General features: G+C 64.7%; 51 protein-coding genes, 1 tRNA gene and 4 pseudogenes (1 of these 56 cut by a window edge). 27 read left to right on the forward strand and 29 right to left on the reverse strand.

The genetic code is table 11. The features are described from left to right. The 3 genes and pseudogenes from BU28_RS22365 to BU28_RS25320 form a co-directional block, all read right to left on the reverse strand. Positions 1–703: pseudogene (locus BU28_RS22365) on the reverse strand (IS1380-like element IS1247 family transposase); the annotation flags it as partial. A 76-nt stretch (positions 704–779) separates the two neighbouring features. Next, the gene (locus tag BU28_RS25315; protein WP_143809838.1) at positions 780–1,973 is read right to left on the reverse strand and encodes a hypothetical protein; all 1,194 of its coding nucleotides are present in this window, start codon (positions 1,971–1,973) and stop codon (positions 780–782) included. Next, complete coding sequence (locus BU28_RS25320; protein ID WP_155992523.1) at positions 1,973–2,752, reverse strand: response regulator; 780 nt, start codon at positions 2,750–2,752, stop codon at positions 1,973–1,975. Before BU28_RS25320 ends, BU28_RS25315 begins: the two co-directional genes overlap by 1 nt. A gap of 319 nt (positions 2,753–3,071) precedes the next feature. Between BU28_RS25320 and tnpA the strand changes: the two genes are divergently transcribed. From tnpA to tnpC, 3 genes are read left to right on the forward strand one after another with little or no spacing between them, the layout of a single operon-like run. Further along, on the forward strand, positions 3,072–3,482 hold the full coding sequence (tnpA, locus tag BU28_RS26605; RefSeq protein ID WP_269845854.1) for an IS66-like element accessory protein TnpA: 411 nt from the start codon (positions 3,072–3,074) through the stop codon (positions 3,480–3,482). Next, positions 3,476–3,829, forward strand: a complete 354-nt coding sequence (tnpB, locus tag BU28_RS0107480) for an IS66 family insertion sequence element accessory protein TnpB (protein WP_028718917.1) — start codon at positions 3,476–3,478, stop codon at positions 3,827–3,829. Before tnpA ends, tnpB begins: the two co-directional genes overlap by 7 nt. A 54-nt stretch (positions 3,830–3,883) precedes the next feature. Beyond that, positions 3,884–5,434, forward strand: a complete 1,551-nt coding sequence (gene tnpC, locus BU28_RS0107485; RefSeq protein WP_028718918.1) for an IS66 family transposase — start codon at positions 3,884–3,886, stop codon at positions 5,432–5,434. A gap of 24 nt (positions 5,435–5,458) precedes the next feature. On the opposite strand, the gene BU28_RS25325 is transcribed toward tnpC, so the two are convergent. From BU28_RS25325 to BU28_RS0107500, 3 genes are all read right to left on the reverse strand, one after another. Beyond that, positions 5,459–8,068, reverse strand: a complete 2,610-nt coding sequence (locus BU28_RS25325; protein ID WP_143809861.1) for a hypothetical protein — start codon at positions 8,066–8,068, stop codon at positions 5,459–5,461. Positions 8,069–8,689: 621 nt separating this feature from the next. Further along, positions 8,690–8,980: a hypothetical protein gene (locus BU28_RS0107495; RefSeq protein WP_028718919.1), complete on the reverse strand. Its 291-nt coding sequence runs from the start codon at positions 8,978–8,980 to the stop codon at positions 8,690–8,692. Beyond that, positions 8,980–9,672, reverse strand: coding sequence for an SOS response-associated peptidase (locus BU28_RS0107500; protein WP_269845846.1), 693 nt, complete (start codon positions 9,670–9,672; stop codon positions 8,980–8,982). The genes BU28_RS0107495 and BU28_RS0107500 overlap by 1 nt, the downstream gene beginning before the upstream one ends. 110 nt (positions 9,673–9,782) lie before the next feature. On the opposite strand from BU28_RS0107500, the gene BU28_RS0107505 reads away from it, so the two are divergent. From BU28_RS0107505 to bioB, 6 genes are all read left to right on the forward strand, one after another. Beyond that, positions 9,783–10,538: an ImuA family protein gene (locus BU28_RS0107505; RefSeq protein WP_028718921.1), complete on the forward strand. Its 756-nt coding sequence runs from the start codon at positions 9,783–9,785 to the stop codon at positions 10,536–10,538. After that, positions 10,459–11,940 carry a Y-family DNA polymerase gene (locus tag BU28_RS0107510; protein ID WP_028718922.1) on the forward strand — a complete coding sequence of 494 codons (1,482 nt, stop codon included), beginning with the start codon at positions 10,459–10,461 and terminating at the stop codon, positions 11,938–11,940. Before BU28_RS0107505 ends, BU28_RS0107510 begins: the two co-directional genes overlap by 80 nt. Further along, positions 11,937–15,137, forward strand: coding sequence for an error-prone DNA polymerase (locus tag BU28_RS0107515; protein WP_028718923.1), 3,201 nt, complete (start codon positions 11,937–11,939; stop codon positions 15,135–15,137). The genes BU28_RS0107510 and BU28_RS0107515 overlap by 4 nt, the downstream gene beginning before the upstream one ends. A 374-nt stretch (positions 15,138–15,511) precedes the next feature. Next, the gene (locus tag BU28_RS22370; protein ID WP_036762303.1) at positions 15,512–16,150 is read left to right on the forward strand and encodes a GntR family transcriptional regulator; all 639 of its coding nucleotides are present in this window, start codon (positions 15,512–15,514) and stop codon (positions 16,148–16,150) included. Positions 16,151–16,248: 98 nt separating this feature from the next. After that, on the forward strand, positions 16,249–16,800 hold the full coding sequence (locus tag BU28_RS0107525) for a biotin transporter BioY (protein ID WP_028718924.1): 552 nt from the start codon (positions 16,249–16,251) through the stop codon (positions 16,798–16,800). Next, positions 16,797–17,777, forward strand: a complete 981-nt coding sequence (gene bioB, locus BU28_RS0107530) for a biotin synthase BioB (protein WP_028718925.1) — start codon at positions 16,797–16,799, stop codon at positions 17,775–17,777. Before BU28_RS0107525 ends, bioB begins: the two co-directional genes overlap by 4 nt. Positions 17,778–18,126: 349 nt before the next feature. Here bioB and BU28_RS0107535 read toward each other — a convergent pair whose 3' ends face one another. The 3 genes from BU28_RS0107535 to BU28_RS0107545 form a co-directional block, all read right to left on the reverse strand. Next, positions 18,127–19,506, reverse strand: a complete 1,380-nt coding sequence (locus BU28_RS0107535) for a hypothetical protein (RefSeq protein WP_028718926.1) — start codon at positions 19,504–19,506, stop codon at positions 18,127–18,129. 78 nt (positions 19,507–19,584) lie between these two features. Continuing rightward, a complete protein-coding gene (locus BU28_RS0107540) occupies positions 19,585–20,061 on the reverse strand; it encodes a hypothetical protein (RefSeq protein WP_028718927.1) in 477 nt (158 codons plus the stop codon). A 43-nt stretch (positions 20,062–20,104) separates the two neighbouring features. Continuing rightward, positions 20,105–20,410, reverse strand: coding sequence for a hypothetical protein (locus tag BU28_RS0107545; RefSeq protein WP_028718928.1), 306 nt, complete (start codon positions 20,408–20,410; stop codon positions 20,105–20,107). A gap of 88 nt (positions 20,411–20,498) precedes the next feature. Between BU28_RS0107545 and BU28_RS0107550 the strand changes: the two genes are divergently transcribed. The 3 genes and pseudogenes from BU28_RS0107550 (at position 20,499) to BU28_RS25330 (ending at position 21,904) form a co-directional block, all read left to right on the forward strand. Beyond that, on the forward strand, positions 20,499–20,741 hold the full coding sequence (locus BU28_RS0107550; RefSeq protein WP_028718929.1) for a helix-turn-helix domain-containing protein: 243 nt from the start codon (positions 20,499–20,501) through the stop codon (positions 20,739–20,741). A gap of 340 nt (positions 20,742–21,081) precedes the next feature. Further along, positions 21,082–21,234, forward strand: a pseudogene (locus BU28_RS24535) (transposase); the annotation flags it as partial. Between the two features lie 469 nt (positions 21,235–21,703). After that, a complete protein-coding gene (locus BU28_RS25330; protein ID WP_088239244.1) occupies positions 21,704–21,904 on the forward strand; it encodes a hypothetical protein in 201 nt (66 codons plus the stop codon). A gap of 626 nt (positions 21,905–22,530) precedes the next feature. Here the strand turns inward: BU28_RS25330 and BU28_RS0107560 are convergent. Then, a complete protein-coding gene (locus tag BU28_RS0107560; protein WP_198945000.1) occupies positions 22,531–22,986 on the reverse strand; it encodes an MOSC domain-containing protein in 456 nt (151 codons plus the stop codon). Between the two features lie 1,111 nt (positions 22,987–24,097). Next, positions 24,098–24,268, reverse strand: a complete 171-nt coding sequence (locus tag BU28_RS25950) for a hypothetical protein (protein WP_169738987.1) — start codon at positions 24,266–24,268, stop codon at positions 24,098–24,100. 132 nt (positions 24,269–24,400) lie between these two features. Between BU28_RS25950 and BU28_RS0107570 the strand changes: the two genes are divergently transcribed. From BU28_RS0107570 to BU28_RS25340, 4 genes are all read left to right on the forward strand, one after another. Beyond that, the gene (locus BU28_RS0107570) at positions 24,401–25,036 is read left to right on the forward strand and encodes a hypothetical protein (RefSeq protein ID WP_162176555.1); all 636 of its coding nucleotides are present in this window, start codon (positions 24,401–24,403) and stop codon (positions 25,034–25,036) included. Positions 25,037–25,206: 170 nt separating this feature from the next. Next, positions 25,207–26,166, forward strand: coding sequence for a hypothetical protein (locus tag BU28_RS25835; RefSeq protein ID WP_051577994.1), 960 nt, complete (start codon positions 25,207–25,209; stop codon positions 26,164–26,166). A gap of 128 nt (positions 26,167–26,294) precedes the next feature. Next, positions 26,295–28,364 carry an AAA family ATPase gene (locus BU28_RS22380; protein ID WP_051577995.1) on the forward strand — a complete coding sequence of 690 codons (2,070 nt, stop codon included), beginning with the start codon at positions 26,295–26,297 and terminating at the stop codon, positions 28,362–28,364. 92 nt (positions 28,365–28,456) lie between these two features. Further along, a complete protein-coding gene (locus BU28_RS25340; protein WP_028718933.1) occupies positions 28,457–28,867 on the forward strand; it encodes a hypothetical protein in 411 nt (136 codons plus the stop codon). Between the two features lie 23 nt (positions 28,868–28,890). Here the strand turns inward: BU28_RS25340 and BU28_RS24545 are convergent. Next, a pseudogene (locus BU28_RS24545) lies at positions 28,891–29,127 on the reverse strand (transposase); the annotation flags it as partial. Here BU28_RS24545 and BU28_RS0107590 point away from each other — a divergent pair. Further along, on the forward strand, positions 29,101–29,322 hold the full coding sequence (locus BU28_RS0107590) for a hypothetical protein (RefSeq protein ID WP_028718934.1): 222 nt from the start codon (positions 29,101–29,103) through the stop codon (positions 29,320–29,322). The pseudogene BU28_RS24545 and the gene BU28_RS0107590 overlap by 27 nt on opposite strands. Positions 29,323–29,371: 49 nt before the next feature. On the opposite strand, the gene BU28_RS0107595 is transcribed toward BU28_RS0107590, so the two are convergent. From BU28_RS0107595 to BU28_RS24555, 5 genes and pseudogenes are all read right to left on the reverse strand, one after another. Then, positions 29,372–29,800, reverse strand: coding sequence for a PIN domain-containing protein (locus BU28_RS0107595; RefSeq protein ID WP_028718935.1), 429 nt, complete (start codon positions 29,798–29,800; stop codon positions 29,372–29,374). Between the two features lie 3 nt (positions 29,801–29,803). Continuing rightward, positions 29,804–30,055, reverse strand: coding sequence for a type II toxin-antitoxin system Phd/YefM family antitoxin (locus tag BU28_RS0107600; RefSeq protein WP_028718936.1), 252 nt, complete (start codon positions 30,053–30,055; stop codon positions 29,804–29,806). Between the two features lie 53 nt (positions 30,056–30,108). Continuing rightward, positions 30,109–30,267 (reverse strand): DUF3363 domain-containing protein, encoded by a 159-nt coding sequence (locus tag BU28_RS24550; protein ID WP_199722257.1) that lies wholly within the window; start codon positions 30,265–30,267, stop codon positions 30,109–30,111. Next, positions 30,264–30,506 carry a hypothetical protein gene (locus tag BU28_RS26775; protein WP_199722256.1) on the reverse strand — a complete coding sequence of 81 codons (243 nt, stop codon included), beginning with the start codon at positions 30,504–30,506 and terminating at the stop codon, positions 30,264–30,266. Before BU28_RS26775 ends, BU28_RS24550 begins: the two co-directional genes overlap by 4 nt. Before the next feature lie 195 nt (positions 30,507–30,701). Further along, positions 30,702–30,902: pseudogene (locus tag BU28_RS24555) on the reverse strand (hypothetical protein); the annotation flags it as partial. Between the two features lie 176 nt (positions 30,903–31,078). On the opposite strand from BU28_RS24555, the gene BU28_RS0107610 reads away from it, so the two are divergent. After that, positions 31,079–32,188, forward strand: coding sequence for a GSU2403 family nucleotidyltransferase fold protein (locus BU28_RS0107610; RefSeq protein WP_143809719.1), 1,110 nt, complete (start codon positions 31,079–31,081; stop codon positions 32,186–32,188). A gap of 98 nt (positions 32,189–32,286) precedes the next feature. Here BU28_RS0107610 and BU28_RS26035 read toward each other — a convergent pair whose 3' ends face one another. Both BU28_RS26035 and BU28_RS0107620 read right to left on the reverse strand, forming a co-directional pair. Beyond that, entirely contained in the window at positions 32,287–33,477 is a 1,191-nt protein-coding gene (locus tag BU28_RS26035; RefSeq protein WP_198944948.1) for an MFS transporter, read from the reverse strand. 132 nt (positions 33,478–33,609) lie between these two features. Then, positions 33,610–34,842 (reverse strand): aminopeptidase P family protein, encoded by a 1,233-nt coding sequence (locus tag BU28_RS0107620; RefSeq protein WP_028718939.1) that lies wholly within the window; start codon positions 34,840–34,842, stop codon positions 33,610–33,612. Positions 34,843–34,947: 105 nt separating this feature from the next. Here BU28_RS0107620 and BU28_RS0107625 point away from each other — a divergent pair, with 105 nt between their 5' ends. After that, positions 34,948–35,847: a LysR family transcriptional regulator gene (locus tag BU28_RS0107625; RefSeq protein ID WP_028718940.1), complete on the forward strand. Its 900-nt coding sequence runs from the start codon at positions 34,948–34,950 to the stop codon at positions 35,845–35,847. On the opposite strand, the gene BU28_RS22395 is transcribed toward BU28_RS0107625, so the two are convergent. The 5 genes from BU28_RS22395 to BU28_RS0107650 form a co-directional block, all read right to left on the reverse strand. Continuing rightward, positions 35,815–36,810 (reverse strand): bile acid:sodium symporter family protein, encoded by a 996-nt coding sequence (locus tag BU28_RS22395; RefSeq protein WP_051578002.1) that lies wholly within the window; start codon positions 36,808–36,810, stop codon positions 35,815–35,817. The two genes, BU28_RS0107625 and BU28_RS22395, sit on opposite strands and share 33 nt — an antisense overlap. A 771-nt stretch (positions 36,811–37,581) precedes the next feature. After that, positions 37,582–39,081, reverse strand: a complete 1,500-nt coding sequence (locus BU28_RS0107635; RefSeq protein WP_028718941.1) for an NCS1 family transporter — start codon at positions 39,079–39,081, stop codon at positions 37,582–37,584. 90 nt (positions 39,082–39,171) lie between these two features. Further along, positions 39,172–40,953 carry a hydantoinase B/oxoprolinase family protein gene (locus BU28_RS0107640; RefSeq protein ID WP_028718942.1) on the reverse strand — a complete coding sequence of 594 codons (1,782 nt, stop codon included), beginning with the start codon at positions 40,951–40,953 and terminating at the stop codon, positions 39,172–39,174. A gap of 1 nt (position 40,954) precedes the next feature. Next, the gene (locus BU28_RS0107645; protein ID WP_028718943.1) at positions 40,955–43,030 is read right to left on the reverse strand and encodes a hydantoinase/oxoprolinase family protein; all 2,076 of its coding nucleotides are present in this window, start codon (positions 43,028–43,030) and stop codon (positions 40,955–40,957) included. An 86-nt stretch (positions 43,031–43,116) separates the two neighbouring features. Further along, the gene (locus BU28_RS0107650; protein ID WP_028718944.1) at positions 43,117–43,839 is read right to left on the reverse strand and encodes an isochorismatase family protein; all 723 of its coding nucleotides are present in this window, start codon (positions 43,837–43,839) and stop codon (positions 43,117–43,119) included. Between the two features lie 173 nt (positions 43,840–44,012). Between BU28_RS0107650 and BU28_RS0107655 the strand changes: the two genes are divergently transcribed. Next, entirely contained in the window at positions 44,013–44,909 is an 897-nt protein-coding gene (locus tag BU28_RS0107655; protein WP_028718945.1) for a LysR family transcriptional regulator, read from the forward strand. A 3-nt stretch (positions 44,910–44,912) separates the two neighbouring features. Here BU28_RS0107655 and BU28_RS0107660 read toward each other — a convergent pair whose 3' ends face one another. Next, a complete protein-coding gene (locus BU28_RS0107660; RefSeq protein WP_036762307.1) occupies positions 44,913–45,821 on the reverse strand; it encodes a LysR family transcriptional regulator in 909 nt (302 codons plus the stop codon). A 146-nt stretch (positions 45,822–45,967) separates the two neighbouring features. Here BU28_RS0107660 and BU28_RS0107665 point away from each other — a divergent pair, with 146 nt between their 5' ends. From BU28_RS0107665 to BU28_RS0107685, 5 genes are read left to right on the forward strand one after another with little or no spacing between them, the layout of a single operon-like run. Further along, positions 45,968–47,032 carry an ABC transporter substrate-binding protein gene (locus BU28_RS0107665; protein ID WP_028718947.1) on the forward strand — a complete coding sequence of 355 codons (1,065 nt, stop codon included), beginning with the start codon at positions 45,968–45,970 and terminating at the stop codon, positions 47,030–47,032. A 43-nt stretch (positions 47,033–47,075) separates the two neighbouring features. Beyond that, on the forward strand, positions 47,076–47,984 hold the full coding sequence (locus BU28_RS0107670; protein ID WP_081791309.1) for an ABC transporter permease: 909 nt from the start codon (positions 47,076–47,078) through the stop codon (positions 47,982–47,984). Further along, on the forward strand, positions 47,984–48,796 hold the full coding sequence (locus tag BU28_RS0107675) for an ABC transporter permease (protein ID WP_233144986.1): 813 nt from the start codon (positions 47,984–47,986) through the stop codon (positions 48,794–48,796). Before BU28_RS0107670 ends, BU28_RS0107675 begins: the two co-directional genes overlap by 1 nt. Positions 48,797–48,807: 11 nt before the next feature. Further along, on the forward strand, positions 48,808–49,878 hold the full coding sequence (locus BU28_RS0107680; protein ID WP_028718950.1) for an ABC transporter ATP-binding protein: 1,071 nt from the start codon (positions 48,808–48,810) through the stop codon (positions 49,876–49,878). A gap of 18 nt (positions 49,879–49,896) precedes the next feature. Beyond that, positions 49,897–50,898 (forward strand): dipeptidase, encoded by a 1,002-nt coding sequence (locus tag BU28_RS0107685; RefSeq protein WP_051578008.1) that lies wholly within the window; start codon positions 49,897–49,899, stop codon positions 50,896–50,898. A 363-nt stretch (positions 50,899–51,261) separates the two neighbouring features. Here the strand turns inward: BU28_RS0107685 and BU28_RS0107690 are convergent, their stop codons facing one another. Beyond that, positions 51,262–52,290: an IS110 family RNA-guided transposase gene (locus tag BU28_RS0107690; protein ID WP_028718952.1), complete on the reverse strand. Its 1,029-nt coding sequence runs from the start codon at positions 52,288–52,290 to the stop codon at positions 51,262–51,264. 41 nt (positions 52,291–52,331) lie between these two features. Between BU28_RS0107690 and BU28_RS0107695 the strand changes: the two genes are divergently transcribed. Then, positions 52,332–52,979, forward strand: a complete 648-nt coding sequence (locus BU28_RS0107695) for a hypothetical protein (protein WP_143809842.1) — start codon at positions 52,332–52,334, stop codon at positions 52,977–52,979. After that, positions 52,976–53,311 carry a hypothetical protein gene (locus BU28_RS0107700; protein WP_028718954.1) on the forward strand — a complete coding sequence of 112 codons (336 nt, stop codon included), beginning with the start codon at positions 52,976–52,978 and terminating at the stop codon, positions 53,309–53,311. Before BU28_RS0107695 ends, BU28_RS0107700 begins: the two co-directional genes overlap by 4 nt. Before the next feature lie 285 nt (positions 53,312–53,596). Here BU28_RS0107700 and BU28_RS0107705 read toward each other — a convergent pair. From BU28_RS0107705 to BU28_RS0107715, 3 genes are all read right to left on the reverse strand, one after another. Further along, a tRNA-Thr gene (locus tag BU28_RS0107705) sits at positions 53,597–53,672 on the reverse strand. A gap of 54 nt (positions 53,673–53,726) precedes the next feature. Next, positions 53,727–55,538, reverse strand: a complete 1,812-nt coding sequence (locus tag BU28_RS0107710; protein ID WP_036762309.1) for a heme biosynthesis protein HemY — start codon at positions 55,536–55,538, stop codon at positions 53,727–53,729. Positions 55,539–55,548: 10 nt separating this feature from the next. Beyond that, on the reverse strand, positions 55,549–56,497 hold the 3' portion of the coding sequence (locus BU28_RS0107715) for a COG4223 family protein (protein ID WP_028718956.1). It continues 476 nt past the right edge of the window; the window shows 949 of its 1,425 coding nt (coding positions 477–1,425); the start codon falls outside the window, past its right edge — the gene reads right to left on this strand; its stop codon occupies positions 55,549–55,551.

Raw genomic sequence — 56,497 nt, forward strand, 5'->3', positions numbered from 1 at the left:
CCCGGAAGAACCTGCCACCAAGGTCGCGCTCCGCGTAGCGCGCAATGACGGGGTCGAGAACATCACGCCAGCCATCGGCGCTGTGGACGTTGCCATGGCGCAGGGCGCAGCGTTCCAGCATCCCGAACTGGTTGAACAGAAAGTTGGGGTGATAGCAGCTACAGTCGAAATGGCCATTCCAGGCAGACCCTTCCTGGTCGCCATGGGTCGGGCTGACCGAGCTGTCCATGTCCAGAACGATGTACTTCAGCCCGTTACGGTCATGGAACCGGTCGATCCATTGCCCGTTCAGGTCGGCCAGCGCGGCACGGTTCCCGGCCAGAGCCAGCGTCTCGGTCTCGAACCGTCCCATCTGCGATGCCGAGGCCGCTTGTGCATCGACCGCTCTGCCGCCGACAACTTGGCGCATGACCGGATCGCAGGCGAGACGGTTGGCGTCGTTGACATCCTCGTATCCGGCCAGCCGCCCAAAGACTGATTGCCGGAACAGGCCGTCGAGCCGATGGACCGTGTTCTTGCCAGAGCGAGTATCGCGCAGCGCCGCTGACGCCAAATCGGACAACCCGAGCGCGTCATCAAGCTCGCGCATCACCAGAAGGCCGCCGTCGGAACTGAGCTGCGTGCCGCGAAATTCCAGCCGCACGCGAGGGTCGAAATCCACCCGATCTGCCCGTTGCAAGCCCGCACCCTCTGGGTGATCCATGAAACGCGCCCCTCGCAGCCTTCAACACCATGTTTTATATAGGAAATATAATGGTCAGGACAGCGAAATCAGCGCCTTACTTGGGAAATGTGGGATGGTAATCATCACCCTTCTCACCATTGCAAAAATCTGAGACGGCCTTTAAACAGATAAACTTTGGCTTGGCAACAAAGGTTTTCAGGCAAGCATCATAAAAACCATAAGATTCCATGTCGACAGCTCTAATGGAATCATTGAGCCCACGAATTTGCGCAATAATAGTATCGTTCGCGACGACAGCTGAGCCAGACGCCGCATGCGTCAGGAGAAACTTAGGCTGGCTATCAATCTGCTTTGGCAGCAGATCCCTAATTGACAATTGTTCCTGTGGCGTGAGACATCCGCCGTTGATGCAAATATCGCGAACCGCACGCTTAATTTCATCCTCCCGTATCGAAAGAGCATTTGGTCTGGATTTGAATTCTTCAGAAATCAGATTACCTTGCGGATCCCGTGTCTCGTCCCACTTGCCGTAGTCCCAAGGCGCAGAGGACTCAAAGAAACAAATATCACCCAGATCAACTTTACCCTTAACACCTCCGCAATATCCCGACATAATGGCCAGCTTTGGTCGAAACCAGCTAATCAACGACTGCGTCCTGGACGCCGCAGACGCCTGACCGGAAACTCCAATAGGGAATGCTACGCCGACCCTCGGAATCCCGTTTTTGTCAGTAAATGTAAAGCGATATACTTCCGAGTATACATCATCCTTCCTTAAGTCAAAAAGGGAGTGGTAGGGGAAAAATTCTTCATCCATCGCAGTTACAATCAGCGCATCTACACCAAAATGCCGTGAAAGGGATGTTTGCTTTGACTCCATTGATCGAAACGCATACTTAACGCGGTCCGGCAGCTGATCCATCCACAGTCCATCTTCGCGCTCAGATAATGAAACCATGAAGTGTGAACCAAGGCCAGAGCGCATCAGATCGATCGCCTCTGCTTCTCTGCTAATTCCAATCAGATCTGCAGGAGCCAATAAGTCGCCGTAAACGTATATCTCATTTAAAAGGGCTTCAGTATTGCCAAAGCTTGGCTGATCACGCCCAAGATTTTGTGGAATTGTGAGATCCAAAACCATCAAGTCATAGGCGCGGCCTGCTATTAGCTTTCGCGCACCCCTCGAATCATTAGCAAAATCCACTCTTGCAGAGGGATCGATGGAAGAAACAATCTTCGCGATTTCAGCAGCGACCAACTCACGATCGTGGACGATAATAACATCCATCAGACAGCCCCCCTCAGGATCAATTTAAATTCCTCACTCCACTTGCCTTTGCCGTAGCGAACAGTTCCCCTGTAGTAGGATCCCAAGCTCTCTATAGCCGATGCCTTAACGTAGTGTAGATCATTGACTATACTTTCAGCCTTTCCAAGTGGCTTATCCGAAAATGAATCGAAGGCTGTAACTAAGACAACGGGAGCTTCCAGCCCCTCAATGCATATTAGCTTAGCAAAGCTCAATCCACCAAGTGTAGCCTGTGGAAGGCTCGACCCCGATCTCGACCCCGCCGTTATATCCATAGAGATGTCTAAAATAAATAGATTCCATGGCTTTAAAAATAGCATGCGTTCCGCCTCAACCATTGTCGACGCTCTACTTATCTGGGCTTCGGCTCCAATCTCGTCCTGAACGACTGATTGCACATCATTGAATTTGATGTCATTATCCTCGAGGATCAGAATATTAAATTTCAACCAGTCCCTCCATTTTTCATCAATGGGCAGTAAGACGTGGAAGAACCCTTTTCTCGAAGCAGCTGCTATCTGGAGCTGTTTCCCAAGTGCAGTCGCATATGCACCCGCGATGCGTTTCAAACCCGATCCCGTTGATGCAAGAAGATGTTCTATCTGGCTGTTGTGGCGTTCGCCTAGAACAGTCCGCACCTCATTTTTTTCACCACCCAAACAAGAACTGCTGAAATCAATAGATCTTTTACCTTCAACAACTTGTATAGTTACTCGCATAGATGTTGACGATCCTCCTGCGTGCTTTAGGTGGTTCATCATGACTTCTGACGCGATATCTAGAATTAGACGAGCAGACGTTCGAGGGTAGGTCACCCCCTCCAGGTCATTAGACAATCTAACTCTAATATTCCTTACTTCTATTTCTGTGGTGAAGCGCGCGAAGGTAGCCCTGCAAATCTCCCAGAGGGACACAGTTTGAGAGCTATTTTCCTCCGGCCATTCAAACCAATGGCCTACTTGCGAAATTTTTCTATCAATTTCAGATTGCCTGTAAGCGGCGTCTGAACCCCACATTGCTTGGCTGAGGCGCTGCTGCGAAGTCCTATCCATCGGCTGGTGGGGAGTGCGTTTCGCAATGTGTGCCAAGAATTCGTTTCTCACTTCTCTGGGCGTGGAGATCCATGCCTCTGGTCATCGGCGGTGGCCGAATGAGGTGAAGGCTCGGGTTGTCGCCGATACACTTGAGCCGGGGGCCACAGTGAACGCGGTGGCGGATCGCTATGGAGTGCAGCCGAACCAATTGTCGGCGTGGCGACGGCTAGCCAAGCAGGGCAAGCTGGTCCTTCCAGCCCTGTTGACCGAAGAGCCAGTCTTTGCGCCGTTAGTGGTTTGCAGTCCGCCACCTGCTGCACCGTCATGCGACAGCTCCCCTGCAGACGAGCGGATCCGGATTGTGCTGGGCGAGGTCAGGCTCGAGCTGGCCGCGGATACACCGGCCGTTCGGTTGGCCGAGATCGTTCGTGCCCTTGGAGCCGCCGGATGCTGATGCCGTCGCAGGGCATGCGGATCCTGGTCGCGACAAAGCCGGTAGACTTCAGGAAGGGGCACGACGGATTGGCAGCCTTGGCGCAGTCGATGCTGGCAGAGGATCCCTTCACCGGCACGGTCTTTGTGTTCCGCTCCAAACGCGCCGACAGATTGAAGTTGCTGTTTTGGGACGGCAGCGGGCTGGTGATGGCTTACAAGCGCCTCGAGGCCGACAGCTTCACCTGGCCGGCGGTTCGGGATGGCGCCATGACATTGACCCGCACACAGTTCGAGGCGCTTTTTGCCGGCCTTGACTGGCGCCGCGTCCGGCCTCTGGAAACGCCGAAACCGGCCGTTGCAGAATGACCTAAACGACAGAAAAGACGAGCAATATCAGGATGACCAGGCTATGATTGTCCTATGTCCGCAGCCCCGTCCATCGATCTTTCCGCGATCCCTGAAAGCCAACGTGCTGCTGTGCTGGCAGTGCTGCACGAACGGGATGCGCTGCGGGAAACCAACCGGAGGCTGGAGCATCTCATTGCCGAGTTGAACCAGGTTCTACATGGCAAGCGCTCCGAGAAACTGAACGACGACGAGCGCCAACTGGCCTTCGAGGATCTCGAAGCTGCCGTGGCCGAGGCGGAGACCCGGCAGGATGCGGAGGCTGCGCCCCGCACGCCCTCGCGCCCGACCGCCCGCCGCAACCTTGGGCATCTTCCACAAGGCCTGCCGCGCTTCGAGCGGCTGATCGAGCCGGACAGCCTGCTTTGTCCATGTGGCTGCGGCGAGATGCACCGCATCGGCGAGGACCGCACCGAGCGGCTGGATATCGTGCCGGCCCGGCTGCGGGTCATCGTGACCGTGCGCCCCAAGTATGCCTGCCGCCGGTGTGCTGATAGCGTGACCCAGGCACCGGCCCCCGCGCACCTGGTCGAGGGCGGCCTGCCCACCGAGGGCGCCCTCGCGCATGTGCTGGTCAGCAAGTATGCCGACCACCTTCCCTTATACCGCCAGAGCCAGATCCTGGCCCGGGCCGGGATCGAACTTCACCGGAGCACGCTGGCCGATTGGGTCGGCACCGCCGCCTTCCACCTCGGCCCCGTGGTCGATCGGCTGGCCGAACATCTGAGGACGTCGACCAAGCTCTACATGGACGAAACAACTGCCCCTGTCCTCGACCCCGGCCGGGGACGGACGAAGACGGGCTATCTCTGGGCCCTGGCGCGCGATGACCGGTCATGGGGCGGGGCAGACCCGCCCGGTGTGGTCTTCACCTATGCGCCCGACCGCGCAGGCGAGAATGCAGAGCGCATCCTGCAGGGCTTTGATGGCATCCTGCAGCTGGATGGCTATCCCGGCTACAACCGCCTGACGCGCCCGTCCCGGACAGGTGGCGCGCCGATCATCGTCGCCCATTGCTGGGCACATGCGCGGCGCAAGCTGAAGGAGATCTTCGATCGCGACGGCTCCGAGATCGCGGCTGAGGGTTTGCGCCGGATCGCCGAGCTTTACCGGATCGAGGCCGATATCCGTGGCATGGGTCCCGGCCAGCGGCTGTCGGCCCGCCAAGTGCGCAGTGCGCCACTCGTAGCAGCCTTTGGCGAATGGCTGCAGCTGCAGTGTCGGCGCATCTCTGCCAAGTCTCGCCTCGGCGAGAAGCTGACCTACATCCACCGCCACTGGGACGGGCTGCAGACCTTCCTGCACGATGGTCGGGTCGAGATCGACTCCAACAGCGTCGAGAACCTGATCCGGCCGATCGCGCTGACCCGCAAGAATGCGCTCTTCGCCGGCCATGACGAGGGCGGGCGATCCTGGGCCCGCATTGCATCCCTGATCGCCACCGCAAAGGTCAATGGCATCGAACCCTTCGCCTACCTCAAGGCAACCTTGGAAGCCGTCGCCGCCAGTCACCCGCAGGCCCGGATCGATGACCTGCTGCCCTGGAACTTCAAGCCGTCAAGCTGAATGCAAGTGGGGCGCAGCCGCCGCTTACGATTGAATTGCGCGAGCAACGCTATCAATGTCCTGCACCCTCTCTACACCTTGGGCCTCTATGTTCTCCCTAGCATGTTGAACACTCTCCTCCAGCTTTATCTTAAGATCAACCTGGACGAGATGCCTAGCAGCCTCTAGATCCTCGCCCAAGCGCTTTTGTAGCCACAGAACAACCGAACGAACCGCCTCGCGATGACTATCAGCATTCTCGATGGTTTCGACAATTGCGTTTAGTTCGTTATGATCAGGTGTTATGCGAAACATGCCGCGCGGCTTGCCAGGCCGAAGGCTGTGCATATAGCTATCCACCCAAGTCTGTATGTCTGTTTTTATTTCATCCACGAAAGCATCAGTTATTCTTATTGAAACATCCCTAAATACCCCGGGAAGTGAATGCTGCGCTAGAGATTGCAATGCGCCAACAAACTCACGCTCAATCACATTGTGGCGAATTCGCGTCCCCAATATCGCTTCAAGACCGTATCCCGGATCGCGCATAAACGACTTTATGATCTCTAAAGCAACATCCGCAGATGCCCACTTGAAGTTCGGAAGGGTAACCTTACTTGAAACCCCATTTGGAAACGTTATTGTGTTCTCTGTCTCCGACGCCCGAGCAGGAAACGCGCCACCTTCATTTCTTTGTGTCAGCTCAATTGAGGCCTCATATATATCCTTGGTCCTGATCATCATCTCGTTGGAGAATGATTGCCACGGAACTTCAAACTGAGATGATGTTATGCTGTTATACAGAATTGCGGACTCCAGCGCGCGAATTTCATCAAGGTAGACATCCTCAGTCACTGTTTCACAGAACCCATAGCGCCTAATGCATTCCTCCAGCGCTGAGATCCTTCCAGCCATGGCATCAATTTCGTTGAATGACATTTCCATGAGAAGTAAGTTTTGGGGTGACAAGAAGAAATAAGAGAAAGCTGCCGCACGCTCCCCGTAAGCGGAAATGATTAGATTTATGAGGTCGGAAATACTAATAGATGCATATATTGGTCGCAGTATGCTCCTGATGACACTAAAGTCGGGGTCTCCTTGCTCTACTCCTTTAAGTAGAAATACATACGCCGCCCGCCAGTCGCCCCTGAATGGCTGGACTTTTCGACTTCTCAGCACCTCCTCTATCCAAGCCCAGTCTGCACCCGACAGATAGTTACGCTTTATTGGGCAATTTCGCTCTATTTTCGAGATCCAGTCTGAGACGCGGCCGGCATTTTGATCTTGGGAGACCTCTCTATGAAGCAAGTTTATCCATGTTCGATCTCCGACACTTCCAATTGCCTCCACCCTCACTTCCGTCTCGGCCGCCAGATCCGCCCAGGGTTTACCGAATATTTTGTTCCTATTGCTTGCCGTCGCCACGCCCGGCGCCATTAGAAGAAGGACACTAGCGCCTCCGTAGAAGTCAACGAGCCTTAGGAACTGTTTGTACTCAGTTGGCCATTCCGATCGGGGAAACATAAATAGCAAGTAAGCGATGCCACTCAAGAGCCGACCAGCCTCAGTAAACCGCCAGCGCCTCGACGAAAACACAACGTGGTCATAGGTTAGCTGAGATGGATACTTTTCTTTTCGCAGCTTTGCCAAACTATTCAGGAATTCAGAGTCTTTGGGTGGAGCGGTTAGCGGGTGTGGCTGTATAAGGCTTTGATAGAAAGACTTTGCTTCTTTGGAGATTGGGAGCTGTATTCCTTCGATATCAGGTTCATCATCAAATTTAATAAGCTCGCCACGGTGCCGGCGGATCATACTATTCAGACGTCGAAAATTCACCTCATTACTAATTCTTTCGGCGCAATCAATTAAGGCATCGGGCGCTGTGTTCCCACATGATGTGTGCTCTTCAAGTACATCACAAAGTAAGTTCAGCGCATCGAAGGGGTGCGCCAGCAAAGAGAGCCAAAGGAACCCTGCCTCATTTCCGATCAGGGAACTCTGATGCCCCACTGCGTATTCGATAAGGCGACGCTCCCACTCTTTCTCGCCGCCATTCAATACGTATTTCAGAGATGTCTGAATATGACCTTCGGGTGGCTGATTCACAGAGAAGAACACAAACGGATAGAGGAATTTTCTTGTTGCCCAAGTGGAGCGCATTTCGTCTGAAATTCGTCTCGCGAGAAGCTTTCCATTTTGTGAATTTGCTGCAGCCACGACACGCCAGAAGAATAAAGATTGTCGATCAACGGGAAGTAGCTTCTCAAATAGACCTGTCGGGTCTGCCTCTGGAGTTTCGAGAAGGGCACAGGATAGTAAGTCAGAAAAGCCTATCAGTCTATTTACGGTTTCCTTGTTCACCACTATGTGCTGCTCGACAAGATCAACAACGTTTTCCAGCATCACAGAGCGCCGGCTTGCTGATATTTTTCTTGCGTCCTCCCAGTCGCCGTCACTAAATGGAAAATTCTGCCATTGGCCGGGATCGATGCGATAGGTCGATTCTAGCAGGAACCGGTTCAGCTCAGCTGAGAAGCGGAATTTTGCACGAAGCAGAGTGTCCGCTATACGATGTCGTGCTGGTCGATGACTTCCCTGACCTCGCATCAGGTTTCTTAATACAATAACCTCCGCCGCCGTCTTGGTAGCCGCCATCCAGTACTTCCTTTAGCTTTTTTGTTTGGCTCACAGCTTTGCGGATGATGCTAGGCGTGGACTGAGTAGAGGTAAAGATGTACATGACAGGGAGCATGCCTCCTCTTGCTCGCGGCGCGGCCTTTGTCATTCCCCTTCGGCGTTGATGATTTAACCGCCCCCTGACGGCTTCGAAGTGCCAAGATGGGCGGCTACATCTTCAGCGCCCGCCCACGTTAACCGAACTAGTAGAGCTGTTTCATCGAGCGCAACGGCAACTTTGTCCGGCATCGCTACCATACTGGCCGGGTGTTTGTTGTAGCGCACGACGAACGGCAGCTTCCCGGAATGCGGCAACGCAGCACTGCCGAGGCGCGACCGTCCGCAATGGGCCGTAGCTTGCCTTCCGACCTTGAATTATGTTCGACCAGCGTGGGCGTCTTCGACCTGCAAGATATGCCCCCTTGGCGCGCGGGAAGCATGATCGCCTGGAGCTTCGCGTCGCCCTCCCACCCTGCCGGCCTCCCGCTATGGCCACCTTCTCCTGCCCACTGCTGCCAGGCGCATGGGCCAAGGTCTGTTGGCGGCCCCGCCCGGCCAAGGACGAGCCATGCGTCGAGCGCGGCTTGGCGGCATGGAAGATCACCCGCCGACGGATGCAAACCAATCGGCGTAGGCTGTGTTCCTGGCCATCTTGCGGTTCAGGTCCGGCGCGCCGTCTGTCCACCAGACCGGGCCGCGCTCGCCCAGGGCCTGTTTGGCGTCCTCGGCGTCCCGGTCGGCCGCCGCCCGGGCCGCCTTCACTGCGCGGCGGGCATCCATCAGCGCTTCCGTCAGCCGCTGCCGCTCAGGCTCGGGAAGGCTCGGGTTCGTCGCCCGCCAGAGCCGCCCGCGCACGACGATATAGCGCCCATCCGGGGTGACGAGCGGCATCAGTCCAGCTCGATCAGCTGATCGTCGTCGAGCGGTCGCTGCAGATGACGGGCCTCAGGCCAGTCCGCGCTCAGCCAGGTGTCGATGTCGGTCGCGGAGGTCAGAATCACCGGCATGGCCTTGGGATGGATCCGTCCGACCACGGCGTTGGGCTCGCAGGTCAGAAAGGCGAAGAGCTGGTGGTCCCCGGTCCGGGGCGTCCTCGCCGAGCCCCGCGTGCCCTGCCACGGTGTCCAGATCCCGGCAAGGAAGAACAGCGGTCGCGTCGGGTCCAGCGCAAACCAGTGCAGCGGCTTGCGCTTTGTCACCGGATCGGGCCTGGCCCCATATTCCGAGAAGGCCGTGGCGGGCACCACGCAGCGATGGGCGGTTCCAAGCCAGCGCCGCCAATGCGGGCTGGCGGTGTTGCGGATGTTCGTCACGCCGGTGTCCGGCGCATCCGGCGCCTTCAGGAACTGCGGCGGCGTGGGCATCCCCCAGGTCAGGCGCGCCAGATCGCGACCGCTGCCGGTATTGCGCACCACCGGCGCCGAACGATCGGGATAGACATCCAGCGACGGCTCGAGGTTGCCGAGGCTGTCGGACATGGCCCCGACAACATCGCGGATCGCCTGCTGGTTCGTGGTCAGGTTATACAGGTTGCAGATGGGGCGACCTCCTCCTTCACAGGAATTTTCGCACCATGCTGGCACAGCCAGGCAAGGATCACAAAGGCCATGCGACGGATTGACATGCGGGGTTTATGGAACGAATGGTGAACATATAACCCAGAGTCCCATTCAGACAGGAGCCCGACACTGCCATGTCAGCGCCCCGATCCGATCCGGCTCTCGTGGCGCTGCGGCAGCGGATCGCAGCGATCGAGGGCGACCACGGCCCGCCGCAGGCGGCGCTGCCGTTCGGCCTGGCCGAACTTGACCGACGCTTGCCCAAGGGCGGGCTGGCGCTTGGCTGTCTGCACGAAGTTGCGGGCGGCGGAAACGGCGCCGTCGATGGCGCGGCGGCGGCCTGTTTTGCCGCCGGGATCGCGGCGCGCCTGCCCGGGCAGGTGCTCTGGTGCGTGACGCAGGCCGACCTCTTCGCACCGGGGCTGGAACAGGCCGGCCTGCCGCCCGGTCGCGTGATCCATGTCGAGGCGGGCGACGACACCGCCGTTCTCGCCTGCATGGAGGAAGGGCTGCGCCATGGCAGCCTGGCCGCCGTGGTGGCGGATGTGGCGCGGCTGTCGATGACCGCCTCGCGCCGCCTGCATCTGGCCGCCAAGACCTCGGGCACCACCGGCATCGCCCTGCGCCGCTGGCGCAGGCAGCTTGATGCCAGCGACTTCGGCCAGCCGACGGCGGCGATGACGCGCTGGCGGGTGTCTGTGCTGCCATCCTCGCCGCTGCCGGCGCCGGGGGTGGGCCGGGCGCGCTGGCTGGTGGAACTCTTGCGCGCGCGGGCGGGGGATTCCTTCGATCTGGAACTGGAGGCATGCGATGGCACGGGTCATCTCGGTCTTCCTGCCGCTGTGGCCGGTGGATCGGCTGCGGCGGCAGGACGGCACGCCTTCGGATAGGCCGCCGGACAGGCCACTGGTCCTCGCGGGGCGCGTCGGCAATCGCCGCGTGCTCACGGCCGTGGATGCCGCAGCGGCGGGCCTGGGCCTCAAACCGGGCATGCCGGTCAGCAAGGCGCAGGCCCTGGTGCCCGATCTCAGGATCGAACCCGCGGACGTGGCGGCGGATCTGGCGAGCCTCGAGCGCCTGGCGTTCTGGATCCTGCAACGCATCGCGCCCATCGTCGCGGTCGATCCGCCGGACGGGATCGTCATCGACGCGACCGGCGCCGCGCATCTGCATGGCGGCGAGGAGGCGCTGCTCGCGGCGCTGACCGGTCGGCTCGCGCTGTCGGGGGTGACGGCGCGGGCGGCGGTGGCCGACACATGGGGCGCCGCGCATGCCTTGGCGCGGTTCGGCGGCGCGCTGGCGGACATGCCGCCCGAGGCGCTGCGCCTGCCCGCGGCCACCGTGGCCGGGCTGCGCGACATGGGCTTTGGCCGCATCGGCGATCTCATGGCCCAGCCCCGCGCGCCGCTGACCCGCCGCTTTGGCCCTGGACTGTGCCGCCGCATCGACCAGATGTTCGGCGATGCCCCCGAGCCCATCGACGCCCTGCGCCCCGAGGGCCTGATCGAGGCCCGCCGCGCCTTTGCCGAACCCATCGCCGCGCCCGAGACCATCGCCCGCTACATCGCCAAGCTGGTCGCCGCGCTCTGCGACGCGCTGGAGGCGCGGGGCATGGGCGCCCGGCGCCTGGACCTGATCTGCCACCGCGTCGACCGCGAGTTGCAAACCGTGCGCGTGGGCCTGGCCGTGCCGCAGCGCGATCCCGCCCGCCTGACCCGGCTTCTGTGCGACAAGATCCCCGGCATCGCCCCCGGCTTCGGGATCGAGATCATGACCCTGGCCGCGACCGTCACCGAGCCCCTGGGCGCACGCCAGATCAGCACGCTGGCGCCCGAGGCGCCGGACCTCGCCGGCCTGATCGACATCCTGGCGAACCGCGTCGGGTTCCACGCCATCTACCGCATCGCCCCGGTCGAAAGCGACGTGCCCGAACGATCCGCCCGCCGCATCCCCGCGCTGGCCGAGGACAGCGGCGCGGGCTGGCCCGACCACTGGCCGCGCCCGTCGCGTCTGCTGCCGCGCCCCGATCCCATCGAGGCGATGGCGCTGCTGCCCGACCAGCCGCCGGTCTGGATCGCCTGGCGCGGGGTGCGCCGCCGCATCGCCCGTGCCGACGGCCCCGAGCGCATCTTTGGCGAATGGTGGACGCGCGAGGCCGAGCGCATCGCCGTGCGCGACTATTTCCGCGTCGAGGACGAGGCCGGCGAACGCCTGTGGATCTTTCGCGCCGGCGACGGCGAGGACGCCGCCACCGGCTCGCATCGCTGGTTCCTGCACGGGGTCTTCGGATGAGATATGCCGAGCTTCAGGTCACCTCGGACTTCTCCTTCCTGCGGGGTGCCTCCTCGGCCGAGCACCTCTTCGCCACGGCGGCGGCCCTGGGCATCGAGGCGCTTGGCGTGGCGGACCGCAATTCGGTCGCGGGCCTCGTGCGCGCCTGGGAGGCGGCCAAGGCCACCGGCGTCCGGCTGGTCGCGGGCTGCCGTCTGGATCTGACCTGCGGCATGTCGGTGCTGGTCTATCCGACCGACAAGCCGGCCTGGTCGCGGCTCTGCCGCTTGCTGACGCTCGGCAAGTCTCGTGCCGGCAAGGCGGCGTGTCATCTGCACTGGTCGGATCTGGCCGAGCATGCCGAGGGGCTGATCGCCATCCTCGTCCCCGACCGGGCCGACGACGCCTGCGCCCTGCGCCTGCGTCGCCTGCGCGAGCTGTTCGGCGACCGCGCCTACCTCGCCCTGACGCTGCGCCGCCGTCCGAACGACCAGCTGCGCCTGCACGAGCTTGCAAACCTTGCCGCCCGGGCCGGCGTGCCGACCGTCGTCACCAATGACGTCCTCTTCCACGAGCCCTCGCGCCGCATCCTTCAGGACGTGGTGACGGCGATCCGCCACAATTGCACCGTCGAGGCGCTTGGCCATCGCCGCGAGCGTCACGCCGACCGCTATCTGAAGCCGCCGCAGGAAATGGCGCGCCTCTTCGCCCGCTATCCCGAGGCCCTGGCCCGCAGCATCGAGATCATGGACCGCTGCCGCTTCGACCTCGCGGACCTGCGCTATCAATATCCCGAGGAACGCGAGGATCCCGCCCTGACCGCGCAGGAGACGCTGGCCCGCCTGACCTGGGCGGGCGCCGCGGCGCGCTATCCCGAAGGCATCCCGCCCGAGGTGACACAGGCGCTGAACCATGAGCTGACCCTGATCGGCCGGCTGGACTATGCGCCCTATTTCCTGACCGTGCACAGCATCGTCCGTTACGCCCGGTCGCAGAACATCCTGTGCCAGGGGCGCGGATCGGCGGCGAACTCGGCGGTCTGCTATGTCCTTGGCATCACCGCCATCGACCCCAGCCGCAACGACCTGCTGTTCGAGCGCTTCGTCAGCGAGGAGCGCCGCGAACCGCCCGACATCGACGTGGATTTCGAACACGAGCGCCGCGAGGAGGTGATTCAGTGGATCTACCGCACCTATGGCCGCGACCGGGCCGCGCTGACCGCGACCGTCATCCGCTACCGCGCCAAGGGCGCGCTGCGCGATGTCGGCAAGGCCATGGCCCTGCCCGAGGACCTGATCACGGCGCTCTCGTCGCTGATCTGGGCCTGGTCCGACGAGGGCGTCACCGACGCGCAACTGGCCGAGCTGAACCTGAACCCCGCCGACCGCCGCCTGCGCCTGACTGTCGATCTCGCCCGGCAGCTGATGGGCGCGCCGCGCCACCTGTCCCAGCATCCCGGCGGCTTCGTGCTGACCCATGACCGGCTGGATGATCTGGTGCCGATCGAACCCGCCGCGATGGAGGATCGCCAGATCATCGAATGGGACAAGGACGACATCGACGCGCTTAAGTTCATGAAGGTCGACATCCTGGCCCTCGGCATGCTGACCTGCATGGCCAAGGGCCTGGCGCTGGTGGCACGGCACAAGGGCGCGCAGCATGACCTCGCCACCATCCCCGCCGAGGATCCGCGCACCTATGCGATGATCCGCAGGGCCGATACGCTCGGCGCCTTCCAGATCGAGAGCCGGGCGCAGATGGCGATGCTGCCGCGCCTCAAGCCCCGCACCTATTACGATCTGGTCATTCAGGTCGCGATCGTGCGCCCGGGTCCGATCCAGGGCGACATGGTGCATCCCTACCTGCGCCGCCGCGCCGGCCTCGAGCCGGTCGAATACCCCAGGCCCGAGCTGGAAAGGGTGCTGGGCAAGACGCTGGGCGTGCCGCTGTTCCAGGAGCAGGCAATGCGCGTCGCCATCGAATGCGCGGGCTTCACCCCGGGCGAGGCCGACATGCTCAGGAAGTCGATGGCCACGTTCAAGTTCACCGGCGGCGTCAGCGCCTTTCGCGACAAGCTGATCGCGGGCATGGAGGCGCGCGGCTACCCACGCGACTTCGCCGAGCGGACCTTCAGGCAGCTTGAGGGCTTCGGCTCATACGGCTTTCCCGAAAGCCACGCGGCCAGCTTTGCGCTGGTCGCCTATGCCTCCGCCTGGCTCAAGTGCTGGCACCCCGATGCCTTCTGCGCGGCGCTGCTGAACAGCCAGCCGATGGGCTTTTATGCCCCCGCCCAGATCGTGCGCGATGCCCAGGACCACGGGGTCGAGGTGCGGCCGGTCTGCGTCAATGCCTCGGATTGGGACTGCACGCTGGAACCGATGGACAGCCGCTTCGCGATCCGGCTGGGCCTGCGCATGGTCAAGGGACTGGCCGAGGCCCATGCCCGACAGATCGCCCGTGCCGCCCCCTTCGCTTCGGTCGAGGACCTCTGGCGCCGCGCCCGTGTGCCCTTGGCTGCCCTGACCCGCATCGCCGAGGCCGACGGGTTCCACGCCTTCGGCCTGTCGCGGCGCCAGGCCGTCTGGGCCATCAAGGGCCTGCCCGACACCGACCTGCCGCTCTTCGCCGCGCTCGAGGGCAACGAGCCCGCCGCCGCCCTGCGCCCGATGACCGCCGGCCGCGAGGTGGTCGAGGATTACAGCCGCACCGGCCTGTCCCTGCGTCGGCATCCGGTGGCCTTCCTGCGGGGGGATCTGGCGCGGCGCCGCATCCTGACCTGCACTGACGCCATGGCCTTGCCCAATCGCCACTGGGCCGCAGTCGCGGGCCTGGTGCTGGTGCGCCAGCGCCCCGGCTCGGCCAAGGGCACCATGTTCATCACGCTCGAAGACGAAACCGGCATCGCCAATCTCGTAGTCTGGCCCAAGGTCTTCGAGGCCAACCGCCGCATCATCCTCGCCGCCAGCATGATCGCCGCGCACGGGATGATCCAGCGCGAGGGCGAGGTGGTGCATTTTGTCGTCCACCGCCTCACAGATCTCTCGGACGCCCTCGCCAGCGTCGGAAGCCGGGGCGCCTTCCCCCTGCCGCACGGCCGTGGCGACGAATTCCACAACGCCTGCCCTACCCCCGACCCCCGGCACCCGAAGCCCCGCGACATGTTCATCCGCGACCTGCACCTCGACACGATCCGCGTCAGGACGCGGGATTTCCGGTGAGGCGGATGGGGCCCGGTGACGTCGACGAGGATGCCCCAGGCCCCAGGTCTGAGCCGCAAGGCCGTCGGACATCTCCATGCTGGCCGCCAGTCAAACCCCTGGCCAAGCTGCAGGTTGACGGGGCGGCTGCGATGCGGGACAGAACGGCCGTTCAGGCTTTGGAGCGCGCGCCTTTTGCGCTTCACAGGGCGCGGAAGAGCGCGGATATAGATTAGTTCGGCCGCCCGCTTAACGAAGGTCTACGTCACGATCACGGCTGGATGCAAAGGCATGCTCCCGGAACGGCCGGGCGCCAAAGGCAAGGACCTTACACGGCTTTATAAGCCTCTTAACCCGCTCTGGACGACACTGATCTGCTGGATTATCTATAATCCATGAAGAATCCCCTCAGAGAGACATTGGCGACAAAGATCGCCCAAAGCCTGGCTGACCGCATCATCACGGGAGTTATTCGCCCCAACACCCCTCTGCGTCAGGACCACATCGCCGCCGAATTCGGGGCAAGCCATGTGCCCGTGCGCGAAGCCTTCCGGCAGCTGGAGGCGCAAGGGCTGGCGATCAGCGAGCCGCAACGGGGCATGCGCGTCACCCCGTTCGATGTGGAAGATCTGCACGAGGTAGCGGCCATGCGTGCCTCGCTCGAGGTTCTGGCCCTGCGGCATGCGGTGCCCAACATGACTTCAGCCGTTCTGGAGGCAGCCGAACAGGCGACACATGCCGGAGATGTCTCCCGAGAGGTGCGGGAGTGGGAGGACGCCAATCGCCGGTTTCACCGCCTGATCCTCGGGCCGTGCGGCATGCCGCGACTGCTGTCCGCGATCGACACGCTCCACACCGCCAGCGCCCGCTTCCTGTTCGCCGCCTGGCGCAGTGATTGGGAGGCGCCGACGAACCACGAGCATCGCGCCATCCTTGCGGCCCTTCGGCGTGGGGAAACGGACAGGGCGTGTTTGATCCTGTCGAAGCACGTCGGACGGACAAGGCGACGGGATCTTCAAAAGAACGGCCTGTAATCAGTTACTTGTCAGAAATAATCAGCAATATCTATAATCTTTGTTGCCGTTTAAGCCCGTGAGCGTCTAGTCATAGATATTCCGCAAAGGACCCCGTTATGACGTCTTATACGCTCCTGTCCCGCCCCGATCATCGGGCTCTGCTCCACGCCATGCCGAAGGTTGTGGCTCTTGCCGCGCTCATTACGCTTGGCGCGAAGATCCAGGTGCCGTTCTGGCCCGTGCCGATGACGATGCACACGCTTGCGGTGCTTTCGATCGCCATCCTCGCCGGACCCCGTCTCGCCGCTGGCGCGGTCGCCACCTATCTAGCAGCCGGCGCGGCGGGCTTGCCCGTGTTCTCCGGCTCTCCGGCCCGTGGCATCGGGCTGGCCTATATGGTCGGGCCCACGGGCGGCTATCTGCTTGGCTATCTTCTGGCAGCGGCCCTGACCGGCTGGCTTGCCATCGGCGGCGGCACGATGCGCCGCATCCTTGCCATGCTGGCCGGCATGGGGGTGATCTACGCCATTGGCGCGGCATGGCTGTGCCGTTTCGTGCCCGCCGCCGATGTCTGGGCGGTTGGCATCTTTCCGTTCCTCATGGGTGATCTGCTGAAGATCGGGCTTGCCGCAGGGCTGGCCACCCTCTGGACACGGGGGCGCGCATGATCCGCCACGACTGGACGCTGGAGGAGGCGCAGGCGGTCCACGCGCTGCCCTTCCCCGACCTGATGCATCGGGCGCAGTCCGTCCATCGGCAGACGTTCGATCCGCATGTCGTGGAGCAGGCCAGCCTTCTCAGCATCAAGACAGGGGGCTGCCCGGAAGATTGCGGCTACTGCTCGCAAAGCGCGTTCCACGACACGGGCGTGAAGGCCACGAAGCTGATGCAGGTGGACGCGGTTCTGGCGGTCGCGCGCCGTGCCAAGGCGGCGGGGGCGCAGCGGTTCTGCATGGGGGCCGCGTGGCGCAGCCCGAAGGATCGCGATCTCGATGCCATCTGCACCATGGTCAAAGGCGTGCGCGATCTGGGGCTGGAAACCTGCATGACGCTGGGCATGCTGACGCCCCCGCAGGTCGCCCGGTTGAAGGAGGCGGGTCTCGACTTCTACAACCACAATATCGACACCTCACCCGCCTATTACCCGAAGATCGCCACGACCCGCACGATGGAGGACCGGCTGGACACGCTGGACCATGTGCGGCAGGGCGGCATCAAGGTCTGCTGCGGCGGCATCCTTGGCATGGGCGAGGCGGAGGAGGACCGCATCGCGATGCTGGTCGTTCTTGCGAACCTTTCCCATCATCCCGAAAGTGTGCCGATCAACCTGTGGCAGCCCATCGGCAACACGCCGGTGGAGGCGATGGCCCGTCCGGTCGACCCCTTCGCCCTGGTGCGGGCCGTCGCGCTGGCGCGCATCCTGATGCCGCAAAGCGTCGTGCGGCTGTCGGCGGGGCGGACGGGTATGAGCGACGAGCTTCAGGCGCTGTGCTTCCTCGCTGGCGCCAACTCGATCTTCGCAGGCGATGTGCTTCTGACGACGGAGAACCCCGCGTCGTGGCAGGATGCGGATCTGTTCGCCCGGCTCGGGATGCGCAACGCGGTCGTCGAGAAGAAGCCGGTTTGTCTGGCACAGGCGTCATGAGGGTGTGCGCCCTCAGGCCGTGCGGACATCGCCATTCCGGAGCCGATGGTGACGATCAAGCTGCGCGCCCCTCGCCGAGGCGGTCCGTGTCCATGGTTCGGATCACCCTCAGAGAGAAGCCGCCGAATGACCGCCATGGGCTCTTCACGTCGATGGCAGGGTCCAACCAGATCGCCGCCGGACCGGGGCGGTGGGTCCATCATGGCGGGAATGCTGCGGTCATTGCGGACGGATGCTGCGAGCATAAACAGCCCTCAAGTCAGAAATCCCTGACGGCAGCGTCCGGCTGCAGGTTCCCGCCTGACGCCCCTCTTATGACCCGTAGCAGCGCCGACCGGCCTTCCCTCCCCTACCGCCCCAGGACAAACACCATGGGCGTGCGGTCTCCCGCGCCGCCGATGGCGTAGAGCGCCAGCTCGCGCGCGATCGGATTGACGTCGGTGGTGTTCTTCAGCGGATCGTAGATCGGCTTTCCGGTGATTTCGGCCCCGGCGCCGGCGGCATAGGTCGGGACGCCGCGGCTGCCGGGATGGGGCACGCGGTCGCCCGCGCGGACGGCCTCGCTGTCGTAATCGGCCATGGTCTCGAGGCCCGTGAAGGCCTCTGCGGCCGCGCCGGCATAGGCCCTGAACGCGGCCTCGGGCGCGGCGGCGGCGGGCTGTTCCAGCACACCGTAGGCGCCGGTCAGGACATGGCTGCCCCCGGAGGGCGCGAAGACCAGCACGGCGCAGCGGTCCGGGATGCCGGGGGTGTAGCAGGCCAGCCCCGGTCCCAGCGCCCTGGTGTCGACGACGCCCGCGCCGCTGCCGTAAAGCACGTCGGTCACGTCGATCGAGACCCCGTCCTGGGGCATCCAGGCGCCCGGCACCTGCTGCAGGAAGACCTTGAAGGACTTCTCCGGATCATGCGCCTGATCGCTCAGCACCGCGCCGTCCTGCCACAGGAACGCCAGTTGCCGGGCGGTGCCATAGGGCACGAAGTCGTCGCTGGCGATCACCGGCCAGTCGGCGGTCAGCGCGGGCGCCGCGTCCTCCCAGCGGGTGCCGAGGGCCGGGATGCGCGCGTCGCTGAGGATCTTGCCGCGAAGGGCATCGAGGTTTCCCTCGGCCGCGGCGGCATCGACCGGCGCCGCCTCGGGCGGGCTGACGCGCCGCAGCAGGCTGCCATCCTGCGTGTAATAGCTGATGCCGGTCACCCGCCCCTCATAACCAAGGCGGCGGGTGGCGGATTTGCGGATCTCCGTCACCGTCACCTGGGCCAGGATCTCGCGCATGCCGATCCTCTGGCGCAGGGCGCGGCCCTCCTCCCTGCTGGCGGGATAAAGCGCGACGTCCTTCCAGTTGCGGAAGAACAACTCGCGCCCGCTGTCCAGCGGCAGGCGGCTGTTCGGCGTGAAGATGCTGACCGGGAAGGCGCCCTGCCCCGCGTCAAAGTCCCCGAGCGTGGCGCCGATCGACAGCACCACCTCGGCCGTGGCCGGGTCGATGCGCGGCTGCTGCGCCTGCAGCCGGGCCATGACCCTGGCCAGCACCGCGTCGCGGGTGAACTCGTCGGCGGCCAGGTAGTCCGGGTCCTGGCGCGCCAGCGCCTCGAGGTCCGGCGCGCGGCCGTCCAGCGTATCGAGGAAGCTGGTCCACCAGGCCCGGTCGGGATCGGTGTAGGTCTCGGCGGCCAGCGGCGCGGCCAGCGCGAGGCCAAGGCAGCTGGTCAGGGCGAGGGTCTTCAGCATGGTCGGTCCTCCGGATCGGACAGGCAGGGGCGGCCGCCGGCGGCGCGGCGGCGGGGCATCGTCGTTGGAATCAGCGGGTCAGCGGGTCAGCGCCTCGAAGCTCGGGTAGGTGCGATCGGGCGTCGGACGATAGCCGAGGCTCTGCAGCGCGGCCTCGATAGTGCCGCCCGGTTCCGAGGGGTGGCAGGCGCGCAGATACATGGTCGAGACCATCTCGGTCGCCCCGAACACCTGGCCCAGGTCCAGGCCCTGGAAGCCGCCATCCTCCAGCCGATAGGCCGGCCGCGCGGTGCTGCAGAAGAAGCGCACCTCGGAAGGCGCCCCCCATTGCAGCTGGGCGGTGCGGGTCTCGGGGCTGGCCGACACCGCCTGGCGCAGCCAGACCCGCACCAGTTCGCCCGGCACCTTGGCCGAGCCCTGCGCCTCGACCCGGCGGCCGCTCTGTTCGTAATGGATGCATTCGCCCATCTTGCAGCGGGCCAGATAGACCTCGGCCGTGGCCGGACCGGAAAGCGCCAGCAACGCCGCCGCAAGGACAAGGGGGTTCGGGGTCATGGAAGGCTCCTTGGAAACGGGGAACTCGGAAAGGCGACCGGTGTCAGCGGAACCAGTATTCCCGGCCGTTGCTGAAGAGGACCGAGCCGGACTGGACCAGCGCCGCGAGGGCGACAAAGCCGCAGGCGATGGCGAGGAACCAGACCCCGGTCAGGCCCGAGATCACGGCGACCGCTGCGAAGAACGCCACGAAGCGCCGGGTCCTGCCGATCTCCTCGGGGCCGACGACGCGGCCGCTGGCCAGCCGGCCCACGCCCTTCTGCGCGTGGCAGCCGGGGCAGACCCGCGCCGTCCGCTTCACCGGGGTGCCGCAATGACCGCAGTCGATCGTCCGGCTCTGGCTCTCCATCCGTCTTGCCCCGCAAATTCACAGCATGGTTCATAATATGAAGTTTGCTTCATAGATATCAAGAGGCAATCCGCGGCTCATCGCCGGCATGGACCGCATTGCCGACCCCATCGTCGAGGCCTACGCCACCGTGCTGCGCATGCGCCGGCGCGAGGCCGGCCTGTCGCAGGAGCAGCTGGCGCATCGCGCCGGGCTGTCGATGCGCTTCATCTCGCTCCTCGAGGGCAGCCGCCACCGCCCGACGCTCGTGACCATGCACAAGATCGCCGAGGCGCTGGACCTGCCCCTGTCCGAGATGATCCGCCAGGCCGAGGCCCTGCCGCGCCGCTGACCGGCGGGCGGCGCAGCTTGCTCATCCATCTCAAAGGACAGAACCCGCGTCACCGGGGGACCGGGATTCGCATGGTCACATGACCATTGCTTCAGGCATGGTCGCGAGCGAGACGCCGCCCTGCCCTTCACCGGGGATCGCCCGTGCCGCATCATGCTGCTGCCGTCAGCGGGCCACGCCAATCTTCATTTGAAGGGATGATCATTTGAAGGGACGTTCATTTGAAGGGACGTTCATTTCTTCATCTGTCCTCGGACGGGTCGCCGGTCAGACCCAGCGCGACGGCCCGGTGGTGCATCTGGTAGCGGACAAGGTCGAGGATCCGTCGCCTCTACAGAGCAGGCGCCGCGGTTCGCTGGCGATCTGGTTTGACCCCACGATGGCCTGGAAAGCCGAGCCCACCGGCAGGCGTAGTCGTAAGCCCGGCTACAGTGATGCCGCGATCCAGACCTGCCTGACGATGAAAGTGCTGTTTGGGATAGCGCTCAGGCAGATCGAGCCATGTTGCGCCACTGGTTCGAGCAACCATGGCGAGGCGGCTTCGTCGAGAGCCTGTTGCGGCTGAGGCTGCCTCGGGAAAGGGCTACTCGGACCTTCAGCCGATTTGTGCATCAGAGTCCCTCGACACCATAAAAGAGACGCGGTGATGATCGGCATCCACAATCCAGCGGCCACGGTGTCAGCGGAAGCTGTTCTGACCCCGCTATGGGAACGTCAAAGGCTTCTTTCATGCGAGGATGGCCTCCTTCGATCATGCCGTTGTTCGCTGCTGGCAGGGCACGGTCCGGGCGCCAGGCAGCTGCCCTTTTGCGGCACCAACGCGGCAAATCCTGCACCGCTTCAGCCGGTCATTTGAACCGTCAAAATCCACGGGAATCACTTTTGCCTCACACTGATATCAAGACTCCGCAAACCCATAGAAATCCTATGTGCGGCGCGTGCGGGAACGGAGAATAAATCCGATGGCCCGCCTGGGAAAGCTGACCGAAGACCGAACCAAAGCGCGCCAGATCTCAGCCTACGACGAGGACTGGGCGGCCATCAAAAGGGCTGCAAAGCAGGCGGGACGTCACCTCTCACAGCTCCTGATCAGCAGCGCGAAGAACGCGCGGCAGCCTGCAAATCCTGTCCATCTGATCCGGATAAAGGGCTGGCCAAGATAGCGCCCGCGCACCCCGTCGTTCAGGGCAAGCTTTGTCCGAGATGATCCGCCAGGCCGAGGCTCTGCCGCGCCCCTGAGCGGCGCGCGGCGCGGCTTGCTCATCCATCTCGAAGGACAGGGCCCGCGTCACCGGGCGGGACCGGGATTCGCATGGTCCCATGACCATTGCTTCATGGCATCAGCGCGGGTGAGACGGCGCCCCTGCCCTTCACCGGGGATCGCCCATGCCGCATCATGCTGCTGCCCCCCGGCCACGCCTATCATCATATGAACGGATGATCATTTGAAGGGACGTTCAAATCTTCAATGACGAACCGCAATGCGTCGGGCTGACCCAAGCCCCGGCGATGCCACGCGCACAGTGCCGACTGCTCTTCATTCGAAGACATATTCATACGTCAGGGACGAACGGCCGTTGGGCGGGCCGATGCAGACTGCCCGCATCGACGAGGATCCAGCGTCGACAGCAGCAGGCGATCTTCAAATGAAGGGACGTTCAAATGAAGGGACGTTCAAATCTTCATCCTGCCGTGGACGGGTCGGCAGGGACTGGCCCAGGCTTCAGACCGTCCGGCGGGGTCGTGCTTGTCGCCGGGCATCATGGCCCCGGGTCGCGCATCCCGATCGTCAGACGTTTCCAAGCGGCCGGTGCGGAGGCGAGGGCATCTCGATCGTCACCTCGTCATGGGGACGGATGAAGCCTGTGGCCAGCACCCGGGACATGACGCCGCCGCGCAGAAACGGCTTGGCGCCCTGGCCCTTTTGCCCGACAGCAGCTCGCAGTCCGGGTCTCAACCTGTCCAGAAGCACGCATGGCTCACGCAGCCCGGTCAGCTGCAGCCGCGCCTCGGCGCCAATCCGAAGGATCGTGCCTTCCGGCAAGGCGGTCAGGCTCATGCCCGCCGTGACGATATTCTCGCCCAGATCGCCAGGCTGAAGATCGAAGCCCCTTGATCCGAGGTCATCGAGCAGCGCGCTTTCAACCAGATGAACCTGCCGGAGATTTGGCCGATCCGGCGCCTTCCTTTTGTCGTAGCGATGCTGGGTGGTCGTCCCGTAATGCGCGTCGCCCTCGATGCCCAAACCGGCAACGGCCCTGATCTCCAGAGCCGGTGTCTTGGACAGGCGGTGCTTCGGGCTCAGGCAGACGGCGACGACGCGTTTGCAGTCTTGCATCCTTGCCCCTCCATGAAGCACGCCTCGTGATGTCGCCCCCCCCCGCAGGTTACAAGGCGCGGCAGGTCCCGGACCAGCCCCTTCGTCTGAGATTGCGACAGCACGGTCATGGCGCAGGCAGCCATTCGGCCCTGCCTGCCGGGCGCGGGTATGCCTTTTCCGCTGGCCGGCGGGCGGCACGGCTTGCTCATCCACCTCGAGGCACCCGGATCACCGGATCCGGCCATGCTGCTTCGCATGCTCCCATGACCATTGCTTCATGGCATCAGCGCGGGTGAGGCGCCGCTCCCGGAAAGCCGATCTTCACCGGGGATCGCCCGTGCCGCATCGTGCTACTGCCGTCAGCGGGCCACGCCAATCTTCATTTGAACGGATCTTCATGCGAAGGGAAGTTCATTTGAAGGGACGTTCAAATCTTCATCCTGCCGTGGACGGGTCACTGGCCGGATACAGCGACGGCCGGGTGGTGCATCCGGTGGCGGACGAGGTCGAGGATCCGTCGCCTCTACAGAGCATCCTCGGCCGCCGCTGATCATCGAGACGAACGACGGCCGCGCCGACAAGAGCCCCCTCCCCGCCGGGGCCGGCATCATGGGCGCCGTGATCCCTCCCCGCGAGCAAGAGAAGAGGCTGCTTCCGAGCCGGATTTCCGTTGAGGGCCACGAGCAGCAGGGGTGCGCCGGGTCCGGAAACAAGGTTTCCACCGGCGCCAGGAACCAGGAACGGCCGTTCCCTCCCGTTACCGCTCGGTTACCGCCGCGTTCCCGCTATTCGTCTCTGATATCAATATAATAATAAATAAATACTGTTATAGTAACGTAGTATGTAGACATTCTACGCGCACACGCGCATGTATACGCGCACGCACGCACATACAGGCGCACGCGCACGCATGCGCGCATAGATTCCCCGAGAATCCGCCGTTCCCCGTTACCTTTGATGCAAGACTTTGATCTTGAACGGAAACCTTGGGAACAGGCCGGTAACGCACGGCAACGCCGTTCCCACCAGGTGATTGTTACCTGTCTTCGGATGCAGCAGCAGCCTGCAGCCCAAGCTCGATCAGTTGCCGGATGGCTTCGTTCTCGGAGGGTATTCTGTTGTCGTAACGGAAGTCGTTGATCCGCTGCGCCTGATCATCTGTCAGGTTGACAAGCTTTTTGACGGGAAAAACGGTCTGTTTTGCCATCAGCCTCAACTAAGCCATATGCTGCATATTGACAATAAGAATCTTTGAGCATATGTTGTATATGCGGGCCGAAGAAGCGCTACCAACACTTCTTTCGGCCCTAATCACGGTCAACCTGTATGGAGATCGACCATGACTGCACATCAATCTATCCCTTTGGCGGGCTTTGCGGAAGCTCTCACGCCAGGCTTCACCCCCACCCCGATGGTGCAGCGCTTTGCGTTCATGCAGACCGCGCTGGCGCTCTATCTCGACGCCGAGCGGGATCTCGCGCAGTCCGGCGCCTGGGATCCGGCCTGCGACCACTGGCTGCGGGACGCCGAGGCGGCGCGGACGGCGCTGGCGGCCGCGCTCGACGCGGTCTGCGCGACCGAGCCCGCGCGGGCCCAGGACCGGCCGCTGCGCCAGCTGGCGCGGATCGCGCGGGTCATGCTGCTCGCGACCGACGAGGCCGAGTTCGCCCAGGCCCATGGGCTGATCGCCGCCTTCGGCGCCGTGCTGCGCTGCCCCGGCAGCGGCGCGGTCGATCGGGGTGTCGACGAGATGCTGGCCGAGGCCCGCGCGCAGCTCGCGGCGGTCGCGGCGCTGCCGGACTACGCGCCGGAGGGGGATGACAGGGGCGGCGACGCGCTGGTGCCCGCCGCCGTGATCGGCCCGCAGGACAGCGCGCTGCGCCAGACCTGCACCCAGCCCCTGCCCCATCCCGCCGACATGGCGCGCAAGCCCTCCCCGGCGCCCCGCGACCTGCCCGGCGCCGCGGCCGCCTGACCGGCGCTTTCCGCCGCCCTTTCTCCCCCGAAGGGCCGCGCCGTTCCCCGCGCGTGATCGCAACACCTCACGCCCTGACCCATCACCCTTCCCGGATCCTGTCGCCGCCCCGGGCCACGCCGCCCGCAGGCCTGAGCCCACGCACCCTCTGACCAGGGAAGGATCTTCTCATGTGTTTTTCCACCACCCCCGGCGCTGATCCGGCGCTCTCCACCGCCCTGCCCCGCTTTCCCGCCCCGATCCGGCCGCACTGGCAGGCGACCGCCGCCGCCAAGGGCTTTCGCATCCTCGCCCGGATCCGGGACCGTTATCACCTGCTGCTGCGCTGCCGGACCTGCCGGCGCGACTTCCCCACGAAGCTCTTCGTGCTGATGCGCGGCCAGCCGCTCTGCCCGCATTGCCTCGCCGCGCGGCGCGGCGCGCTGGCGGCGGAGGCAGGCGTCGCCTTCCTCGGCCCCGATCCGGACCATGCCGCCTACGGCCAGTTCCGCGCCCCCTGCGGCCACATCCTGCGCCGGCAGTTCGACCTGATCGCGCGGGTCGCGCGCGGCGAGACCGGGCTGCGCTGCGAGACCTGCCATGCCGCGCGCGAGGCGGCCGAGGCCCGGCGCTTCGGCTGGCAGCGCCTCGGGCCCTGCCCGTCGGGGCGGCCGAATTACAGGCTTTATCGGCACCGCTGCGGCCATGTGCAGCGCGTGGCCCAGGCCAACATGCTCTGGGGCCAATGCGACTGCGCCGGCTGCGGCCAGAGCTGGAGCGCCAGGCCGAGCTTTCTCTATCTCTTCGAGATCCACCTGCCCGCCCGCGGCCCCCGCCCGGCGCGGCAATACCTCAAGCTCGGCTACAGCGCCCATCCGGTCAAGCGCCACCGCCACCAGCTGGGCCTGCCGCCGGACGCAGGCGTCGCCGTGCTGCGGGTCGTGGCCATGGCTTCGGGCCACGCGGCCTGCGCCTGCGAGATCGCGCTGCACCGCCAGCTGCGGCGCGCCCACCCCGATGCGGTGGTGCCGAGGGCGGAGTTCGCCGACGGCATCAACGTCACCCGCGAGATCTATCGCCCGGCGCTGCGCCCGGTGATCGAGGCGGCGCTCGACCGCATCGCGGCCGACGCCGGCGCCGGGCTGTCCTGACCGCATCGCCGCGCCGCCGCCCCGGCGGTGTTCCCACGCGAACAAGCCGCTCCTTCCATCCACGACGACACGCCCCTGCGTGCCGCGCGGCGCCGCCCGCGCCGCGCCCCGGCCTCTGGAGATCCCGCATGACCGCACAAAAATCCGCCCGCCCCAGCCCCGCACCCGCCTGGCTGCCCTTCGCCCGCAAGCTGCTGCACCGCCTGCGCGAACCCACCGGCGAGGCGCTGCCCGATCCCGAACTCGCCGCCGACCTCGGCCTGGCCAGCGAGCCCGCGGCGCTGACGCCCCGCACCCTGCTGACGGCGCTGCGCCTGGCCGCGAGCCTCGGCGGCCAGGCCGCCGTCACCGCTGCCCTGCGACCCGGCGCGCTGACCCTGCTGCGCGGGATCCCGGCCGAGGACATCCCTCTGCTGCGCCATGTGCTGCCCTGCCTCCTGCCCGGCGCCTGGCGGATCCGCGAGCTGAAGCCGGACGACGGCGCCCCGCGGGAGCACCCCGGCGCCACCACGCTGCACCTGATCACGGCCCCCGCGCCCGGGCGCGGTGACGCGCTGCAGCACCCGCTGCTCGCAGGCCTCGACAGCGCCGCGCCGCTGCTGATCCTGCTTGCCGCGGGCGCCGCGCTGCCCGACGCGCGGCCGACCCGGCATGCGGTCATCCACGAGTTCGCGCCGATCGGCGCCGATCTGGTCTGGGCGCTCCTCGAGGCCCTGCGGCGCCTGCCCCGCCAAGGCGCGGTGGCCGATCGGGCCCTGCTGCGCCAGGCCTTCGACAGCGGGCTCTCCCTCGACAGCACCGATGTGCTGCTGGCCCTGCGGGCACCGACAATGGCCGAACTCGCCGCGCGGCTGGCCGGCAGCCCCGTCGCGCCGGGCGACGCCGCCGCGCCGCCCACCCTCGACAGCCTCACCGGCGACGGCCCGGCGCTGCAGGCCGCGCGGCACCTGGTCGAGGACCTGCGGCTCTGGCGCGCCGGGCGCCTCGACTGGTCCGAGATCACCCGCAGCGCGCTCTTTTACGGCCCGCCCGGCACCGGCAAGTCCTGGCTCGCCCAGGCCATGGCGGCCTCGGCCGGCATCAGCGCGATCACCGGAAGCTTCGGCGAATGGCAGGCGGCGGGGCATCTGGGCGAGATGCTCAAGGCCATGCGCCGCACCTTCGCCGAGGCCCGCGCCCGCGCGCCGGCGCTGCTGATCCTCGACGAGCTCGACGCCGTGGGCAACCGCGAAGACAACGCGGGCTCGAACCAGAACTACCGCGTGCAGGGCATCAACGCCTTCCTCGCGCTGATGGACGAGATCGCCCGCGCGCCCGGCGTCCTCGTCGTCGCCACCTGCAACCACATCGACCTGATCGACCCGGCGGTGCTGCGCCCGGGCCGCTTCGACCTGCGGGTCGAGGTGCCACTGCCCGATGCCGCCACGCTCGCGGGCGTGCTGCGCCGCCACCTGGCGCTGCCCGAGGCGGACCTCGCCACGCTCGCCCGGCATTGCGTCGGCCTGAGCCTTGCCGAATGCGATGCCGAACTGCGGGCGGCGCGGGGCGCGGCGCGCCGGGCCGGGATCGAGATGGACGCGGCCGGCCTCATGGCCCGGCTCGGCGCCGGGCGCGATCCGGCGATCGACCGGCGCGTCGCCCTGCACGAATGCGGCCATGCCCTCGTCACCACCGCGCTCGGGCGCGGCGTGGTGCAGCGTCTGGCGCTTGCGGGCAGCGGCGGCACGACCCGGATCGCGCGCCGCCCGCAGGCCGGGCTCATCGCCGACTACACCGATTTGCTGGCCGAGCTGATGGCCGGCCGCGCCGCCGAGCGGCTGGTGCTGGGCGCTGTCTCCGCCGGCGCCGGCGGCCCGCCGGACTCCGACCTGGCGCTGGCGACGCGCGTGGCGCTCGATCTCGAGACCCGCTACGGCCTCGGCGCCGAGGGGCCGCTCTGGCTCGGCACCGACAGCGCGGCCCCCATGCGCGACCCCGATCTGCGCGCACGGATCCGGCGCCACCTCGAGGCCGCCGAGGCCCGCGCCGCCGCCCTGCTGGCCCCGCACCGCGCGCTGCTCGAGGACATGGCGGCCGCCCTGGTGAGCCGGCGCGAGCTTTCCGACGACGGCCTTACCCCCTGGCTCGAGCGCCTTGATCTGGAGGTCGCCGCGCAAGTGATGCTGGACATCGAACAGCCAACGCCGCCGCCCGACTGATCCGCCGCGCCTCCGAACCCCTGCGCCCTGCCGCCATCCCCGCCGCCGAACCGCAGCCATCGCAGTCCACCAAAAGCGCCGGAGCCCCCGTCATGCCGCAAGCCACCACCCGGCGCGACCTCATCGCCACGCTGCCCGGCCTCGCCCTGCTGCTCGCCGTCGAGCCGGTCGCCGGGAGGGCAACCCCCACCGCGGCCCCCCCGCGCGCGGCCTTCCGGACGGCACGGCGCGCCTGGCACCGCGCCTGGCAACGCTATCGCGCCCAAGACCAGCGCGCCGCCGCCTGCGGCTTCGAGACCACCGAACCCGGCCGCGCCGCACTGGCCAGGATGGACGCGCTTCTGGTCCGCATCGATGAGATCGAGGCCACCCTCGCGCAGACGCCCGCCCGCACCCGCGCCGAACTGCGCATCAAGATCGAGGTGCTCTCCCTCGATGGCGCGCTCAGGCCAGAGTTCCAGGACGCCGTAATGGCCGATGTCGAGCGCATGCTCCCAACATAATTTGGCTCAATCTTTGCCCCTTGGGCGCGTATCATGGTGCTATCGACCATCTGAAGCTTGTCAGGCGCGATTTCCGCATGGTTCAGAGCGTCCAGGATATCCTCCCACAGCCCGACCAGCGTCCAGCGGCGGAACTGGCGGCAGACTGACGACCACTTGTCAAACTCTTCAGGAAGGTCACGCCACGGCGCTCCCGTCCGCGCTATCCAGATAATACCATCCACAAAAAGACAATGATTGGATGGCTTGCGCCTATTCGGCTGTTATCCCGCCTCGCCGACTTTCTGCCCTGGGCGGCACTGGTCGCGCCTGGCGCGGTGCTGAACAAGGACGGTTCGTTCCAGCGCACGGCGAAGTTTCGCGGACCGGATCTGGACTCTGCCGTCGCGGCCGAATGGCTGCGCACGGCGAAGCACCCCCGTTTCCGAAAAGTGGCGGCGCTGATCCCGAAATAGGCCGGTCGAGCAATGCAGGTCTGGCGGCCATCCTTGGCCGAATGCCCTGCTATGCGGGCAGTTCCTTCAACGGATTTGCATAGGGCACGCCGAGCGGCGCGAAATGCCGCTCGTTGGCGGTCAGCACCGTCAGGCCATGCGCGGCAGCCGTCGCCGCGATGGCGATGTCCTCGAAGCCCGGATCATGGGCACGCGCCTGGTCGAGGATCGCCCCGGCCTGACGAGCCTCCTCGATGCCGAAAGCGAGGATCCGGCTGGCGTAGAAATGCTCGACCGCAGCGAGCCAGCGGCGCAGCGCCGGGGCCTTGCTGCTGGCGCCGATCCTGACCGCCCGGGCGATGCCGGCCTCGATCTCGGCGATGGTGATGGCCGAGAGATAGAGCCGGTCGCTGTGGGCGCGCATCCATGCAGCGAGAACATCGGCGTCTCGCCTCGTCGGCGCGGAGGCCGAAACGATGTTGGTATCGAGCAGGTACAAGATTCAGAGGCTCGTATCCCGCAGCGCGCGTGCAGGCTTGCGGGTGCGTTCGGGGATATCCTCCGGCTGGCCGGGAAAGGCCAGCAGCAGGTCGGCGAAATCCGGAACTCGCGAGATGCGCTGCCATTCCTCGAAGGAGAGCAGCACCGCCTCCTTGCGGCCGTGCCGGGTGATGACCGTCGGCTCGCCCGCCACGGCCTGATCGATCACGGCGGAAAGCGTCGCCTTCGCATCCCTGAGTTGGAGTTCCTTCATGGCCGTTCCTCGCAATGACTATCTGTAGTCATATGGGATGGCAACACCGGCCGTCAAGGTGATCGGCCCCACAACCCCAGCCCACACTTCCGGCCGAAGCACCAGTCCACCCCGCCATCGCCACGCGCGACGCCGGAGACATGCTGACCCAGATGCCGTTCGAGCGAGGGCGTCCACGGCACCAGTTTGAAGCCGAGCCCGTCGTCGATCATGGCAAGCGGCCGGAGGCCAGGGCGAATCGCCGGCGATAGGTGACCCCGATGCGGGTGGCGAGTTCCGCCTGGCTCAAGTCCTTGGCGCGGTGCCGCGCGGCCAGCGCGGTCGCCGCCTGTGCACGATCCGGCGCCCAGCCCCAGCGCACGCCCAGCACCGCCATCACCGTGACAACGGCGTGAAAACCCCCTTCATCCCGCTCGAGCGCCCGGAGCGCCGGCAGGCTGATCTGCGCCATGGAGGCGACATCGGCCTGTGTCAGCCCGGGCACGGCGCGTCGCACAGAGAAGATCCATGTCAGGAATTGTTGCTATTTCCAGTGACAAAAAGGACAGGATTCTTGACACCATCTGCATCACCTTAATTGGGCGCGCCAGAGAAGAGCGTCAAAAAGGGTGGAAAGCGGTCTGATGGCGGTGCGGCAGGGCAGCTGCGCACTGCCACAAGCTTCTATCACCATGACGCAAGAGGGCAGCTGGCTGAAAAATTCCAGCACCTGAGCCCGCCGCAACGTCTTGCGCAGAACGGCCCGTCCTGTGCCGTCGGCTCCATGCACCTGGAGCACAGTCTTCGCCAGATCGAGCCCGAACGCGATAGTCTCGTTATGACCGCTCCCCTTTGTGGATCGTTGCAGACCCACCCTGGCACATTCGATGCCACCGGGGGGCGGTCACATCATCAGAGGCGGGCAATCTTCTCTAGAAAGCTGAGGCTACCCGGGGGTCTGTGCCTCGATAGATCTGAGGTCCAAGAGGTCGTTATGATCGGCGATGTCGCGGAGGCGCTTCACCGATAGGACAACACATCTTATTGATTTTTTTCAATTTGGTGATTATTCTCTGGAATGTAGCACCCTGGAGTCCCAAATTCATGTATTACAGTGCTTTAGACAGCCGAGTGATCCGTGACCGGGTTGATCTCGTCGCCACGTTCGAAGAGTGGCAACGGGTCAGGAAGCTATCACAGAACGAACTTGGCGGAAACATGTCTTACGAGTTCCGCGCGGACCGCGAATATTTGTACCGCAGAATGACAAAAGGCGGGATCAGGTCGACCCGAAGCCTTGGCCCTCGATCTGACAAGACCGACGCAATTCTTGGGCATTATCTGCGACAGAAACAGGAGGCCGAGGAGCGTCTCGCAACTTTGGCCGGAAAGATCAACCAACTGGCCGCGGTCATGCGGGCGCTCAACCACCAGCGTGTCCCCAGCATCGCCGCCAGGCTGATCCGCAAGCTGGATGAAAGCCCGGCAGCCGCCCGGTTTCGAGTGGTGGGGACCCATGCCCTTTACGCCTATGAAGCCGCAGCGGCGGTGACGTTCGAAGGAGAGATGGTCGCCACCGGAGATCTGGATGTTCTGATCGACGATCGCGCGCCCTTGCGCATCGCAATTGACGGAGAAGCGAGAGGCCTGGAGGCCATCGCCAGATCCGTCGACCCGTCATTCCAGCAGCGGCAGAAGGGAGATTTCCGGCTGATCAACAAGGACGGGTTCATGGTCGAGTTTATCCGCCCCGAGGCGCGACCAGCGCATCGGGTCATGCCCGGCCAGATCAGCGGCGTCGACGGGGATGCCGTTCCGGCCCCGATTGTCGGTCTGGAATGGCTCGTGTCTGCACCTGCCTTTACGGCAATTGCCATCGATGACCGCGGCTTTCCGGTCAGAATGACCGCGCCAGCACCGGCCATATGGGCGGCGCACAAGCTTTGGATTTCCCAAAGAGCAGACCGCGATCCCGGCAAGGCCGCGCGTGACAGGATTCAGGCTGAAGCGGTCCTCAGCCTGATCAAGGATCGGCTGCCACAGGAAAAGCTGGACCCGGGCAAGCACAGCGCCCTGCCAAGATTCGTGGCGGATCTGGCAACAGTCGGACCAGCAAGATCTGATCAGAAGAGACTCGCGCCAGACTGGGAATGATGCATCCGGTTAAGTAGCCAAGTGAACCTTCGAGGCCGGTGCCTCCATGTGGATCGGAGCGCACAGATATCCACATTGGGAGCGGTCGATGCTGCAAGTCACGCCAACAGCCGCCCCTTTTCCAAGTAATAGCGACGTGTGCAAAGCGCGCCCAGAAATGCCTCGTCCTGCTCGACCAACAGCATCGTCAGGTGCAGCCGGTCGCGCAACATCAACAAGGCCTCGACGATTTCGTCGCGGATCGAGGGCTGGATGCCTTCGGTCGGCTCGTCCAGCATCACCAACCGGGGCGCCGCGCAAAGACAGCGGGCCAGAGCCAGGATCTGCTGTTCGCCCCCGGACAGCACACCGCCCGGTCGCCCGGCAATGGGCGCGAGGCGCGGAAAAAGCGCAGTCATCTCTTCGGCCCGGTCCAGCGACTGGCCGCCCGCCAGACAGGCGGCCTGCATGTTTTCACGCACCGTCAGCTGTGGAAAGATCCGCCGCCCTTGCTTGACATGGCCCAGACCCAGCCTCGCGCGCCGGTGGATGGGCAGCGCGGTAATGTCGCGGCCCTCCATACCTATCCGCCCCTGCGTCGTTGAAAGATCGCCGCCGATGGTCATCAGCAGCGTGGTCTTGCCCATGCCATTGTCGCCAAGAATGCCGACGAACTCGCCCTCGGCCACATGCAGCGTGATGTCGCGCAGGATCGGGATCTGACCATAGCCCGAATGCACCCCTGTTAGTTCCAGCATCATGCCACTTCCTTTCCCAGATAGACGTCGCGCACACGCGGGTCCGAAAGCACCTGACGGGCCGGACTTTGCGGGCGGCGCATATTCGGCCAGGAAGGACGTCGCCCCGGCATATTCGCCCGAGGCGGAAAAGCCCTGCACCATGCGGACCAGCAGCAGCAGCACGGGCGCCAGCATGCCGATCTGGTGATAGGACGGCAGCAAGGCGATGACCGTCGTCGCCCCGGACATGATCAGGATCGACCAGGACAGCGCGGTCTTGCGGCCGATGCGGTCGCCGATGCTGCCCCAGACGATGCCGCCGATCGGGCGGATGACGAAGGAAATTGCAAAGACCGCGAAGGTCGCCAGCAGTGCGGCCTGCGGCGCGATCTCGGGGAAGAAGACCGCGGCGATCACGGTGGCGAAATAGCCATAGGAGGCATAGTCGAACCATTCGACGAAATTGCCGATGAAACTGGCGGTCAGAACCTTGCGCAGGACGGCCGGACTGGCCTGGGCGTCGGGCACGCCGTTCGGGCCCGCAGCGGCGGGGATGGTCATGGTGGTCATGGTCTCCTCCCATGGGAACCGATGATGGTGACGATCATCGTCGACGGCGCGACCCTCCCGGTCGGCCGGACGGCTTTTGCGTGCTGGCAAAAGCGAAAACCGGCGGGGCTTCTGGCCCCGCCGGTTCCTGGATCAGGCGGCCTTGGCCTTGCCCCGGACGATCAGGTGTTCGGGGCCGTAGGGGAAGCCGGTGATGTTGCGGTTGCCGGTCTCCTCGATCACCAGGATGTCGTGTTCGCGATAGCCGCCGGCGCCGGGCAGGTGGTCGGGGATGGTGATCATCGGCTCCATCGAGACGACCATGCCGGGTTCCAGCACGGTGTCGCAGTCCTCGCGCAGCTCCAGCCCGGCCTCGCGGCCGTAATAGTGGCTGAGGACGCCAAAGCTGTGGCCATACCCGAAGCTGCGGTATTGCAGCAGGTTTTCGGCGGCATAGATCTCGTTCAGCTCGGCGGCGATGTCGGCGCATTTTGCGCCGGGCACGAGCAGTTCCTTGCCGCGGTCGTGGACCTTGCAGTTGATTTCCCACAGCCGCAGGTGTTCGTCGCTGGCATGTTCGGCAAAGAGCGTGCGCTCCAGCGCGACGTAATAGCCCGCGACCATCGGGAAGCAGTTCAGGGACAGGATGTCGCCGGCTTCGATCTTGCGTGCCGTGACCGGGTTGTGCGCGCCATCGGTGTTGATGCCGGACTGGAACCAGGTCCAGGTGTCCATCAGCTCGCCCTCGGGCCAGGATTTCGCGATCTCGCGCACCATGGTGGCGGTGGAATGCAGCGCGACCTCGTGCTCCGGAACACCCACGGCGGCGGCTTCGACGCAGGCCGCGCCGCCGATGTCGGCGATGCGGGCCATTTCGGTGATATGGGCGATTTCCTCGGCGGATTTCACCATGCGCAGCCGCATGGCCGGGGCGGCGATATCAACGAATTCGACTCCGGGGAATTCCGCTTTCAGGGCCGCCAGAGTGTCGAGATTGACATGGTCGAATTCGATGCCGATCCGCCTGGCGCCGCCGATGACCTGGCGAATGGCGTGAAAGTAGTTGTCCTTTTGCCAGTCGGTATAGGTCAGGTTCTTGCCGCCAAAGGTGCGCCGCCAGGGTTGGCCACCGTCGATGCCGGCGCTGATCGAGGTGGCGTGCTGGTGATCGACGAAGAAGCCATAGCGCCGCCCGAACTGGCAAAACATGAAATCGGCGTAGTAGTTGATGTTGTGATAGCTGGTGAACAGGGCCGCGTCGATCTGGCTGTCAGCCATGTATTTGCGGATCGCGTCCAGACGCCGCTGCATCTCGGCATATGAAAAGGTGCCCTTCGCTTTCTTGCCATTCCCCACATAGTCCTGCAGTCTTTCGCGTTCGGTCATTCATTCCTCCTTGCATAAGATTTCCTGGAAGGATGCCGGCCAGGCTTGCAGCGGTCAAAGGATCATTTATAAACCTGTATTTAGATTTTCTCATGAAAGACCTTCATGTCGCAACCGCCGCTCAATGCCTTGCGCGCGTTCGAGGCCGTCGCTCGGACCGGCAGCTTTCAGGCCGCCGCCGAGGATCTGCACGTCACCCAGTCGGCGGTCAGCCACCAGATCAAGCATCTGGAACAATGGCTTGGAGCGCCCCTGTTCGATCGCAGGGGTCGGTCGCCAAAGTTGCTGCCGCGCGCCGTCGCTCTGGCGCGCGACCTGACCATGGCCTTTGACGGCATCGATGCGGCCTGCCGCCGGGCCCGCCCGGCCTCATCAGAGGGCACGCTGGTGGTCGCAGCCATTCCCTCGGTGGCCATCTGCTGGCTGATCCCGCGCCTGCCCGCGTTCCGGGCCCTGCATCCCGACATCCAGCTTCGCGTGATCTATGCCCATCACGGCCACGAGATCGACTTCACCTCGACGGATGTGGCCTTCACGTTCGCCGACGCACAGCCCGTCGGTGAAGGCATCCTGTCCCGGCCCTTCCTGTCCGGGCGCAGCATGCCGGTGGCGAGCCGCGCATTGGTCGGGCCCGGCCCGACCGAGGCCTCGGCCGAGCGGGTTCTGGAACTGGGGCTTCTGCATGACACCAATCTTTCCGGTTGGAAGACCTGGTTTGCCCGCGCCGGTCTGTCGGCACCGACGCGCTTGCCGGGCAGCATCTTCGAGGATTTCAACCTGCTGCGCGCTGCGGCGCTGGCCGGGCAAGGCGTCGCACTGTGTTCGCTGGCAATGATCCAGCCCGATCTCGCCGCCGGGCACCTGGTTCAGCTGTCGGATATCTCGGTTCTGGAAGAGTTCGATTATTACCTGACCCAGTCCAACCTGACGCCCCGCGATGCAAGCCGCCGCAAGGCCAGGCAGACCTTCCTGTCATGGATCGACGACGCGCGCGCGCAGGCCTGAAGCGCCTAGGCCACCGCTTGCATAGCGCCGCGCCAGCATTGCGCCCACCATGATCTGGATCTGGTTGTAAAGCATGATCGGCAGAACGATCATGCCAAAGCCGGCGGCGCCTGCGAACAGCACCTGCGCCAGCGGCAAGCCGGAAGCCAGGCTTTTCTTCGAGCCGCAGAAAACCGCCGTGATCTCGTCCGCGCGCGACAGGCCCAGCCTGCGCGCCCCGGTCATGGTAAAGCCGATCACCGCAAGAAGCAGCACCAGGCACAATGCCCCTGCCAACAGCAATCCGCTAATCGGCAGCACCTGCCAAAGCCCTGCCGTGGCGGACTGAGAGAACGCGGAATAGATGATCAGAACGATCACCCACTGGTCATAGTCCGACAACCATCGGCTGTTGCGCTGCAACGGTCCACCCAGCCAGCGATGGGCAAGCTGGCCCAGGCCGAAGGGCAGAAGAAGCTGCAGGCACACGTCCGCCAGCGTCTGGCCAAGATCCATCGCCTCGCTGGCCGCCGAACCGATCAACATGCTCATCAGCAGCGGCGTCAGCAAAAGCCCGAATACGTTCGATCCGGCGGAATTGCATACGGCGGCCGGCACGTTGCCCTTGGCCATGGCAGTATAGGCGATCGAGGATGACACGGCCGAGGGCAACACGCCCAGATAGACGAACCCGAGCGCCAGATCCGGAGGGAGGATCGAGCCGGGCAGCAATCTCAGCGGCAGAACCAGCAAAGGGAAGACCGCAAATGTTGTCGTCAGAATGAACAGATGCAACTTCCATCGCTTGAGCCCATCCAGGATAGTGCGCGGCGACAGTGCAGCGCCGTGCAAAAAGAAAAGCAGCGCCACGGCCGCCGTGCCGAACGTCTCCACAAGGCCGGCAGTAGCTCCGGTAGCCGGCATGACGGTCGCCAGCGCGACTGCGCCGATCATCAGCAGCAAAAAGCGATCGGTTTTCTTCAAGGCTACGACCTTTCCTGTGCAATGCCGCTGTTGCGACGTCGGGCAAGGTTCTGAGGCTTCTTCACATTGGTCTGCAAATTGGTCTGTGTGGTTAGGCACGGGTGCCATCGCGTCCGCTGATCGCAGCGACGCCCACCAGGGCGATGTCGATCACATTCCACTGCTGGCCGACATGAACCAGCAGGTGCTACCGTCGCGGATTATCCGCCTGGTTGATGATCTTGGCTATGATCTGGGGACGGGCTGGCTGAAATGGCAAGGGGATTGGAACGGACCGGAGCTAAGGCATCGGCGATCCGTTGCAATACCGCGCATCACTATGCGCCCGTGCTTCGAGGGACCGTCCTGATACCCTTTGTCGACATGGCCGATCTGGCGGCGGGCCGGGCGGTAGGAAGCAACTGACAACGGGCCGTCCGATGTGACGAGTTTTCCGGCACTGCGGCAGACTGGCATTTTCGTTTCAGCGTAGGCACCGCACGAGGCTGTGCGGCCTACTTCTTGAACCAGTCGGCACTGTTGAACGCGATCCTTGGCATCAAGAGCGCGGGGTCATCGGATGCCACCACTGCGATCCTCTAGACCGCTGCAGCCGATCCGGCTGCCGAAGGCGCGCGAATGCAGTTGGTCGTCTGCACGAATTTTCCTATAATCGCGCAGACGTCGGCGGGAAATGCCGAGCCAGGCATCGTCCAGTAGAGTGGCAGGGCCAAACTCCAGCACGGTGGATTCGAATAAGCCGGCGGACTTTGCCGCCAGCCTTTCCCTCGCCTACAGGTCTTCGCGATCGCCCGCGTTGCCCGATCCGCAGGGTATGCGGGCAAAGCGGCCGCTGCCCAGATGCACCCAGTCCACCCCGACCGAGGCGGCCAGATAGTCGTCCGACTCGCGCGACTCGAGTTCTGCCTGGCCGTAGCGCGACAGCACCAGTCCATGCATCAGCGCCAGATACAGAAGAAAGCCCAGCGGGAAGCCGATCACGAAGGCGTAGACCGACCACCAGGCCGCGATGGCGCCCGCCAGCACCCAGGCGATCAGCCCGGCCGGGTTGAAGCCGCGGCCATAGCGATACTGTCCCTCGGGGTCGTAAAGCGCCGGGACGTTCAGGCGACGCCGTCGGATGACATAGTAATCCGCGACCATGATGCCGCCGATGGCCGACAAAAAGGCGCCGTAATAGCCCAGGAATACGAAAAGATTGTCGAGGATCTGCCAGGGAAAGCACAGCGTGCCGACCACGCCCGCGATGATCACGGCCATCCGATAGTTGATGACGCGCGGCGCAAGGTTGACGAAGGTCAGCGCGGCGGGGATCAGGTTGGCCGAGTTGTTCGTCGACCATTGCGCGAGCACGACCAGCACCAGCAGGACCAGCAGCGCAATGCCCTGTGCATCCCCTTGGATCACCTCGACAGGGTTCCAGTTGCCGGTGGCGATGAAGGAGACCGCGCCGATCCCGGCGATCATCGCCTGCGTTACGGGCAGTGCAACCAACTGCGCCAGGAAGATCGAGCGGTTGCGGCGGAAAAAGCTGCGGGTGCCGGTCTGGGTCTCGACGAACCGTGTGAGGTTCGGAATGTCGATGGCCATCGTCGACCAGAAACTCATATTGGCGATGAACAGCACGATCAGCGAGGCTTGTCCCTCGGCCCGGAAGGTCCAGATGTTCAGCCCCTTGGTCTGGGCAATGCCGTCCAGGGTGAAATACATCCAGGCAGAAATCGCGATGATGGCCGGAGCGGCCAGCGAGGCCAGCCGCTCGACCGACTTGATGCCCAGCATGGTATTGGCGACCTGCACGGCGGCAAAGAGTGCATACCACAGGAACCAGTTGGAAAAGCCCAGGAAGTATTCGCCGATTCCGTTCAGTGCCAATGCCCCCAGATAGGTCTGGATGCCAAACCACATCGCCGCCACGACTCCACGCGAGACTGCCGGCAGATGCGTGCCATAGAGGCCGAAGGGCGCGCGCAGATAGACCGCAAAGGACAGCCCGTGCTCGGTGCCGATGTCGGCTGTCAGCAGCATCAGCGCGCCGATGGCCAGGTTCGCCAGCAGGATCGTCAGGGCAACCGTGCCCAGGCTGAACCCACCCTGGATGCCGGTGGCACCCAGCGAATAGGTGGCGATGATGACCGCGATGCCGACCCAGATCCAGGCATAGCCCAGCATGCCAATGGGCCGCTGGCTGGCTCGGGTGGGCAGGATGCTTTCCTCGATCAGGGCTGTGCGGTCGCGCCCGGCCGCCAGCCCGTCCTGTGTCAGTGACATGGTTCTGTTCCCTGTGTGTTGGTTTCATGCGGCCGTCGTGCGGCCGTTCTTTCGCCGAAATGAAAGGGCCGCGCGATGCGGCCCCCCTGGTCAGTCCTGGCGCTGCATCGCAAGGCGCAGCTTCTCGGTGGTGGCCAGATCCACCGTCTCGGCCTCGAGGTCGATGGCGACGCCATAGACCTCGCGGGCATCCTTGAGGGTGCAGAACCCGTCCAGAACGTCCTCCAGCACCTTGCGAGGCGCGCGGTTCAGCGGATTGCCGTAGCCGCCGCCGTTTGGGCTGTAATAGGTCATCACGTCATCGGCGCCGACCGACAGGCCCGAGAACTTGGAATGCATCTCCTGCTCCTGTCCGGGCCTGGATGGATTGCTGATCGTGCAGCGCCCTACTGCGCCGTCCTGTCCGCCGAAGATGCCCCAGGGCGCATCGGTATGGCGTTCGGATTCGTGGGTGATAAAGGCCGGCGTTAGCACCCGCTGCGCCTTGACGACCCCGATGCCGCCCCGGAACTGGCCCGCGCCCGGAGGGGCGTCGTCGCGCAGCTCGTAGCGGTCGCAGATCATCGGGATATGCATCGCCAGGTCTTCCAGCGGGTTGTTGCGGGTGTTGGCCATCAGGTTGTCGATGCTGTCCGGCCCGTCGCTGCGCGGCCGCCCGCCATAGGCACCCTCGTTCACCTCGAGAAACACCCAGTAATCGCCCGAGGGCCGCACGCCGGAATAGGCCGCAAAGCTGATCGAGGCCGAGGATCCTGCGATCACCTGTTCCGGCATCACCGGTGCCAGCGCGCGGATGATCAGGTCGATCATGCGGTTGCACTGGGTAAAGCGGGCCTCGGCCGAGGCGGGGGCGCGGGGGTTGAAGATCGACCCCAGCGGCGCCGTAACCTTGATCGGGCGGAAGGAGCCCTCGTTCGACGGCACCCGCGCGTCCGAGGTGGCGGCATCCAGCAGCAGTTTGCGGAAACCCGCATAGGCGGCGACCTTGGTCGAGCCTTCGAAGGGCACGTTATAGGCCGTGGGGGTCTGGTCGGCCGAGCCGGTCAGGTCCACCTCGACCTCGTCGCCGCGCACGCGGACCGTCACCTTGACCTTCAGGCGCTGGTCGCGGTTGCGGCCGTCGTCGTCCAGCCAGCCCTCGGCCGTGTAGTCGCCATCCGGGATTTCGCTGATGCGCTGGCGGGTCATGCGCTCGGCGTAATCCATCAGCTGGTTGGCGGCGCCAAAGATCGTCTTCTCACCGTATTTCTCGAGCAGTTCGACAAAGCGGCGCGCGCCCAGGCGGGCCGAGGCGATCTGCGCCTCGATATCCGCCACCAACTGCCCGGCTGCACGGGAATTGCGGCGGATATAGTTCCACATGGCGTTGTTCGGCTCGCCCTTGCGGTAAAGCTTGGTGCCTGCGAACAGCATGCCTTCGGCATAGACATCGGGCACGTCGATGATCAGGCCCGGAGTCGCCGCGCCGATATCGACGTGGTGCGCGGTGTTTCCGGCAAAGCCCACCAGCCGGCCCTGGAAGAACACCGGCACGACGATGGCCAGGTCGGGGGTGTGGGACGAGCCGTGATAGGGGTGGTTGTGGACGACCGCGTCGCCTTCATACCATTCGCCGTCCTCCAGCGTTTCGGCGATGCCGCGCAGATAACCGGGGATCGAGCCGATATGCATCGGCGTCGATTCCGACTCGCAGAGCGTGTTGAAATCGGTGTCGAACAGGCCCGCGCCCAGATCCTGGCTTTCCCGGATGATCGAGGAAAACGACATCCGGTAAAGCACATGGCCCATTTCCTCGGCAATGGTCTCGAAGGCGCCGCGGACGACCTGCAGCGTGATCGGATCGACCTCGGTGATCTTGCTCATCTGGTTCATCTCACGCCCCCTTGCTGATGCGCGTGTTGCCGTAATCCAGCGTCTCGGCCACATAGCCGGGCGGGACCAGGGTGGTGGAATTGTGCTGGACGAGGATCGCCGGCCCCGGCACGCGGTCGCCCGCGAACAGCTTCGTGCGGTCGTAGCGCGGTGTTTCCAGCGTCCGGCCGCAGTCGAAGGTGGTCGGGCGCACGAACATCAGCGCCCGGTCGATCGAGCTGCCGTCGGTGGGCTGCACCTTGGGGATCTCGATCCGGCGCACGCTGGCCGAGCCGATGACCCGCAGCGTGATCAGTTCCACCTCGGCCTTGCGATAGGCATAGCCGTAGTCCTGTTCATGCGCGTCGTGGAAGCTGTCGATGATGACCTGCTTGTTCTCCTGCGTCAGCGGCCCGTCGGGGAAATCGGCGCGCAGTTCGAAGCCCTGGCCCTGATAGCGGCATTCGGCGATGATCTTCAGATCCTGCGCCTCGCGCGCGATGCCGTCCGCGTCCAGTTCCTCGTGTACGGCCTGGCACAGCTTTTCGACATTGTTGTTGATGCGAGCGAGTTCCGCGTCGCTTGCCGAGTTCAGGATCAGAATCCCGGCCTCGGTATGTTCGTATTGCAGGTCGGTCTTCAACAGGCCCACGGCAGCGGTGATGCCCGGCGCCACCGGCACGACCACGTCGCGGGCGCTGACCGCCTCGGCCAGGGCCACGCCGTGCAGCGGACCCGCGCCGCCGAACGGCATGATGGAAAATTCCCGAGGGTCGATGCCGCGTGCCACCGAGTTCGACCGGATCGCCAGCGCCATGTTGTTATTGATGATCCTGATGATCCCCAGCGCCGCGTCGTTGACCGACAGGCCCAGGGGCCGGGCGATCTTTTCCTCGACCGCCTTGCGGGCCAGGTCCGCGTCCAGCCGCAGGTCGCCACCAAGCGCCATGTCGGGGTCGAGGCGTCCCAGCACAATCTGCGCGTCGGTTACGGTCGGCTCATCGCCGCCGCGGCCATAGCAGGCCGGTCCCGGCTCGGACCCGGCCGAGCGCGGGCCGACGTTGAAGCCGCCGGCGTCGTCGATGAAGGCGACCGAGCCGCCGCCAGCGCCGATGGTCACCAGGTCGATCATCGGCGTCAGCACCGGATAGCCCGAGACATAGGTGTCGCGCTGGTTCATGATCTTTAGCTGCCCGCCGGGGATGGTCGAGATGTCGGCCGAGGTGCCGCCGATGTCGACGGTGATGATGTTGGGCGTGCCGGCCATCTGGCCCTCGGACGCACCGCCGATGACGCCGCCGGCCGGGCCGGACATCAGGATGCGGATCGGGCGTCGCGCGCAGGATTCGACGGTCGAGACACCGCCGTTCGACTGCATGATGCGCAGTTTCGAGGTAACGCCCGCCTCGCGTAGCCGCGCATCCAGATCGCGCAGATAATAGGCGGTCTTGGGGCCGACATAGCAGTTCATCGCGGCGGTCGAGAAGCGTTCGTATTCCCGCATGACCCGCGCCAGTTCCGACGACATGGTGACATAGGCGCCGGGAATTTCTTCCAGCACGATCTCCTTGGCGCGGGCCTCGTGGGCGTCGTTCAGGAAACTGAACATGAAGCCGATCACGACCGAGCCGATGCCGCGCTTGCGAAACAACGCGCAGGCGTCGCGCACGGCCTGTTCGTCCAGCGGCTCGGCGATTTCGCCCGTCGGCGGCAGGATGCGCTCGCGCACGGCGATGCGGTTGCGGCGCTTGACCAGCGGCTGGCTTTGCCAGGGCACGTCGAAGTGCAGGCTGAAGTTATAGGGCCGCTTGTGGCGCCCGATATGCAGGATATCGCGGAAGCCGTGGGTGGTGATCATCCCGCATTCCGCGCCGTTGTGCTCGATGGTGATGTTCGTCGCGGTGGTGGTGCCGTGGACGATGGTCTCGACCTCGGACGGGTCGATCCCCGCCTGGTCGCAGATGCCCCTGACGCCCTGCACCACGCCGATCGACTGGTTCTTCAGCGTGGTCGGAACCTTGTGGTAAAAGACCCCCTTTGCGCATTCGAGGACAAGATCGGTATTCGTCCCGCCCACATCGACGCCAATCCTGGCCATGTGACACCTCTCTGTTGGTTGGCTCGCGCCCGTCTTCGCGGCGCTGAAAAAAGGCGCCGGCCGCAAGGGACCGGCGCCAGTTGGGGTTATTCCGCCGCCATCTTCTGGGCGCCGAGGCCGTCGATATAGGCCACGCATTCATCGACGGTGTGGACGTCGCCGAACTTGGCGTCGATGTCGAACAGGTTCCAGGCCACCGCGCCCGGCACACGGTCACCGATGGCTTCCTTGACCGCGATGGTGCGGAAGCCGTCCGCGATACCGTCGCAGATCGTCTGGCGCACGCAGGCGCAGGCGGTCACACCGGTGACCAGGATGGTATCCACGCCGTTCGCGCGCAGGATGCCCGCCAGCTCGGTGCCGTGAAAGGACGAGGCGCGCTTTTTCAGCAGCGTGTATTCGCCGTCAATGGGCGCGATGCGGCTGTCGATGGCCCACAGGTCCTTGTCCTTGATGTCCACCACATCGACCGGGATCTTGTTGTGCCACAGGCCCATGTCGGTGAAATCGGCGTTGCGGTCAGTGATCTCGTAGGCCGTGGTGACATGGACGACCGGCAGGCCGGCGGCGCGGAACGCCTTCAGCAGCTTCTGCATGCCGGGGATGATCTCGTTGTCCATCTTCTCCTGGTCGCAGGTGAAGGGGTTGCCCGGGCGGGTCCAGGCATTCGCCAGATCGACGCTGACCAGGGCCGGACGCTTTCCGAAGCCGACGCGGCGCTGGAAGCCGCGCTCCTTGTAAAGTTTGGTCGCGGTGTCGAAGGCTTCCTGCAGCAGGCGGTCCAGTTCCTTGGTGTCCACTTCGCTCATGATCGAGATCCTTGTCTGGGTAAGAAAGGCGCAGCGCTGCGCCGGGTATCCGAGCCGCCGGCATCCATCGTCCGCCGCTCTGAGGGGCATATTCCGCGTTTCCTTGACCCGGGGGAAATGGCGTGTCAGCAATTATTCATGCACCAGATGCATCAATTGTAAGGCGCCGTTTCATGAGCGATCATTCCGGCATCGAGAATGTCCATTCCTTCATCACCCTCGCCCAGGAACTCAGCTTTCGCCGCGCCGCCGAGCGCCTGCATCTGGACCAGTCGGCGCTGAGCCGACGCATCCAGAAGCTTGAAGTTACACTAGGCTTTCGGCTTTTAGAGCGGACCACGCGCGAGGTCCGGCTGACCCAGGCCGGGCGCAGCTTCTATGACGACAACGCCGACCTGCTGCGCGGCTACGAATCGTCGATCCAGTTGGCCCGGCGCATCGCCGAGGGCAAGCTGGGCGCGCTGAACGTCGGCTATATGGCCTTCGCGGCCACCGAATTGATGCCTGCCGCGGTGGCGCGGTTCCGACAGGCGCATCCCGAGGTCGACCTGAAGATCCGCTATATCCGCACCCAGGGCCAGAAGATCGCCCTGGCCAATGACGAGATCGACCTGGGCTACATGATCGGGCCGTTCGATCACTCGGATTATCACAGCCTGACGCTCTCGCTCGAACCGCTCTATGTGGTGACGCCGCGCAACCATGCGCTGCTGCGCCTGCCGGTGGTCACGCCCGCGGACCTGGCGAGCCAGGACATTATCCTGGGCGATACCCATGAATGGGAGGAATACCGCTGGCGCCTGGCCAATCTGTTCAGCGCCGAGGGCATATCGCTGAACATCACCATCGAGGCTTCGAACACCCTGGCCCTGCTGGGCCTGGTCGCGGCTGGGCTGGGCGTGACCGTCTATCCCGAAAGCCTGATCGGATTTCTGGGCCGCAGCGTCGAGGTGCGCCCGATCATCCACCCGCAGTTCCGCATCAGCACCGTCCTGGCCTGGAAACGGTCGAACCGGTCGCGCCAGGTCCGCGAATTCGTGGAGGTCGCCAAGCTGGCCGGGATGCGCTAGTGCTCAGGGAAGGGCCGGAACGCTGTTCCGGCCTTGAGTCCGCAGGAATTTAAGGAAGGTTTCCAGCACCTCCGACCTGTTCGTGCGGTCCCAGACTGCGGTGACCGGCAGCTTGTTGGTCACATCCCGCAGCGGGCGCACGGCGACGCCCAGGCGCGGCAGGTTGCCGACGCAGCTGGAATAGATCGTGACCCCCACCCCCGCGACCACCAGCCCGAAGATGCCTTCGCTGTTCGACGCCTCCAGCACGATGTTCGGAAAGAACCCTCGGCTGCGGCATTCCGCGAACAGCCTGCTGCGGAAGGCGGCCCAGTTGTCGCCGGTGCCCAGCACGAAAGGCTCGTCCGCCAATTGCGCCAGCGTCAGGGACGGTTGGGCGCAAAGCGGGTGGGAACTGGGCAGCAGCGCGACATAGTCGTCCTGGTCGAAGATCATCTGCCGGGTCGTCTTGTGCTCGAAAGGCCCGATCATGAAGCCGATGTCGATGCTTTGCTGCAGCAGCGCGACGTGCTGGAGGGTGGTCGGCATGAAGATCAGGTCCAGCCGGATGTCGGGATGCGCGCTGGCGAAATCGCGCAGCACATGTGGCAGGTGGCCGTTGATGGCGAAATCGGTATAGGCGATTCGCAATTCGCCCCGGATGCCACGCGCGGCATGGCGGGCCCGGTTGATGGCCCGGTCGATCTGGCCTTCCACAGTAGCGATCTCGGACAGGAAGGCCTTGCCCGCTGCCGTCAGTTCCACCCGGCGGGTGGTGCGCAACAGCAGGGGCACGCCCACCTCGGCCTCAAGCTGCTGGATGATCTTGGTCAGGGCGGGTTGCGCGATATGCAGCGCATCCGCCGCGCGGCCGAAATGCAGTTCGTTTCCGACTGCCGAAAAAGCGCGCAGATGACGAAGGTCCAAGCCCATGGCACGGCTCATCATTGATAACTTGTAGGAAATAATAAAGTGCAAATTGATATTTTACAAATGGCGAATCGTCCTGCATCGTTTGTGAAACATCCAAAAGACGCAGGGCCAACGAAGCCCGCCACACAACAGGGAGATTGCCCATCATGGCAAGCCGTATCATCGATTCCGCAACATTCTCACGCCGCAGCACGCTGGGCCTTTTGCTCGGCGGCGTGGCCGCAGCCGCCATCGCGCCGCGCAGGGGCTGGGCTGCCAGCGGCACGGTCGTGGTGTCGAACTGGGGCGGCGACTGGAACGACCGCACGGTCCGATACGTGGAAAAGCCGCTGCTCGAGGACAAGGGCTTCAGCATCGTCCGCGACCTAGGGACCGAACCCGAGCGCAAGGCCAAGCTGATCAGCGAAAAGCGCATCCGCCGCGCCTCGGCCGACGTGATCCATATCAACAGCTCGGACGCCTTCGAATTGCAGAAGCAGGGGGTGGTCGCCGAACTGGATACAGCGCGCATCCCGAATTACGCCGATACCGCCCCGGAACTGCAAAGCCCCTATTTCGTCCCTTGGCTCTATAGCGGCGTGGTCATCATCTATGACACCACCAAAGTATCCGAGCCGCCGAAATCCTATGCCGAGCTTTGGGATCCGAAATGGGCGGGCAAGGTCGGACTGACCAACCAGCTTTACTTCAACTACATGATGATGGCCGGGCTGGTCGAAAAGGGTGACATGACCAGTGTCGAGGATGGTAAGGCCCGCCTGGAACGTCTGGTCGCGGACAGCAAGCCGCGTCTTTACGCCGCCCACCAGCAGTTGCAGGCCGGGCTGGCCAACGGCGAGGTCGAGATCGCCGTGAACTACAAGGCACGCGGGCTGCAATGGGCGCATGACGGGCTGCCGTTGGCTATCCAGTATCCCGAGGAAGGCGCCATCGCCGTGACCTTCGGGGCCTGCCTGACGCAGTTCGCCGCCAACCCCGACGCGGGTTATGCCTATCTGGACGCCATGCTGGATCCGCAGGCCATGGCGGGCCTGGCCGAGGCCAGCTTCTATGCCCCCGCCAACACCAAGGCCGCGCTGTCGGATGACTTGCGCCAACTTGTCGATTTCTCGGCCGAGGAGCGGGCGAAGATGCGTTTCCTCGACTTCGACTATGTGGCGCAGAACACCGCCGCTTGGCTGGAATGGTGGAACAAGTCCTTCGCCGTCTGAACCGCACGCTTGCTCCAATCCGCCCTTGCATGAGAGAACCTGCATGAGCATGACCGAGATGGCAGTAGATCCGGCCCCGCCGCCCACCCCTGCCGGCACGCCCCGGCGCCTGGGCGCCCCCTGGCTCAGCGCACCGGCAATGATCTTCGTGGCGCTTGGCCTGCTAGCACCTCTGGCCCTGATGCTACGCAACAGCCTGAACCGCTATGATCCGGCCGAGCTGATGATCAGCGCGGTCACGGCCGAGAATTACATCAAGTTCTTCGGCGATGCCTTCTATCAAGAGGTCCTGTGGCGCACGATCGGCATCTCGGCCCTGTCCACGGCGATCTGCCTGGCCGCCGGAATTCCGCTGGCCTATTTCCTGGCCCGCCATGTGGCGCCCGGCGCCAAGCGCGCGCTGCTGCTGGCGATCCTTGTGCCGCTGTTGATCGGGAACGCGGTCAGGACATCGGCCTGGATGCTGATCCTGAACGACCAAGGCGTGCTGGCGGCCTTTCTGCGCCTGTTCGGCTGGGACGGGCAGCTGGGGCTGATGTATTCCTCGGCGGGGGTCACCATCGGCCTGGTCTCGGTCCTGTTGCCGTTCATGGTCATCACCCTGAATAGTGTCTTCGAATCCATCGACCAGAACCTTGAGGACGCGGGTCAGAGCCTGGGCGCGGGCCACCTGACGGTGATGCGCCGGATCGTGCTGCCGCTGGCGATGCCCGGCATCCTCGCGGGCAGCGTCCTGTGCTTCATCCTGTCGATGAATGCCTATGCCACGCCCGTGCTGATCGGCGGGCCGACATTCCACATGATGGCGCCGACCGTCTATCAGCAGATCGCCAAGGTGATGAACTGGCCCTTCGGCGCGGCCCTAGCCTTCATCCTGATGGCCGTGACGCTGATCCTGACAGTGGGCGTGTCGGTCCTGGTCCAGCGCCGCTATCGGAAATGGAGCGAGTGATGCCCGCACAGTCACGCGCCATCCGCCGGGGTTACGCCGCCTTTGCCGTGCTGGCCATCGGCTTCATCACCCTGCCTTTGGTCTTCATCGTCTGGATGAGCTTCTTTTCCAACAAGATCCTGTCCTTTCCGCCGCAGGGCTATACGCTGGACTGGTATCTGCGCGCATGGGAGCTGTCGGATTTCCGCAACGGCTTCTTCCTCAGCATCCGGACCAGCCTGATCGCCACCGGCATCGCCTTGGCCCTGGGCCTGCCGGCCAGCTTTGCCCTGGCTCGGACCCGCTTCAAGGGGCGCGAGGCGATCAACACGGTGCTGATGTCGCCAATGATCGTGCCCGGCATCGTCGGCGGCAGCGCGCTGTTCGTGTTCTTCCTGGAGGTGGAGTTCCTGACCGGCTGGCGCATCGCCGGGACCAGCGCAGGCCTGCTGGTCGCCCATGGACTGATCGCGCTGCCCTGGATGATCAGGCTGGTCACCACAGCGTTGATCTCGGTCAACCCTTCGGTCGAAGAGGCGGCGCGCAGCCTGGGGGCGGGACCGTTGACGGTATTCTGGCGCATCACCCTGCCGGTCATCAAACCGGGCGTGATCGCCGGGTCCCTGTTCGCCTTTATCAACTCTTTCATCGATCTGGAAAAATCGCTGTTCCTGGTCGGACCTAACAGCACGACCTTGCAGATCGCGCTGATCAACTACCTGGAATGGAATTTCGACCCGACCATCGGCGCCGTCGCCACCGTGCAGATCGCCCTAGTGACGGCCCTGCTGATCGTCACCGACCGCTATGTCAAGCTCAGCCGCGCCTTCTGAAAGGATAAGCCATGTCTGACGTCGTTCTTCAGGATGTCGCCAAGCATTACGGCACCGCCATCGCGGTGGAAAACATGACGCTGCGCATCGCCGATGGCGAATTGGTGGCGCTTCTTGGGCCTTCGGGCTGCGGCAAGACCACCACCCTGCGCATGATCGGCGGCTTCGTCGATGCGACCAAGGGGCGGATTACGGTAGGCGGGCGCGACGTGACCGGCCTGCCGCCAAACCGGCGCAACATGGGCTTCGTGTTCCAGAACTATGCCCTGTTCCCGCACATGACCGTGGCGCAGAACGTGGCCTTCGGGCTGGAGATGCGCAAGGTGAACAAAACCGACGCCGCCCGCCGCGTGCGCGAGGCACTGGCGCGGGTGCGCCTGTCCCAATACGCCGACCGCCTGCCCAAGCAGATGTCGGGCGGCCAGCAGCAGCGCGTGGCCCTGGCCCGGGCGCTGGTGATCGAACCCGACGTGCTGCTGCTGGATGAACCGCTGTCGAACCTGGATGCCTCGCTGCGCCAGGAGATGAAGCTGGAGATCCGCCAACTGCAACAATCGCTGGGTCTGACCACGGTCTTCGTCACCCATGATCAGGACGAGGCGATGAGCACCTCCGACCGCATGGTGCTGATGTATAATGGCCGGGTGGAACAGGTTGGCGCGCCCGACCAGATGTATACTCAGCCGCGTTCCGCCTTCGCCGCAGCCTTTCTGGGCATCCCGAACCTGCTGCGCGGACGCATGGCGGCCGATCACGGCAGCTTCGTGACCGATGCGGGGCCGGTCCTGCGCCTGGCAGGGCAAGCGCCCGTCGCCGGCCCCGCCTGCCTGGCACTGCGCCCCGAGGTGGTGGCGATTGCGACCACGGCGCCCGACGAAGGGGTCAATGCCTTGGCGGGCCGGGTCGAGGTGATGAGTTTTCACGGTGCGGCGGTGGAATACCAGATCGCGACCGAGGCCGGCCCGCGCATGACCGCGCGCACCACCGCACCCGGTCTGGGCGGCGCCACGCCGGTGCCGCAGGGCAGCCGCGTCTGGCTGTGCTGGTCCCCCTCTGCCGGCGTGATCGTCAGCGAACACTGAACCGAACAGGAGAAGACGATGAACGACCTGACCCCCGTTTCCGGGGCCGATGCCCTGCATGCCCGGCTGACTGTCGTGGACGGGCTGATCGTGTCCGATTTCAACCGCGCGATCTTCCAGGATATGCGGCGCGGCGGCATCACGGCCGCCAACTGCACCTGCTGCATCTGGGAGGGTTTCACCGGCACGATGCGCAACATCATGCAGTGGAAGCAGTGGTTTCGCGACAATGACGACCTGATCCTGCAAGTGCGCAGCACCGCCGACATCCGCCGCGCCAAGGCCGAGGGCAAAACCGGCATCATCCTGGGCTGGCAGAACATCACCGGCATCGAGGATCAGATCGGCTATCTGTCGCTGTTCAAGGATCTGGGTGTCGGCATCATCCAGATGGCCTACAACACCCAGAACCTTGTCGCGACCGGCTGCTATGAGTCCAGGGACGGCGGGCTGTCGGACTTCGGACACGAGGTGGTGGCCGAGATGAACCGCCTGGGGATCCTGTGCGATCTGTCCCATGTCGGCGCGCAAAGCAGCCGCGACGTGATCCTGGCCTCGCGCCAGCCGGTCGCCTATTCCCATTGCTTGCCCGCCGGGCTGAAGGCGCATCCGCGCAACAAGACGGACGAGGAGTTGCGCTTCATCATCGACCATGGCGGCTTCGTGGGCGTGACCATGTTTACGCCCTTCCTGGCACGTGGGGCCAACGCGACGGTCGACGACTATGTCGATGCAATGGAATACGTCATCAACCTCTGCGGCGAGGAGCGGGTCGGCTATGGCACCGACTTCACCCAGGGTCATGGACAGAAGTTCTTCGACTGGATCAGCCATGACAAGGGCTATGCCCGCCGCCTGACGGATCTGGGCACGATCAAGAACCCGGCCGGCCTGGACTCGATCGGTCATACCAGCGCTCTGACCGCCGCCATGCAGCGCCGGAACTGGCCCGAAGCGAGGATCGAGCGCGTCATGGGCGAAAATTGGATCGCCCTGCTAGCCGAGGTCTGGCGGGGTTAAGAGGCCAATGGCTGTGATGATGCGGCCGCCCTCCCCCGGCGGCATCAGTTTGACGTAACCCCGATCCGCCTGTGGCTCCGCCATTTGTCATGTATGGATGCCCCCTTTCGTGCAAGTGGTATTTGAATAGCTCAGACGCGTGATCGGATGCGGTCATGTATCAGGCCTCATGGTGCGGCTCGAACGTGGCCGCAGGCCGGTATGGCGATGCGCGGGTCAGAGGCAAATCAACAGAGCGAGCTCTTCGGCTCCACGACAAATACTGCTTTCTCCAACCCGGATCTTGTCGATCCTTTGCCCTTACTGTTCAGTGATCTCCTCACACGCCCGACGTACCGAGGCGCGATGGCAAGCTTTGCACTGTCATGCCATCGTCGCCGCCGGGTTCCGGTAATCTTCCTGTTTCGTCATCATGGCCCAGAGACCTCGCGCCATTTTGTTCGCCAAGGCGACAGCGGCAACCATGCGTGGCTTGCGCCCCCGCAAGCGAACAAGCCATCCATGCTTTGAACTGCCATAGCGCTCGACCGCCTGCAGCACAGCCATTGCGCCGGAGATCAGGAGCCTTCGGATGTCGCGCTGTCCCATCTTCGAGGTTTTGCCCAGACGGGGTTTGCCTCCCGTCGAATGCTGGCGGGGCACGAGCCCCAGCCACGCGGCAAAGTCCCTACCGCGCCGAAAGCTGGTCAGATCAGGTGCAAATGTTTCGATCGCCAATGCCGTGATCGGCCCGACGCCGGGCATGGTTTGAGCACGACGCGTCGAAGCTGCTTCCTTCGTAGCCTGGCCCATCTTGCGGTCGAGTTCCGCAATGCGTTCACTCAACCCTTCGATCGCGTTCAGATACATCTGGCCGAGTTCTCGGACCGTGGCGGGCAAGGGCGTTTTCACGTCACCGATGGCGTCCGCAAGCTTCTTGAGCTGGGCAACTCCTCGCGCCGCGACCAGGCCATGCTCGGCAAGATGCCCGCGAAGGGCGTTGATCATTTGGGTGCGCTGGCCGACAAACATCTGCCGCGTCCGAAACAGCATCGCGCGGGCTTGCTGGTCTTCGGTCTTCAAAGCCACAAAGCGCATTGTCGGACGCACCGCAGCTTCCACGATCGCCTCGGCATCCGCGCAATCGTTCTTCTGGCGTTTGACGAATGGCTTCACGTAGACCGGCGGGATCAGGCGCACTTCATGTCCAAACGTCTCGAAAGCGCGGCCCCAGCCATGCGCCGTCGCACACGCCTCCATGGCGACAACGCACCGCGGTACCTGAGACATGAACGCAAGTAGCTGGCCACGCGAAAGCCTTTTGCGAAACACGACGGATCCGTCGTGACCGGCACCGTGCAGGTGGAAAATGCGCTTTGCCAGATCGATCCCGATAATCGTAACCTCGGACATGGATGCTCCCTCCTTCTGTGATGGCTTCAACACGCATCACCTTGGCACATTGCGATGCCGTCAGGTGGGGGCATCCACGCCATCAACGCTGGTTCAACCAGGGCGCCGCCGGCGCGCTGTTCGATGCCACGGTCTCGGGCGCGCCGCTGACACGGATCGGAAACACCCTGCAGCTCTCCGGCTCGACAGGCACGCCGACCCTGGCCACACGGGCCAGCATCATGGGCATCCGCCTGATGTGGGTCATGGACTGTGCCGGGCTGACGGCGAACATGCGGCTGTTCGGCTCGGATGTGGCCGGGACCGACGATTACGAGCTGCGCATGATCGTGGCGTTCAACCACATCTATGCCTGGACCAACAATGGCGGGACCTCGTCCGGGCAGAACATCCATTCCGGCAACTATACATATCCCACCAGCGGGCTGCACCTCTTCGAAATCGAACTGAGCCCAGCCGGATGGGCGGTCTATCTGGACGGCGCGCTGATCGGCTCGGCCGCCATTCTCGCCGCGCCCTTCCAGACCGACTTCCTGCTCGACCGGATCGGCCAGGGCGCAACCACCGCTGTGCCCCTGGTCGCCGATATGGGCGACATCCTGGGCGTTCGGCTCGGCGCCGGGGCCGAGGACACGATCGCGGAGGCCCGCACCTTCCTGCGCCGCCGCTTCCCGGGCCTGCCGCAATGATCCGCGACCTGCTCACGGCCGAGGCGCAGCGCGACCCCTATGTCTGGGCGGCCGTTCTGGCCGCTCATGCCGGCATCGGCGTGGCGCTGTGGGTGCTGACCGGCAGCCTGGTCGCCGTCGGCGGCATCTATGCCGGATTCGAGCTGGTCCAGGCCCTGACCAGCCGCCGCGCGCTATGGTGGGACAGCCTGCTCGACTGGTCGGCCGTGAGCCTGGGGGCGGTGCTGGGATGGGCGCTCGAGGCCGGGCAGCGGCCGATCCAGATGGGCGCGATCGCCTCGGTAGCGGTCGTCGCTGTCATGGGCGCGGCGGTCAGGAGGGCTAAACTTTAGGGCCGAAAAGTTGAAAGTGGCGCGCCACGTCCAACTTTCCTTTTGGGTGTCAGGATGAGAGGAGCAGAGGGCCAGCCGGCTGCGATCCTGACAGGGCGAGCGAAAAATTTTCGTGCCAAACCTAGTTCGCCGTTCTGCCAAAGCTGGATCGCGCTAACAGTCCGGAAGCTGGACCGCGCCAACAGTTACAAGCTACAGTTGGTTCCACAGTGGTTCCACGAACCGCACAAAGAAAAAAGGCCGCCTGAACGAACGGCCTTTTTTCCAGCGACTTCACCACCTTAGTGGTGCCGGTGAAGGGACTCGAACCCCCGACCCCATCATTACGAATGACGTGCTCTACCAGCTGAGCTACACCGGCGTTCCGCTATGTGCCGCGCCGGATAGCAGGTTCCGGCGCGGGCGAAAAGGGGGGTCAGCGACTTTTCCCCGACAAGTTTGCACTCTCCTCGGGCGGCTCGACGTCGGGGCGGACGGGCAGGACGTCGGCATCCGCGGCGATCCTGGCCGGGGCCGCCTCGGGAGGGGGCGGCACGGCCGAGGGCTGGGCAGGGGGTGTGGGCAGGGGTTCGGGGTCGGTCACCGTCATCGCGGGCTCAGCCTCGGCCAAGGGGCGGCGATAGTCGGATTCGCGCGGGACCATGCCGGGGGCCACGTCGGGCACCTCGACCACGACGGGCCGGGCGTGCCTTGGCGGAGGCGCATACGGCTCGTCCCGCTCGACCATGCCGGGGCGACTGGCCGGGGCGGGCCGCGACGCGGCAGAAGCCGCCGCGGCCTCCGGTATCTTGCCACCGGCCGGCGCCTCGTGGGGCGCCGTGTCTCCATTCGCCTTGTCCTGGGGTGCACCGACCAGCAGGGGCAGCAGTTCGACCCCGTTCGGGGCGACCCCGGCCGAGGCGGTGGCGCTGTCCGGCTCGCGCCAGGTCAGGGTATCGAAACCGCCGCAGCTGTCGCAGACCGGGGCCCAGTCCGCCATGACGTTGTGGCACTTGTCGCAGACCCATTGCGGGCCGCGGCTGGCGGTCATGGCGCGGGCCAGAGTCGCGCGCACTAGGGCGTCGTCCGCGCCCTCGCCCCGCTCGACCGCCGCCAGGATCGACAGCGACCGCACGGTCGGGTGCTTGGCCGGGATGTCCCCCAGCGCGCGGCGGGCGCCCGGGAAATCCTCGGCCGCAAGCAGCAGTTCGGCGCGCAGAAGCTTGGATTCCTCGTGTTCGGGGTTCTGACGGATCAGGTCCTCGAACCGGCGCAGGCGGGCGGCCGGGGTCTCGTCCGGAACGATCTCGGCATAGGTGGCGGCGACCGAGGGGTGCGGCCGCACCGACCAGGTCTTTTGCAGGACGCGGCTGGCATTGCGGAAATCGTTCTGCGCGATGTAGCTGCGCGCCGCCAGAACGGCCGCCGGAATCAGGTCGGGGCTGGCGCGGTTCGCGGAAATCGCGGCCTCGCGCGCGCTGATCGAATTGCCCTCGGCCAGCACTTCCGAGGCCTCCTTCAGCGCCAGCACGGCATCGCGGCGGATATGCACGTCCTGCGGCAACAGCCCCTGCTTGCGCTTGTCCTTGAGCACGGCGCGCGCGCCCTTCCAGTCGCCCTGCCGGGTCTGCAACTCCAGCAGCATGTCCTGGACCTCGGTGTGGCGCGGCTTCAGCGCATAGGCCTTTTGCGCCAGCTTCAGGGCGGTGGCGGTGTCGCCCTCGTCCAGTTTCTGGCGCATCAGGCCGCGGATGCCCACGAACCGGGTGCGGTCGTCCGACAGCATGGTGCGATAGACCTCGGAGGCCTTGCGGTTGTCGCCGGCGGTCTCGGCGGCCTGGGCGGCCAGCAGGTTCGTCACATGCGGCTTGTCCAGGAACTTGGCGGCGCGCGCCGCCTTGTCCTGCGCCAGCCGCCCCTCGCCCGAGGCGACGGCCAGCATCCCCTCGGACAGCGCCTCGTAGCCCTTGCGCTCGCGCGAGCGGGCGAAATAGCGGTCGATGGCGGTTTCGTCCCCCATCAGGAAGCGGATGAAGGCCAGAGCCAGGCCCAGCACATTGAAGGCGATCCAGCCTGCGGCCAGCAGCAGGACCAGCGCGATCAGCGCCTGCACCGGGCCCAGCGTGTATTCGGTGCCGGCATAGACCAGCCGCAGCGCGTGGCCGGTTTCCGACAGTTGCACCGCGCCCAGCGCAAGGCACAGGACGACGGCAAAGAAGATCAGGATTTTCAGCGCGGAAAGCAGCATGACGGGCCCCTTACCTGCCGCCCGCGGCCAGTTCGGCCAGCGCGGTATTGGCATCGACCCAGATGCGGGCGCGATCCGTCCAGGACTTCATCGCGTTCTGCCCGGACTGCGGCAGGGTCGCGATCTCGTCCAGGGCGGTGGCAATGGCGCCGGCCTCGACCGCCGCATTGGCGCGCGACAGGATGGCGTCGGGATCGCTGCCCTCGCGCGGCTCGACCGAGCGCGCGCCGGTCTGGACCCGCAGGAAGTTACCGATCAGCCCCATCGTGCCCTCGCTTTCGGCAACCGCGTCCAGCGAGGCGCGCAGCCCCGCCCGCGCCGCCGCCGGAAACTCGGCGCGCAGCTGGACCAGGCGCGGGATCTCGCCCTTCAGGACCTCGGGAACCTCGATGCCGGCGGCGGCCAGATCGGCCAGCGCCTGATCGCGCGGCGCGCCGGCCTCGAAGGCGGTGGCAAGCGCCGCCGCGGCGGTCGCTGCCTGGGCCTGGCGGTTCGCAGCCTCGGTGCTTTGCTGCAGTTCGCGCGCCTGCGAGGCAAGCGTCTGGACCTGCTCGGCGGTGGCGGGATCGACCGTCGGGCGCGCGGCCAGTTCCTCGATCCGGGCGGCCTGCTGGTCCAGCCGGCCGCGCAATTCATCCAGCGCCGCCGGGTCGACGGTCGGGGCGGGCGCGGGCTCGGGCTCGGGCTGCTGTTGCAGGCGGTTCGTCACGTCGGTCAGGCCGCGTTCCAGCCCGGCGATGCGATCCTCGAGCGCGGGCGGGATCGAGCCTGGGGGCGCGGCGGGCAGGTCGGCCAGCGCCTGGCGGGCGGCGTCGGCCCCGGCCTGGGCCGCGCTGTTGCGCAAGGCCTCGATCTCGGCCTGCACCTCGCTGCGGGCGGCGGCGACGGCGGCGTCGCGGGCGGCGGCAAGGCCCGCCTCATCGGGCTGGCCGTTGGCCGCGACCGGGCGCCATTCGGGC

It is taken from the genome of Paracoccus yeei ATCC BAA-599 (assembly GCF_000622145.1).
In the GTDB taxonomy this organism is placed as follows: domain Bacteria; phylum Pseudomonadota; class Alphaproteobacteria; order Rhodobacterales; family Rhodobacteraceae; genus Paracoccus; species Paracoccus yeei.

Bases quoted from the DNA above. Each gene is read 5' to 3' on its own strand.
- BU28_RS25315 (WP_143809838.1), bottom strand. From the start codon at position 1,973: ATGGATGTTATTATCGTCCACGATCGTGAGTTGGTCGCTGCTGAAATC.
- BU28_RS25320 (WP_155992523.1), bottom strand. From the start codon at position 2,752: ATGAACCACCTAAAGCACGCAGGAGGATCGTCAACATCTATGCGAGTA.
- tnpA (WP_269845854.1), top strand. From the start codon at position 3,072: ATGTGTGCCAAGAATTCGTTTCTCACTTCTCTGGGCGTGGAGATCCAT.
- tnpB (WP_028718917.1), top strand. From the start codon at position 3,476: ATGCTGATGCCGTCGCAGGGCATGCGGATCCTGGTCGCGACAAAGCCG.
- tnpC (WP_028718918.1), top strand. From the start codon at position 3,884: ATGTCCGCAGCCCCGTCCATCGATCTTTCCGCGATCCCTGAAAGCCAA.
- BU28_RS25325 (WP_143809861.1), bottom strand. From the start codon at position 8,068: ATGGCGGCTACCAAGACGGCGGCGGAGGTTATTGTATTAAGAAACCTG.
- BU28_RS0107495 (WP_028718919.1), bottom strand. From the start codon at position 8,980: ATGCCGCTCGTCACCCCGGATGGGCGCTATATCGTCGTGCGCGGGCGG.
- BU28_RS0107505 (WP_028718921.1), top strand. From the start codon at position 9,783: ATGTCAGCGCCCCGATCCGATCCGGCTCTCGTGGCGCTGCGGCAGCGG.
- BU28_RS0107510 (WP_028718922.1), top strand. From the start codon at position 10,459: ATGGCACGGGTCATCTCGGTCTTCCTGCCGCTGTGGCCGGTGGATCGG.
- BU28_RS0107515 (WP_028718923.1), top strand. From the start codon at position 11,937: ATGAGATATGCCGAGCTTCAGGTCACCTCGGACTTCTCCTTCCTGCGG.
- BU28_RS22370 (WP_036762303.1), top strand. From the start codon at position 15,512: ATGAAGAATCCCCTCAGAGAGACATTGGCGACAAAGATCGCCCAAAGC.
- BU28_RS0107525 (WP_028718924.1), top strand. From the start codon at position 16,249: ATGACGTCTTATACGCTCCTGTCCCGCCCCGATCATCGGGCTCTGCTC.
- bioB (WP_028718925.1), top strand. From the start codon at position 16,797: ATGATCCGCCACGACTGGACGCTGGAGGAGGCGCAGGCGGTCCACGCG.
- BU28_RS0107535 (WP_028718926.1), bottom strand. From the start codon at position 19,506: ATGCTGAAGACCCTCGCCCTGACCAGCTGCCTTGGCCTCGCGCTGGCC.
- BU28_RS0107540 (WP_028718927.1), bottom strand. From the start codon at position 20,061: ATGACCCCGAACCCCCTTGTCCTTGCGGCGGCGTTGCTGGCGCTTTCC.
- BU28_RS0107545 (WP_028718928.1), bottom strand. From the start codon at position 20,410: ATGGAGAGCCAGAGCCGGACGATCGACTGCGGTCATTGCGGCACCCCG.
- BU28_RS0107550 (WP_028718929.1), top strand. From the start codon at position 20,499: ATGGACCGCATTGCCGACCCCATCGTCGAGGCCTACGCCACCGTGCTG.
- BU28_RS25330 (WP_088239244.1), top strand. From the start codon at position 21,704: ATGGCCCGCCTGGGAAAGCTGACCGAAGACCGAACCAAAGCGCGCCAG.
- BU28_RS25950 (WP_169738987.1), bottom strand. From the start codon at position 24,268: ATGGCAAAACAGACCGTTTTTCCCGTCAAAAAGCTTGTCAACCTGACA.
- BU28_RS0107570 (WP_162176555.1), top strand. From the start codon at position 24,401: ATGACTGCACATCAATCTATCCCTTTGGCGGGCTTTGCGGAAGCTCTC.
- BU28_RS25835 (WP_051577994.1), top strand. From the start codon at position 25,207: ATGTGTTTTTCCACCACCCCCGGCGCTGATCCGGCGCTCTCCACCGCC.
- BU28_RS22380 (WP_051577995.1), top strand. From the start codon at position 26,295: ATGACCGCACAAAAATCCGCCCGCCCCAGCCCCGCACCCGCCTGGCTG.
- BU28_RS25340 (WP_028718933.1), top strand. From the start codon at position 28,457: ATGCCGCAAGCCACCACCCGGCGCGACCTCATCGCCACGCTGCCCGGC.
- BU28_RS0107590 (WP_028718934.1), top strand. From the start codon at position 29,101: ATGATTGGATGGCTTGCGCCTATTCGGCTGTTATCCCGCCTCGCCGAC.
- BU28_RS0107600 (WP_028718936.1), bottom strand. From the start codon at position 30,055: ATGAAGGAACTCCAACTCAGGGATGCGAAGGCGACGCTTTCCGCCGTG.
- BU28_RS24550 (WP_199722257.1), bottom strand. From the start codon at position 30,267: ATGATCGACGACGGGCTCGGCTTCAAACTGGTGCCGTGGACGCCCTCG.
- BU28_RS26775 (WP_199722256.1), bottom strand. From the start codon at position 30,506: ATGGCGCAGATCAGCCTGCCGGCGCTCCGGGCGCTCGAGCGGGATGAA.
- BU28_RS26035 (WP_198944948.1), bottom strand. From the start codon at position 33,477: ATGACCACCATGACCATCCCCGCCGCTGCGGGCCCGAACGGCGTGCCC.
- BU28_RS0107620 (WP_028718939.1), bottom strand. From the start codon at position 34,842: ATGACCGAACGCGAAAGACTGCAGGACTATGTGGGGAATGGCAAGAAA.
- BU28_RS0107625 (WP_028718940.1), top strand. From the start codon at position 34,948: ATGTCGCAACCGCCGCTCAATGCCTTGCGCGCGTTCGAGGCCGTCGCT.
- BU28_RS0107635 (WP_028718941.1), bottom strand. From the start codon at position 39,081: ATGTCACTGACACAGGACGGGCTGGCGGCCGGGCGCGACCGCACAGCC.
- BU28_RS0107640 (WP_028718942.1), bottom strand. From the start codon at position 40,953: ATGAACCAGATGAGCAAGATCACCGAGGTCGATCCGATCACGCTGCAG.
- BU28_RS0107645 (WP_028718943.1), bottom strand. From the start codon at position 43,030: ATGGCCAGGATTGGCGTCGATGTGGGCGGGACGAATACCGATCTTGTC.
- BU28_RS0107650 (WP_028718944.1), bottom strand. From the start codon at position 43,839: ATGAGCGAAGTGGACACCAAGGAACTGGACCGCCTGCTGCAGGAAGCC.
- BU28_RS0107655 (WP_028718945.1), top strand. From the start codon at position 44,013: ATGAGCGATCATTCCGGCATCGAGAATGTCCATTCCTTCATCACCCTC.
- BU28_RS0107660 (WP_036762307.1), bottom strand. From the start codon at position 45,821: ATGGGCTTGGACCTTCGTCATCTGCGCGCTTTTTCGGCAGTCGGAAAC.
- BU28_RS0107665 (WP_028718947.1), top strand. From the start codon at position 45,968: ATGGCAAGCCGTATCATCGATTCCGCAACATTCTCACGCCGCAGCACG.
- BU28_RS0107670 (WP_081791309.1), top strand. From the start codon at position 47,076: ATGAGCATGACCGAGATGGCAGTAGATCCGGCCCCGCCGCCCACCCCT.
- BU28_RS0107675 (WP_233144986.1), top strand. From the start codon at position 47,984: ATGCCCGCACAGTCACGCGCCATCCGCCGGGGTTACGCCGCCTTTGCC.
- BU28_RS0107680 (WP_028718950.1), top strand. From the start codon at position 48,808: ATGTCTGACGTCGTTCTTCAGGATGTCGCCAAGCATTACGGCACCGCC.
- BU28_RS0107685 (WP_051578008.1), top strand. From the start codon at position 49,897: ATGAACGACCTGACCCCCGTTTCCGGGGCCGATGCCCTGCATGCCCGG.
- BU28_RS0107690 (WP_028718952.1), bottom strand. From the start codon at position 52,290: ATGTCCGAGGTTACGATTATCGGGATCGATCTGGCAAAGCGCATTTTC.
- BU28_RS0107700 (WP_028718954.1), top strand. From the start codon at position 52,976: ATGATCCGCGACCTGCTCACGGCCGAGGCGCAGCGCGACCCCTATGTC.
- BU28_RS0107710 (WP_036762309.1), bottom strand. From the start codon at position 55,538: ATGCTGCTTTCCGCGCTGAAAATCCTGATCTTCTTTGCCGTCGTCCTG.